The organism is Saccharibacillus deserti, assembly GCF_013618475.1.
Lineage (GTDB): Bacteria > Bacillota > Bacilli > Paenibacillales > Paenibacillaceae > Saccharibacillus > Saccharibacillus deserti.
Map to the genome: position 1 here is coordinate 230,686 of NZ_JABJVN010000002.1, position 57,240 is coordinate 287,925.

The 57,240-nt window shown below is 55.8% G+C and carries 51 protein-coding genes and 6 tRNA genes (1 of these 57 only partly in view); 42 read left to right on the forward strand and 15 right to left on the reverse strand.

Annotated elements, in window-relative coordinates; translation table 11 throughout:
• A protein-coding gene (gene groL, locus HOP44_RS07100; protein ID WP_172251942.1) for a chaperonin GroEL crosses the window boundary here: on the forward strand, positions 1-63 show its end. It extends 1,566 nt beyond the left edge of the window; only the last 63 of its 1,629 coding nucleotides appear in the window; its start codon lies beyond the left edge, outside the window; its stop codon occupies positions 61-63.
• Positions 64-254: 191 nt separating this feature from the next.
• Here groL and HOP44_RS07105 read toward each other — a convergent pair whose 3' ends face one another.
• Positions 255-452: a hypothetical protein gene (locus HOP44_RS07105; protein WP_172251943.1), complete on the reverse strand. Its 198-nt coding sequence runs from the start codon at positions 450-452 to the stop codon at positions 255-257.
• Positions 453-600: 148 nt separating this feature from the next.
• Between HOP44_RS07105 and HOP44_RS07110 the strand changes: the two genes are divergently transcribed.
• Together HOP44_RS07110 and HOP44_RS07115 are read left to right on the forward strand one after the other, a co-directional pair.
• On the forward strand, positions 601-1,536 hold the full coding sequence (locus tag HOP44_RS07110; RefSeq protein WP_172251944.1) for an AraC family transcriptional regulator: 936 nt from the start codon (positions 601-603) through the stop codon (positions 1,534-1,536).
• Positions 1,537-1,751: 215 nt separating this feature from the next.
• Positions 1,752-2,717 (forward strand): SDR family oxidoreductase, encoded by a 966-nt coding sequence (locus HOP44_RS07115; protein ID WP_172251945.1) that lies wholly within the window; start codon positions 1,752-1,754, stop codon positions 2,715-2,717.
• 10 nt (positions 2,718-2,727) lie between these two features.
• On the opposite strand, the gene HOP44_RS07120 is transcribed toward HOP44_RS07115, so the two are convergent.
• Positions 2,728-3,576, reverse strand: a complete 849-nt coding sequence (locus HOP44_RS07120; protein ID WP_172251946.1) for a helix-turn-helix transcriptional regulator — start codon at positions 3,574-3,576, stop codon at positions 2,728-2,730.
• Between the two features lie 251 nt (positions 3,577-3,827).
• On the opposite strand from HOP44_RS07120, the gene HOP44_RS07125 reads away from it, so the two are divergent.
• The 3 genes from HOP44_RS07125 to HOP44_RS07135 all read left to right on the forward strand — a co-directional run bounded on the left by HOP44_RS07125 (position 3,828) and on the right by HOP44_RS07135 (position 8,926).
• The gene (locus HOP44_RS07125; protein ID WP_172251948.1) at positions 3,828-5,885 is read left to right on the forward strand and encodes a beta-galactosidase; all 2,058 of its coding nucleotides are present in this window, start codon (positions 3,828-3,830) and stop codon (positions 5,883-5,885) included.
• A gap of 196 nt (positions 5,886-6,081) precedes the next feature.
• Positions 6,082-8,301 (forward strand): sensor domain-containing protein, encoded by a 2,220-nt coding sequence (locus HOP44_RS07130; protein WP_281367779.1) that lies wholly within the window; start codon positions 6,082-6,084, stop codon positions 8,299-8,301.
• Positions 8,276-8,926 (forward strand): hypothetical protein, encoded by a 651-nt coding sequence (locus tag HOP44_RS07135; protein ID WP_172251952.1) that lies wholly within the window; start codon positions 8,276-8,278, stop codon positions 8,924-8,926. Before HOP44_RS07130 ends, HOP44_RS07135 begins: the two co-directional genes overlap by 26 nt.
• Positions 8,927-9,479: 553 nt before the next feature.
• On the opposite strand, the gene HOP44_RS07140 is transcribed toward HOP44_RS07135, so the two are convergent.
• From HOP44_RS07140 to HOP44_RS07150, 3 genes are all read right to left on the reverse strand, one after another.
• A complete protein-coding gene (locus HOP44_RS07140; RefSeq protein ID WP_172251954.1) occupies positions 9,480-11,483 on the reverse strand; it encodes a beta-glucoside-specific PTS transporter subunit IIABC in 2,004 nt (667 codons plus the stop codon).
• 300 nt (positions 11,484-11,783) lie between these two features.
• The gene (gene licT / locus HOP44_RS07145) at positions 11,784-12,614 is read right to left on the reverse strand and encodes a BglG family transcription antiterminator LicT (RefSeq protein WP_172251956.1); all 831 of its coding nucleotides are present in this window, start codon (positions 12,612-12,614) and stop codon (positions 11,784-11,786) included.
• Between the two features lie 257 nt (positions 12,615-12,871).
• The gene (locus tag HOP44_RS07150; protein ID WP_172251958.1) at positions 12,872-14,305 is read right to left on the reverse strand and encodes a 6-phospho-beta-glucosidase; all 1,434 of its coding nucleotides are present in this window, start codon (positions 14,303-14,305) and stop codon (positions 12,872-12,874) included.
• A 339-nt stretch (positions 14,306-14,644) separates the two neighbouring features.
• Between HOP44_RS07150 and HOP44_RS07155 the strand changes: the two genes are divergently transcribed.
• Complete coding sequence (locus HOP44_RS07155) at positions 14,645-15,706, forward strand: Gfo/Idh/MocA family protein (protein ID WP_172251960.1); 1,062 nt, start codon at positions 14,645-14,647, stop codon at positions 15,704-15,706.
• A gap of 322 nt (positions 15,707-16,028) precedes the next feature.
• Here HOP44_RS07155 and HOP44_RS07160 read toward each other — a convergent pair whose 3' ends face one another.
• A complete protein-coding gene (locus HOP44_RS07160; RefSeq protein ID WP_172251962.1) occupies positions 16,029-17,804 on the reverse strand; it encodes an FAD-dependent oxidoreductase in 1,776 nt (591 codons plus the stop codon).
• Positions 17,797-18,117 carry an ArsR/SmtB family transcription factor gene (locus HOP44_RS07165; protein WP_246369677.1) on the reverse strand — a complete coding sequence of 107 codons (321 nt, stop codon included), beginning with the start codon at positions 18,115-18,117 and terminating at the stop codon, positions 17,797-17,799. Before HOP44_RS07165 ends, HOP44_RS07160 begins: the two co-directional genes overlap by 8 nt.
• Positions 18,118-18,298: 181 nt before the next feature.
• Between HOP44_RS07165 and HOP44_RS07170 the strand changes: the two genes are divergently transcribed.
• The 3 genes from HOP44_RS07170 (at position 18,299) to HOP44_RS07180 (ending at position 22,739) form a co-directional block, all read left to right on the forward strand.
• Positions 18,299-20,668 (forward strand): glycoside hydrolase family 31 protein, encoded by a 2,370-nt coding sequence (locus tag HOP44_RS07170; RefSeq protein WP_172251964.1) that lies wholly within the window; start codon positions 18,299-18,301, stop codon positions 20,666-20,668.
• 224 nt (positions 20,669-20,892) lie between these two features.
• A complete protein-coding gene (locus HOP44_RS07175; RefSeq protein WP_172251966.1) occupies positions 20,893-21,858 on the forward strand; it encodes a 3'-5' exoribonuclease YhaM family protein in 966 nt (321 codons plus the stop codon).
• 239 nt (positions 21,859-22,097) lie between these two features.
• The gene (locus tag HOP44_RS07180; RefSeq protein ID WP_172251968.1) at positions 22,098-22,739 is read left to right on the forward strand and encodes an NAD(P)-dependent oxidoreductase; all 642 of its coding nucleotides are present in this window, start codon (positions 22,098-22,100) and stop codon (positions 22,737-22,739) included.
• 116 nt (positions 22,740-22,855) lie between these two features.
• Here HOP44_RS07180 and HOP44_RS07185 read toward each other — a convergent pair whose 3' ends face one another.
• The 3 genes from HOP44_RS07185 to HOP44_RS07195 are packed head-to-tail and all read right to left on the reverse strand — an operon-like array spanning position 22,856 to position 25,828.
• Positions 22,856-23,767, reverse strand: a complete 912-nt coding sequence (locus HOP44_RS07185; RefSeq protein ID WP_172251970.1) for a glycine betaine ABC transporter substrate-binding protein — start codon at positions 23,765-23,767, stop codon at positions 22,856-22,858.
• Positions 23,764-24,633, reverse strand: a complete 870-nt coding sequence (locus tag HOP44_RS07190; protein ID WP_343059805.1) for an ABC transporter permease — start codon at positions 24,631-24,633, stop codon at positions 23,764-23,766. Before HOP44_RS07190 ends, HOP44_RS07185 begins: the two co-directional genes overlap by 4 nt.
• On the reverse strand, positions 24,623-25,828 hold the full coding sequence (locus tag HOP44_RS07195) for a quaternary amine ABC transporter ATP-binding protein (RefSeq protein ID WP_172251972.1): 1,206 nt from the start codon (positions 25,826-25,828) through the stop codon (positions 24,623-24,625). The genes HOP44_RS07190 and HOP44_RS07195 overlap by 11 nt, the downstream gene beginning before the upstream one ends.
• 421 nt (positions 25,829-26,249) lie before the next feature.
• On the opposite strand from HOP44_RS07195, the gene HOP44_RS07200 reads away from it, so the two are divergent.
• The 8 genes from HOP44_RS07200 to HOP44_RS07235 all read left to right on the forward strand — a co-directional run bounded on the left by HOP44_RS07200 (position 26,250) and on the right by HOP44_RS07235 (position 34,473).
• Positions 26,250-26,810 (forward strand): GbsR/MarR family transcriptional regulator, encoded by a 561-nt coding sequence (locus tag HOP44_RS07200; RefSeq protein WP_172251974.1) that lies wholly within the window; start codon positions 26,250-26,252, stop codon positions 26,808-26,810.
• A gap of 243 nt (positions 26,811-27,053) precedes the next feature.
• The gene (gene alr / locus HOP44_RS07205) at positions 27,054-28,268 is read left to right on the forward strand and encodes an alanine racemase (RefSeq protein ID WP_172251976.1); all 1,215 of its coding nucleotides are present in this window, start codon (positions 27,054-27,056) and stop codon (positions 28,266-28,268) included.
• 159 nt (positions 28,269-28,427) lie between these two features.
• Positions 28,428-28,709 (forward strand): CopG family ribbon-helix-helix protein, encoded by a 282-nt coding sequence (locus tag HOP44_RS07210; RefSeq protein WP_166274407.1) that lies wholly within the window; start codon positions 28,428-28,430, stop codon positions 28,707-28,709.
• A gap of 3 nt (positions 28,710-28,712) precedes the next feature.
• Positions 28,713-29,063 (forward strand): type II toxin-antitoxin system PemK/MazF family toxin, encoded by a 351-nt coding sequence (locus HOP44_RS07215; protein ID WP_018975909.1) that lies wholly within the window; start codon positions 28,713-28,715, stop codon positions 29,061-29,063.
• A 348-nt stretch (positions 29,064-29,411) separates the two neighbouring features.
• Complete coding sequence (gene sdaAB, locus HOP44_RS07220; protein WP_172251978.1) at positions 29,412-30,101, forward strand: L-serine ammonia-lyase, iron-sulfur-dependent subunit beta; 690 nt, start codon at positions 29,412-29,414, stop codon at positions 30,099-30,101.
• Positions 30,098-31,033 (forward strand): L-serine ammonia-lyase, iron-sulfur-dependent, subunit alpha, encoded by a 936-nt coding sequence (gene sdaAA, locus HOP44_RS07225; protein ID WP_172251980.1) that lies wholly within the window; start codon positions 30,098-30,100, stop codon positions 31,031-31,033. The genes sdaAB and sdaAA overlap by 4 nt, the downstream gene beginning before the upstream one ends.
• Before the next feature lie 107 nt (positions 31,034-31,140).
• On the forward strand, positions 31,141-32,076 hold the full coding sequence (locus HOP44_RS07230; RefSeq protein WP_172251982.1) for a TRM11 family SAM-dependent methyltransferase: 936 nt from the start codon (positions 31,141-31,143) through the stop codon (positions 32,074-32,076).
• A 252-nt stretch (positions 32,077-32,328) separates the two neighbouring features.
• On the forward strand, positions 32,329-34,473 hold the full coding sequence (locus HOP44_RS07235) for a Tex family protein (RefSeq protein ID WP_425501852.1): 2,145 nt from the start codon (positions 32,329-32,331) through the stop codon (positions 34,471-34,473).
• 95 nt (positions 34,474-34,568) lie between these two features.
• Here HOP44_RS07235 and HOP44_RS07240 read toward each other — a convergent pair whose 3' ends face one another.
• On the reverse strand, positions 34,569-36,068 hold the full coding sequence (locus tag HOP44_RS07240; RefSeq protein WP_172251984.1) for a serine hydrolase domain-containing protein: 1,500 nt from the start codon (positions 36,066-36,068) through the stop codon (positions 34,569-34,571).
• Positions 36,069-36,219: 151 nt separating this feature from the next.
• Here HOP44_RS07240 and HOP44_RS07245 point away from each other — a divergent pair, with 151 nt between their 5' ends.
• From HOP44_RS07245 to HOP44_RS07275, 7 genes are all read left to right on the forward strand, one after another.
• A complete protein-coding gene (locus HOP44_RS07245; protein WP_172252985.1) occupies positions 36,220-36,702 on the forward strand; it encodes a SprT family protein in 483 nt (160 codons plus the stop codon).
• A gap of 128 nt (positions 36,703-36,830) precedes the next feature.
• Positions 36,831-37,085 (forward strand): hypothetical protein, encoded by a 255-nt coding sequence (locus HOP44_RS07250; protein WP_172251986.1) that lies wholly within the window; start codon positions 36,831-36,833, stop codon positions 37,083-37,085.
• Between the two features lie 30 nt (positions 37,086-37,115).
• Positions 37,116-37,191, forward strand: a tRNA-Asn gene (locus HOP44_RS07255).
• Between the two features lie 7 nt (positions 37,192-37,198).
• Positions 37,199-37,290, forward strand: a tRNA-Ser gene (locus tag HOP44_RS07260).
• 207 nt (positions 37,291-37,497) lie between these two features.
• A tRNA-Glu gene (locus tag HOP44_RS07265) sits at positions 37,498-37,569 on the forward strand.
• 4 nt (positions 37,570-37,573) lie between these two features.
• A tRNA-Lys gene (locus tag HOP44_RS07270) sits at positions 37,574-37,649 on the forward strand.
• 62 nt (positions 37,650-37,711) lie between these two features.
• Positions 37,712-37,794: transfer RNA gene (locus HOP44_RS07275), tRNA-Leu, on the forward strand.
• A 269-nt stretch (positions 37,795-38,063) separates the two neighbouring features.
• On the opposite strand, the gene HOP44_RS07280 is transcribed toward HOP44_RS07275, so the two are convergent.
• Complete coding sequence (locus HOP44_RS07280) at positions 38,064-38,327, reverse strand: hypothetical protein (RefSeq protein WP_425501824.1); 264 nt, start codon at positions 38,325-38,327, stop codon at positions 38,064-38,066.
• Between the two features lie 171 nt (positions 38,328-38,498).
• Between HOP44_RS07280 and HOP44_RS07285 the strand changes: the two genes are divergently transcribed.
• Entirely contained in the window at positions 38,499-38,867 is a 369-nt protein-coding gene (locus HOP44_RS07285) for a helix-turn-helix domain-containing protein (RefSeq protein WP_172251988.1), read from the forward strand.
• A 72-nt stretch (positions 38,868-38,939) separates the two neighbouring features.
• On the opposite strand, the gene HOP44_RS07290 is transcribed toward HOP44_RS07285, so the two are convergent.
• Positions 38,940-39,590: an urease accessory protein UreF gene (locus HOP44_RS07290; protein WP_172251990.1), complete on the reverse strand. Its 651-nt coding sequence runs from the start codon at positions 39,588-39,590 to the stop codon at positions 38,940-38,942.
• Between the two features lie 320 nt (positions 39,591-39,910).
• Between HOP44_RS07290 and HOP44_RS07295 the strand changes: the two genes are divergently transcribed.
• Positions 39,911-39,993, forward strand: a tRNA-Leu gene (locus tag HOP44_RS07295).
• 127 nt (positions 39,994-40,120) lie between these two features.
• Here the strand turns inward: HOP44_RS07295 and HOP44_RS07300 are convergent.
• Positions 40,121-40,600 (reverse strand): glutathione peroxidase, encoded by a 480-nt coding sequence (locus HOP44_RS07300; RefSeq protein ID WP_172197663.1) that lies wholly within the window; start codon positions 40,598-40,600, stop codon positions 40,121-40,123.
• A gap of 162 nt (positions 40,601-40,762) precedes the next feature.
• Between HOP44_RS07300 and HOP44_RS07305 the strand changes: the two genes are divergently transcribed.
• The 13 genes from HOP44_RS07305 to HOP44_RS07365 all read left to right on the forward strand — a co-directional run bounded on the left by HOP44_RS07305 (position 40,763) and on the right by HOP44_RS07365 (position 53,499).
• The gene (locus tag HOP44_RS07305) at positions 40,763-41,185 is read left to right on the forward strand and encodes an organic hydroperoxide resistance protein (RefSeq protein WP_172251992.1); all 423 of its coding nucleotides are present in this window, start codon (positions 40,763-40,765) and stop codon (positions 41,183-41,185) included.
• A gap of 179 nt (positions 41,186-41,364) precedes the next feature.
• On the forward strand, positions 41,365-41,637 hold the full coding sequence (locus HOP44_RS07310; protein WP_172251994.1) for a hypothetical protein: 273 nt from the start codon (positions 41,365-41,367) through the stop codon (positions 41,635-41,637).
• A gap of 244 nt (positions 41,638-41,881) precedes the next feature.
• Positions 41,882-42,361 (forward strand): thiol-disulfide oxidoreductase DCC family protein, encoded by a 480-nt coding sequence (locus tag HOP44_RS07315; RefSeq protein ID WP_246369680.1) that lies wholly within the window; start codon positions 41,882-41,884, stop codon positions 42,359-42,361.
• Positions 42,362-42,536: 175 nt separating this feature from the next.
• Complete coding sequence (locus HOP44_RS07320) at positions 42,537-43,712, forward strand: nucleotide-binding protein (protein ID WP_172251996.1); 1,176 nt, start codon at positions 42,537-42,539, stop codon at positions 43,710-43,712.
• Positions 43,709-44,986: a TadA family conjugal transfer-associated ATPase gene (locus HOP44_RS07325; protein WP_425501825.1), complete on the forward strand. Its 1,278-nt coding sequence runs from the start codon at positions 43,709-43,711 to the stop codon at positions 44,984-44,986. The genes HOP44_RS07320 and HOP44_RS07325 overlap by 4 nt, the downstream gene beginning before the upstream one ends.
• Positions 44,983-45,870 (forward strand): type II secretion system F family protein, encoded by an 888-nt coding sequence (locus tag HOP44_RS07330; protein WP_343059806.1) that lies wholly within the window; start codon positions 44,983-44,985, stop codon positions 45,868-45,870. Before HOP44_RS07325 ends, HOP44_RS07330 begins: the two co-directional genes overlap by 4 nt.
• Before the next feature lie 13 nt (positions 45,871-45,883).
• Positions 45,884-46,762 (forward strand): type II secretion system F family protein, encoded by an 879-nt coding sequence (locus tag HOP44_RS07335; protein ID WP_172252000.1) that lies wholly within the window; start codon positions 45,884-45,886, stop codon positions 46,760-46,762.
• A 32-nt stretch (positions 46,763-46,794) separates the two neighbouring features.
• Positions 46,795-46,983 (forward strand): Flp1 family type IVb pilin, encoded by a 189-nt coding sequence (locus HOP44_RS07340; protein ID WP_172252002.1) that lies wholly within the window; start codon positions 46,795-46,797, stop codon positions 46,981-46,983.
• Between the two features lie 38 nt (positions 46,984-47,021).
• The gene (locus tag HOP44_RS07345; protein WP_172252004.1) at positions 47,022-47,690 is read left to right on the forward strand and encodes a TadE family protein; all 669 of its coding nucleotides are present in this window, start codon (positions 47,022-47,024) and stop codon (positions 47,688-47,690) included.
• 63 nt (positions 47,691-47,753) lie between these two features.
• Positions 47,754-50,039 (forward strand): DUF5702 domain-containing protein, encoded by a 2,286-nt coding sequence (locus tag HOP44_RS07350; RefSeq protein ID WP_172252006.1) that lies wholly within the window; start codon positions 47,754-47,756, stop codon positions 50,037-50,039.
• A gap of 16 nt (positions 50,040-50,055) precedes the next feature.
• Complete coding sequence (locus HOP44_RS07355; protein ID WP_172252008.1) at positions 50,056-51,015, forward strand: pilus assembly protein; 960 nt, start codon at positions 50,056-50,058, stop codon at positions 51,013-51,015.
• Between the two features lie 96 nt (positions 51,016-51,111).
• Positions 51,112-51,627 (forward strand): A24 family peptidase, encoded by a 516-nt coding sequence (locus HOP44_RS07360; RefSeq protein WP_172252010.1) that lies wholly within the window; start codon positions 51,112-51,114, stop codon positions 51,625-51,627.
• Between the two features lie 12 nt (positions 51,628-51,639).
• Complete coding sequence (locus tag HOP44_RS07365) at positions 51,640-53,499, forward strand: DUF6382 domain-containing protein (RefSeq protein ID WP_172252012.1); 1,860 nt, start codon at positions 51,640-51,642, stop codon at positions 53,497-53,499.
• A 99-nt stretch (positions 53,500-53,598) separates the two neighbouring features.
• Here the strand turns inward: HOP44_RS07365 and HOP44_RS07370 are convergent, their stop codons facing one another.
• Positions 53,599-54,501, reverse strand: a complete 903-nt coding sequence (locus HOP44_RS07370; RefSeq protein ID WP_172252014.1) for a TIGR01777 family oxidoreductase — start codon at positions 54,499-54,501, stop codon at positions 53,599-53,601.
• Positions 54,502-54,964: 463 nt separating this feature from the next.
• Here HOP44_RS07370 and HOP44_RS07375 point away from each other — a divergent pair, with 463 nt between their 5' ends.
• Positions 54,965-56,092, forward strand: coding sequence for a deoxyribonuclease IV (locus HOP44_RS07375; RefSeq protein WP_172252016.1), 1,128 nt, complete (start codon positions 54,965-54,967; stop codon positions 56,090-56,092).
• A gap of 137 nt (positions 56,093-56,229) precedes the next feature.
• The gene (gene purU, locus HOP44_RS07380; protein WP_172252018.1) at positions 56,230-57,129 is read left to right on the forward strand and encodes a formyltetrahydrofolate deformylase; all 900 of its coding nucleotides are present in this window, start codon (positions 56,230-56,232) and stop codon (positions 57,127-57,129) included.
• The last annotated feature ends 111 nt before the right edge of the window (positions 57,130-57,240 follow it).

The window sequence follows — 57,240 nt, forward strand, 5'->3', positions numbered from 1 at the left end:
GAACCTGCCGGCGCTGCGGCTCCGGATATGGGCGGCATGGGCGGAATGGGCGGCATGATGTAAGCAAGGGCCTTCAGCCCCGGCTTCATCCGGCTCCGGCCGACCGATTTATCCGAATTTAACTTTTATTTAACGCAGGCCGCTTGGAGAGGTTTTCCTCTTCAAGCGGCCTGTTTTTGATAGGGATATACGAGGATTTAAACATAAAAAAAGTGCCCGCAGAGGCATCGTCTTGCTGTCTGCCCGGGCACTATTTACGTGATTTTCTTTCTCCAGATCCGTTTGACCGCCCATTGGGGCAGGGTGACGATTTCTTCATCGATATGGATATCGAACAACGACGAGTTTTTGGGGTTCCGGGTGCAAACTCCTTCATAAAATTCGCCGCTGACCGCATGTAATCGGACGGGTAACGAAATTTGAATTGCCTGATTTAGATTAATCAAAGCCATATTCTCCTCCTGCAATCATAATGACTATGTATACATACCACAAATCCGGCAAAAGGAAACAATTTTCCAGTTAGATTCGTCTTTTTTTGGAAAAAGAATTAAAGGAGAAACAAATCAAATTGATCTTATAGGAGCTGTATACCGCGTCATGAACCGATTATACGAATCTATGTCGGCACAGCTTCAGGAAGAGACGTCCCGTTTGGCACGATTGGTCGATGTACATCTCACGCAGGACGGTACGACCGCGGCACGGATTCCCGGGCTCTATCTTAACCGGTATTCCCGGCCCCAACCTTCCGAAGAGAAGCATACGATGTATTGGCCGACGGTAGGGCTCGCGGCGCAGGGCAGCAAGACGATCAGGATTGGCGAAGAAGTTTCGGAATACTCGGGTGCAAGGCTGCTGATCGCTCCGGTAGCGCTGCCGGTAGCTATCCGGACGGTGCAGGCAAGTCCTTCCGAACCTTTTCTGGGGGTAGGGGTGTATCTCGATCCGCAAAAGATTGCCGCGCTGGTTCCAAAAGTATATCCGAACGGACTGCCTGCAGTCGAAAAACGCAGAGCCAGCTACGTACTGGAAGCCGAACCGGCACTGATCGCCGCCATATCGCGCTTGGTCGCCTGCCTGGACGATTCCGAAGATGACGGTCTGCTGGTGTCCCTTGCCGAAGACGAGATTTTTATCCGGCTGCTGCGCAGTTCGGTTGGCGTGTATGTGGCCGAGACCGTATTGGCGGGATCCAGCGTACAGCGGGTCGCCAAAGCGATCGAGTGGCTGCGGACCCATTTTGCCGAATCGTTCAAAATTGCCGAATTGGCGGATCGGGTCCATCTGAGCGAATCGTCGTTCCGAGAGCATTTCAAATCGGTGACGGCCATGAGTCCGCTGCAGTATCAGAAAGCGCTCCGGCTTCAGGAAGCCCGGCGGCTGATGCTGTCCGGCGAACAGGAAGACGCCACCCGGGCCTGCCGGTTGGTCGGTTATGTCAGCGACTCGCAGTTTAGCCGCGATTACAGCCGGTTTTTCGGGAACCCGCCGAGCCGGGATCTTGCCAAGTGGAAGCGTCTGGGTTCTTCTTGAGTATCTTCGGCCTGAAACAGTAAGACCTGCCGCCTTCGTGCGTCAGGTCTTTTTGCGAGGTGAAGCCCGGCTGCGGTCTCCTCTGGGGATACAAGCGTCGAATCGGGCAATAAGAGGCTTGGAACAGTCAAACTTTCGCACGGGTTTCCTTCTATACTGGGCAGAGAATGAAGCGGTTCAACCGAAAAGTCTTTGTTCGACAAGGAGGAAATACGATGCGTATTGTGGTAACGGGAGCAAGCGGATTTATCGGATCGGCCGTCGTTGAAGAGCTGGTCGGGCACGGCCACGAGGTAATCGGACTGGTGCGTTCCCGGGAGGCGGCCGAGCATCTGAACGCAATCGGAGCCGCGGCCGTTCGGGGATCGGTCGAGGATACAAGGCTGTTGCGGACGGCGGCGGACAGAGCGGATGCCGTTGTGCATACGGCTTTTTTTCATAAGTTCTCGCATGCCGGTCTGCCGACGCGGCTGCGTATCGCGCTTGGGGGAAATCCCCGCAAAGCAGCGGCGAGATTCATGGCGGCTGCGACCGGGGCCGATCGGCGCGCCATCGAAACGTTCGGAGCAGCGCTGTCGGACCGGCAGGGAGCGCTCGTCATTGCCATGCCGACAATGACGCTCGGCCCCGGCAGATTGGGAACCGAAGAAGACGGCGGTGATCCGGAATCGGTCGGGGGCGGGCGCGTCGTATCGGAAAAAGCGCTGTTGGCGCAGGCCGAGCAGGGGGTAAGGGCTTCCCTGGTGCGGCTGCCGCCGATCGTGTACGGACAGGGGGACCGGGGAGGGCTGCTGCCTTCCTTGATTCGGATTGCCCGGACTCGCCAAGCTTCCGCTTATATCGACAAAGGGACCAACCGCTGGCCTGCCGTGCACCGGCTCGATGCGGCCCGATTGTTCCGGATGGCCGTTGAACAGGGAAATACGGGTGCCCGGTTCCACGCGATTGCGGAAGAAGGGCTGCCTTTTGCACAAATAGCGGAAGCGATCGGCCGGCAGGGAAATCTGCCCGTCCGATCGCTTGGCGCGGATCAGGCAGCGGCCCATTTCGGTTGGCTCGGTTCGTTTGCGGCCGCCGACAATCCGGTATCCGGTGCGCTGACGCAGAAACGGTTGGGCTGGACAGCGGCGCAGCCAGGGCTGCTGGACGAATTGAAGCAGGGGTATTATTTTACAGAGTGACATCTCCTCCTCAAGCTCTCCGGCTCAGCCGAAACCGCTCGGGGGTCGTCTGCTCCAGTTTGCGGAAACACTGAATAAAGTAGCTGCTCTGCGAAAATCCGGAAGCGGCCGCGATTTCTCTAACCGTGAGCGAGGAGGCGACCAGCAGATGTTTGGCATGCAGGACTCTCGACTCCAGCAGGTACGCGCTTGGGGTGCGGCCCATAAGCTGGTGGAATTTGCGGCTGAAGTAAGGCACGCTGTATCCCGTTTCGGCGGCGACTTCGCTCATCGACAGCGAGGCGTCGGTGCAGCGGCTGCGGATCCACTCGGCGGCCGCATGGATTCCGGGAATCGACGGGTCGCTGGGCATTGCAAGCGGAGAAGCCCGGTTGACGAGATGCAGCAGCAGTTCATACAGGCGCGCCGAAGCTTCCGCTTCCCGGTTAGGATCGAAAGACCGTCCGAGTTCCAGCAGTTCTTCCATGCAGGCATAAGCGCCGGACGGGTCGGACATCCGAAACAGCCAGGGTTCGCTTAATCCCCGGGCACCGAGCAGCCGATCCGCCGCAAGGCAGGAAAAGTGGATCCAGCGGATATCCCATGGATCGGCGAAACTCGAGGCATAACGTTGGGCCAATCCGGGTCCGTACAAAAATCCGCTGCCCGCACCCAGCTCGAATACATCGCCGCCGGACCAAACGGAGCCTCTGCCGCCCTGCACCAGATGCAGATTGTACAGACGGTTCAGCTGCAGGTCGCCGCTTCGCGCCGGCCGATCGACCGCATGCGACGGATGAGCTCTGTAACCGCCGGTAAAGTCCGGATAACAGAGCAGATGAGGGGAAGAAGGCGTAGGGAAGAAAAGATGTTCCTGCATGGTCGGACTCCTTTGGAAGAAGAAATAATTGCTATACGTGACGAAATTGTATCACTTGAATAAGGTTTATGAACATTCGGAATCGCAAAAAAGTGATATCTGCGCAAGAACCCGTTATATCGGATCGAACCGAACCCGCTTACAATACAGACAGGAGCCATCGCCCGGAATCGGCCAATCGCCGCAGGCGGATGACGCAAGTCGATCCGGGCAGGATCGGTATTCGACAACGAAAACGGAGGCAGATCTCTATGGGCAAATCGATTCATCTCAAACAGTTGGAACTGGGTGTATGCTATTATCCGGAACATTGGAAGGAAGAGCTGTGGGAAGACGACTTCAAGCGGATGCGCGAATTGAAGATGTCTACGATCCGCGTCGGCGAATTCGCATGGGCGCTGTTCGAACCGGAAGAAGGCGTGTTCGAGTTCGGACTGTTCGACCGGGCCCTGGATGCCGCGCATCGGCACGGACTCAAAGTGATTATGGGAACGCCTACGGCAACGCCGCCCGCCTGGCTGACGCACAAGTATCCCGAAGTGCTGAATGCCGCCCAGGACGGGACGATATACCGCCATGGCATGCGCCGACACTACAACTATAACAGTCCCAAGTACCGGGAACTCTGCGCCATCATTACCCGGGAAATGGCCGAGCATTTCAAAGATCATCCGGCGATTGTCGGCTGGCAGCTCGACAACGAATTCAACTGCGAGACCAGCGTCTTCCATGCCGAAGCCGACCATGCGGCGTTCCGCCGATGGGCACAGCGCAAGTATGCCACGCTGGAAGCTTTGAACGAAGCTTGGGGAACGGTGGTCTGGAGTCAGACTTATACCGATTGGGAACAGGTCTATCTGCCGCGCCCGACCGTCGCCGATTCGCCCAATCCGCATCTGGCGCTGGACGGGAAGCGGTTTATTTCGGACAGCGTGCTGGAATTCGCCCAGATCCAGGCCGACATTTTGCGCGAGGTCGCGCCGCAGCATGAGGTCACGACCAACGGCATGTTCGGGCATCTGGACAGTCATGCGCTGACGGACCAACTGTTGGACTATTTCTCGTACGATTCGTATCCGCAGTTCTCGACGATCTTTCCGAGTGCCGACGAGAAGCCGCTGCTCGACCGCAAATGGAGCCTCAATCTCAGCGCCGTGCGCGACGTCTCGCCGAACTTCTGCATCATGGAGCAGCAGGCGGGGCCGGGCGGTTGGGTAAACCGGATCGATATGCCTTCTCCGCGCCCGGGACAGATGCGGCTGTGGACATACCAATCGGTGCTGCACGGCGCCGATCGGGTCATGTATTTCCGCTGGCGCACGGCGACGGTCGGCACGGAAATCTATTGGCACGGCCTAAACGATTACCATAATCGCCCCAACCGGAGAGTACGCGAAGCGGCGCAGGTCGGACGGGAATTCGCGGCGGTCGGAGCAAAAATAGCGGGAAGCACGTATCAGGCAAAAGTGGCGATCCTGCGCGATTACGACAATGAGTGGGACGGCGAGTTCGATGTCTGGCACGGACCGCTGACCGCCCGCAGCACCAATGCCTGGTACAAGCAGCTGCAGTATCGGCATATTCCGGCAGATATGGTGTACCTTCGCCGGGAATCCGGCGAGGAACTGGAGCGGCTGAGTCGGTATGAGCTGCTGGTTTATCCCCATGCCGCGATTCTGACAGAGCAGACGGCCGAGCTGTTAACGGCTTATGTCGAAGGCGGCGGCAAGCTGATCTTCGGTGCCCGGACCGGGTACAAAGACGAACGCGGACACTGCCGGATGCAGCCTTTTCCGGGACCGGCTGCGCAGCTGTGCGGCATTACGGTGGAAGACTTCACATTGATCAAAGGCACAGTCCAAGCCCCGGCGCTGCGCTGGACGAAAAACGGTGAATCCAGAGAAACTTTTGCGGAAGATTTCAACGATATTTTGAATGTGGAAGATCCGGCGGTGGAAGTGATGGCGGAATACGCGGAAGACTATTACGCGGGTCGGCCCGCTTTGACAAAGCGCAGACAAGGGCGGGGCGAAGCGTGGTATTACGGAGCCGCCTTCAGCGAACCGGTCGTGGACACGATCCTCGATCTGCTCAACATTCAGGCACCGACCGCAGACTGGCTGACCGTGTCGGAGCAGGTCGAGATCGGAATCCGGGCCAATGGACAAGGAAGTTATGTCTTCCTGCTTAATTACGGAGCCGATGCCGCAAGCATTGTGCTGAGCGAACCGCGTAACGACCTGCTGAGCGGAACAAAGATTGAAGGGGCGGGCGAGATTCCGGCTTACGGCGTCCTGATTCTCGAGTAAAAGAAAAGCCTTTTTCCGAAGTTAAAACGGAGGAAGGCTTTTTTGGTGTTCGAAAAAGTTAACTTTTATTTAAGCCAAAGTCCGCTATAGTTATAGAAGAGAACGGTCCCCTAAAGATCCATTTCTGAAAAATGATGTTACAACCCGATCAAATAAAGGTATTGAGATAGAGAAGGAAAGCGAAAGGTAGATGCCGATGAGCGGAACAGAAAGAAACGGATCCCAACAGCCTCGAAGCCCGATTTCGCGAGAAACGAAGCAGCTATACCGCTCTTTGTACGCTTACAGCAGCGACGCTGTCTTCCTGCTGGACGCCGATGGACGGATTGTAGAACTTAATCCAAGCGCAGAGCGGGTAAGCGGCTACAGTGCGCAGGAACTGCAGCAGGTAAAATTCAGTGAATTTCTTCTGCCTGAAGATGTGCCGATAGCAAGAAGAAAGCTTCGAACCGTGCTGACAGAGCATCATCCCGAAGAGATCGATCTTTCGTTCCGCTCGAAACCGGGCGGTTTGGTGATGGTTCATGCGAAAGCAGTCCCTATTCTCACAAACGGAACGGTGGTCGGTATTCTCGGTATTTCGCAGGACGTCACGGAGCAGGCCCAAGCCGTTCAGATTCTCGATGCGCAGAGCCGCGTCCTGGAGATGATCGCCAAGTCAACCCCGCTGGAAGAAACGCTGGACAAGCTGCTGAGGATGGCCGAATACCAGACGGGAGCCAAATGTTCGATCCGGCGGTACGACCAGGACGTCAAAGCGCTGTTCAACTTGGCGGCTCCAAGCCTGCCGGAAAGTTATCTGCAGGCGATCGAAGGCATGGAAGCGGGAGAAAGGGGAGGGGCATGCGGGGCGGCCGTCTCGCGCAAAGAAATTGTCGCCGTCGAAGATATCGAGCGAAGCCAACTTTGGGAAAGGCACAGGGATATTGCGCTCAAGCATAATCTTCGGGCCAGCTGGTCGCTCCCCATGATCGACAGCGAAGGCGAAGTGCTCGGAACCTTTGCCATGTATTATGGAGAAAAACGTCTGCCTACGGAAAAAGAGATCGAACTGACCCGCAGGACCTGTTATTTGGCGATTCTGGCCATTGAACAGAACCGCTCCAATACGATCATTTATCGGATGGCTTATCACGACAGTTTGACCGGCCTGCCGAACCGCCGCTATTTTCAGGAAAAACTGGGCGAATCGATTCGGAGAGCACACAACGGAGATTCAAAACTTGCCGTGTTGTATCTCGATCTGGATCGTTTCAAAATGGTGAACGATTCTCTGGGTCATGGAGCGGGAGACATCCTGCTGGTCGAAATCGCCCGCCGCTTGAGCGACTCGCTGGGCCCGGAAAAATTTCTGGCGAGGCAGGGAGGCGACGAGTTCGTTGTGCTGCTGATCGACGAACAGGTGCCCGAGGCGGAAGGCGTAGCCCGGCATATTCTGGATACGTTTGTCCGTCCGTTTGAAGTAAGCGGATATGAGCTTTTTATTACGCCCAGTATCGGGATCAGTCTGTATCCCGAACACGGCGCCGATCCGTCGGCACTGCTGCAGAATGCCGACGCGGCCATGTACGCGGCCAAAGATGCGGGCAAAGATACGTACGCGCTCTCGAAACCACAGAACGAAGCCCAGGACGGAGCCCGTATTCTGCTCGAAAACGACCTGCGCAAATCGCTTGAACGCGGCGAGCTTTATTTGTTCTACCAACCGCAGGTCTCGCTCTTTCCGATCCGGCGGATCGGCGCGGAAGCCCTGCTGCGCTGGCATCGGGGGTACAGCGAGTGGGTCTCGCCGGCAGATTTTATTCCGCTTGCCGAAGAGACGGGGCTTATTCTCCAGATTGGCGAGTGGGTGCTTCGGACCGCCTGCACCCAAGGGAAGAAATGGATCGACTGCGGCTACGAGCCGTTTATCATGGCGGTGAACCTGTCGCCGAGACAGTTCCGGCAGCCGGGGCTGGTCGAGATGATTCGAAGCATTTTGCAGGAAACCGGTTATCCGCCGGAGTATCTGGAGCTGGAGATCACGGAAGGCATGACGCTGGACGTGGAGTCCGCTTCCGGCAAAATGCGGCAGCTGCGCGATCTGGGTGCCCAAATCTCGATCGACGATTTTGGGACCGGTTACAGCTCGTTGAATTACCTCAAGCGGCTGCCGATCAGCCGTTTGAAAGTCGACCGGTCTTTCGTCCGGGATATCGAGAGCGATTCGGGCGACCGGGATATCGTCAAAGCGATTATCGCCATGGCCCACAATCTGAAGATCACGGTCATCGCCGAAGGCGTAGAGAACGAGGAACAGCTTGCTTTTCTTGAAGAAAACGGCTGTGACGAGATTCAGGGATATCTGTTCGGACGTCCGGTTCCGCCGGATGAATTCGAGCGGGGGATGAGTGTGCAGAAAGTACCCAAGCAGTGAGGGGAAGCAGGAAGTCCAGCAATCAACGGGCAGTTATTATACGCAGCAGGCAAAACGAAAACCGGCACGTAAACGTCCGGGTTTTTCGGATCGGAAAATCGCACATACACCAAAAAATCGGCTGCAATATTCTGCGCAGCAGCATCTTGTCGCGCTTACCCAACAGCTTCATCAGTTCGCTGCCGAGAAGCATAAACGGCTTTCGCAGATCCCGGTCCCCATAACTGCAGTAGGTCGGCGCGTCGATATTGATTTCGCACACGAATCTCCGATCGTCGAGGCACACCTGACTTGCGGCAGAGCCTCCGTAGGAGCGGCCGGTAATGCCGATTTCCAAATCCAGTCTGCCCGCAAACAGGGAAGCCGGCGTTTGCTTGTTCAATTTTTCCAGCATGTCGGCGATAAAGATATTGTCGTCGGCCCAGATTCGGATAGGGTTTCAGACTTTCGTGGATTTGAAATCGTTGGGAAATTCGGCCGCACTCGATTCGTAAGGATGACCAACGGAAACGACGATATAGCCCCGGATGGCCAGATCGCAGCAAAGCACGACATTTTGCATCATGTGGCTGGAAGTAAGCATAAGAAAAACATGAATTTAAAGCTGCAGTGCAATTTAAAATGATATATTAGGTAAGTACAAGAACTCCTCGCGCCTCTTCACATTGTGAAAGCGGACCTCGAGGAGTCTTTTTTTTGTACAAAAAAATAAAAAATGCTAAATAAGTTTCTTTAGAGTAAAATAATAAATAATTATTCTAAAGGATTGGGGATTAATTTTATGCAAGAAAAAACAACTGTAAGTCCTGAGTTATCAACCGAGTACAGACAAATGAAATCTTTTAAAATAATGAAGCTCATGAAATCGTGTGCGCCCTAGAATAAGTGATTTTAGAATACTAATTAGGCCCAAATCAGGGCTGACGATAATAAAACCTTATTTGCAAACATGCTTACTGTGAAAAATCTGCTTGAATTTCAAAGAGGCTGTAAAGTTGAATGGAATGTTTTTATGGATAAATTAAGTGCGGAAATCGAGGAGCATTCAGAATTGATCCAGTTGAAAAAGATTGGTTTTCCGTCAAACTGGAAAACATGCCTATTCTTTGATTGAAAAATTAAGCGCGTCTTCCTTTGCTTTATAGGAAGACGCGCTTTTTGAAAAGTTACGTTTGATTTTAGGCGCTCGCTTTGGAGCCGCTCGCGGTGTCCCCGTCCGCGCTGCCCAGCGGAACCGTCTCCAGCAGTTCTTCGCCGGATGCGATTTGGCCCTGCTGCAGCGGCAGAACGTCTTCGTAATCGAATGCGTTGGTGACGATAACCGGGGTGACCGTCGGATAACCGGCAGCGCGGATCTGCTCGATATCGAATTCCAGCAGCAGCTGGCCCGCGGTCACACGGTCGCCTTCCTGGATATGCGAGGTGAAGTACAGGCCGTCGAGCTTGACGGTATCGACACCGACATGGACGAGAATCTCGGCACCGCCGTCGGACACGACGGCAAGGGCGTGCTTTTTCTTGAATGCGACGGTGACGGTACCGTCGAACGGAGCGACGACCCGTCCGACACTCGGTTCGATCGCCACGCCTTTGCCCATGGCTTCGGCCGCAAAAGCCGGGTCCGGGACATCCGCCAGCGGAATCACGGTTCCGCTGAGCGGGCTGAGCGCGATTTCCGCGGCGCCGCCGGCAGGCTTGACCGCGGACGGGACGGAAGCGGCCGGGGCTGTCGCACCGGCGGTTGAAGGGACAGTCCCCGCGGAGCCCGCTGCCGGGGATTTCGGCACGGCATCCGAAGTTCTGCCGCCGTCGCCTTCTTCAACCGGATCTTTGAACCCCAGCAGGTAAGCCAGAACAGCGGAGATCAGGAAGGAAGCCGTGATCCCGATAATCAGTGCCGGGAAGCCCTGGCCGCCCGGTCCGTAGAAGATCGGCAGTGTCAGCAGGCCGGGCGCGCCGGAAGCGAAAGCTTCGGTGCCGCCCTGGCCGATAATCGCGCCGCCGACCGCGCCGCCGATAATACCTGCGATAAACGGGCGTTTCAGCGGCAGGGTGACGCCGTAGACGGCCGGTTCGGTAATGCCGAACAAGGCGGACAAGGTGGCGGAACCGGCCAGCGTCTTGAGCTTCTTGTTCTTGGTCTTGAGCATGACGCCGAATGCGGCGCCGGTCTGTGCGAAGACTGAAGCCGTTGCGGCAGGCTTGATACCGTCGCGGCCGTATACCGCGATATTGTTGATGAACACCGGAACGAGCCCCCAGTGAACGCCGAAGATGACAAGCAGCTGCCAGCCTGCGCCGAGAATCGCGCCGGCGATCAGCGGGCTGAACGAGAAGGCGGCCAGCAGGGCATCGGCGATGCCGTTGCCGACATAAACGCCGAACGGACCGAAGACGATCAGGGTCAGCGGCACCATGACCGCGAGCGAGATCATCGGGGTCAGGAAATTTTTGACGCTTTCATGAATAACGCGGTTGAAGAATTTCTCGAGCTTGCTCATGACGATGACAGCGAGAATGATCGGGATGACCGTCGACGAATAGCTCATCATAACGACCGGAATCCCGAAGAAATTCACATCGAACTCCGCTCCGTTCAGCGCGGTGACGGAAGGGAGGAGCAGCGCTCCGGCAATCGTCATGGCGGTGAAGATATTGCCTCCGAACTTGCGGGCGGTCGTCACGGCGAGCAGGACCGGCAGGAAGTAGAACAGACTGTCCGCGGCGCCGAACAAGATGATGTAGGTCGGGTCCGTTTTCGGCAGCCAGCCGAAGTTGTCCGCGATCAGCAGCAGGCCTTTGAGAATACCCGCGCCGGCCATGACGCCGAGCAGCGGAGCGAAGATGCTGGAGATGACGTCGATCAGCGCTCCGAATCCTTTTTTGCCGGCCGCCGCTTTGTCGTTCGTACGGGCTCCGTCTTTGGATTCGTTCAGAATACCGGATACTTCGCCGATGGCGGCGTAGACTTCCGGAACCTTGTTGCCGACGACAACCTGGAATTGTCCGCCGCTTTCTTTGACCGTGATGATGCCGTCCGTTTTCTCGAGGGCGGCTTTGTCCGCTTTGGCGTTGTCTTTCAGCGTGAAGCGGAGCCGTGTAGCGCAGTGGACGAGCGAGACGACGTTGTTTTCGCCGCCGACGCCCTGTACGATCTCGCGTGCCAATTTTTCGTGACTCATGTCTGGACACCTCCAACTATTTTCTGAACATGAACATTTTAGGCGGTTTGGACAAACAAAAAACCTAAGCCTTGAAAAAGAGCAGAAGAAAGATTCCGCTGTTTTTCAGAGCTTAGGTTTTGCCTGCTTCACCAGTAACAATCCCGATAAAAGGTATTCGGTTTGAATGTGTCTAGAATATAACGCTTCCATACACTTGTCAACGCATACATTACGATTATTTAAAATTTTCCGGCAGGTCTATTCGTCCAACGCAGACGCAGGCAGACGGTTCGGACAGTCCGGGCCTGCCTGCGGAGCTTAGCGGTTAACGACACGTTCCAGGTGAACCGTCAGATACAGCTTTTCTTCGTTCGTCAGTTCATGGTTGTATTCCTTGAGCACAAAATTGCGGATTTTCTCGGTGCACCGGGCGGCTTCGGGATGTTTTTCACGGATCACGTCGTACAGGTGATCGTAGTTGTTTTCGTAATGGGTGCCTTTGAATACCCGCTGGGCGAAAAATTTGAGATGGGTGACAAAGCGGAAGTAGCTGAGCGATTCTTCGTCGAACTCCGTTTTGAAATGGTATTTGACGATATTGATAATCTGCTGCATAAACTTGGTGATGTTCATCGTGGTCGAGACTTCTTCGTTCATCTCCGCGTTGACGATATGGATCGCAATAAACGCGGCTTCGTCTTCGGGAAGGTCCAACCGGAGTTTCTCTCGGATCTGCTCCAGCAGATGAAGCCCGATCCGGAATTCGTCTTTGTACAGCTGCTTCACTTCCCACAGCAAAGCATTCTTGATCTCGATCCCTTCCCGTTGCCGTTCGATCGCAAAGTTCACGTGGTCGGTCAGCGAGACATAGAGATTCTCGTTCAGTTTGCGTCCAAGCGTCTGCCTGGCGTAATCGATGATCTCTTCCACCATGACGACCAGGTCGATCGGCACTTCGCGCAGCAGCATTTTGAAATTGTCGGTCGTCTGCTGGTTTTTGAGCGCAAACACTTTCTGGACGCTGCGTTCGTCGACCGGATCGCCGATTTTTTTCTTGAATGCGATTCCCCGGCCCATCACGACCAGCTCCGTCCCGTCCGTCTGATAGACGCTGACGACATTGTTGTTGATGACTTTGGCTATTTTCACGCGGATTCCCCCAAACTCTCTGTCTGTCCCCCGGATCAAACGCAAAAAACCCAAGGCACGGCAAAGCTGCAGAATCCGCCAAACCGGTTGGGGATCTTAGTCGGCCGTGACTCGGGTTTTGCCTGCTGTACAGTAACAATCCCGATAAACGATTTAGTTACATCCAGTGTAAAGGGAGGGTGGAGTCTTGTCAACGCTTTCAAGCCGGCGCGCGGCAAACGGAATCCTTAAGGGGACTCCGCCGCTTTCTTTGATCCTTACAGCTCCGCGCCGTTTGTCGCGATCACGTTTTTGTACCAGTCGAAGCTTTTTTTCTTCAACCGATCGCCGGTGCCCCGGCCTTCGTTGTCGCGATCGACGTAAATGTATCCGTAGCGCTTGCGCATTTCGCCGGAAGAGGCGCTGACGATATCGATCGGTCCCCAACAGGTGTACCCGAGGATATTCACGCCGTCTTCAATCGCTTCGCCCATCGCGGCTACGTGGCGCTTGAGGTAGTCGATCCGGTACCCGTCGTCGATCGAACCGTCCGGCCGGACTTCGTCGTGCGCGCCGAATCCGTTCTCCACGACGAACAAAGGTTTCTGGTAGCGGTCGTGCAGCTGGTTGGCCGTAATGCGCATCCCGAGCGGATCGACGGTCCAGCCCCATTCGGACTTGGCCAGATAGGGATTCGCGACCGAGCCGAACACATTCCCGCTGGTCATTTTCTTGTTTACTTCCGGATCGGTGCTTGTCGTACGGCTGGAATAATAGCTGAAGCCGATATAATCGACCGTATGGCCGCGCAGAAGGTCGGCGTCGCCGTCTTCCATGGCGATTGCGAGGTTGTGGTCCCGGAAGAAGCGTTTGGCGTAACCGGGATACTCGCCGCGCGATTGGACATCGATAAAGAAGTACGATTCGCGGTCTTTTTCCATGCCTTGATAGACGTCTTCCGGGTTGCAGGTGAACGGATAGAAGCTGCCCGCCGCAAGCATGCAGCCGATCATGGCGCCGGGAGCGATCTCATGGCAGGCTTTGACGGCCAGAGCGCTTGCGACCAGCTGGTGGTGCGCCGCCTGATATTTGATCTGCTCCACATTGTCGCCTTCTTCGAACGTCAGACCCGCTCCGAGGAACGGCAGGTGCAGCAGCATATTGATCTCGTTGAACGTCATCCAGTATTTGACCTTGGATTTGTAGCGTTCCAGCACGGTTTTGGCGTAACGTTCGAACAAGCCGACCAGTTTGCGATGGCGCCAGCTGCCGTATTTTTCGATCAGATTCACCGGCACATCGAAATGGGCAAGCGTCACGATCGGCTCGATCCCGTGCTTCAGCAGTTCGTCGAACAGGTCGTCGTAGAACCGCAGGCCTTGTTCATTCGGAGTTTCTTCTTCGCCGGTCGGGAAAATGCGCGCCCAGGCGATCGAGACCCTCAGGCACTTGAAGCCCATTTCGGCAAACAGGGCGATGTCTTCCCGGTAACGGTGATAGAAGCCGATGGCTTCGTGCGACGGATAAAATTCGCCTTCGAGCGGCGTCAGCGACGGTACGCTGCCCTGCATGATCGAGCGGCGTTTGGCGCCGGTCGGCAGCAGATCGACGATGCTCAGGCCTTTGCCTCCTTCGAGATAAGCACCTTCGGCCTGGTTCGCCGCGATCGCGCCGCCCCAGAGGAAACTCTGCGGAAATGGAGTATTGGACATGATGATTCTCCTTTCGGATAGGGAAGAATGAGGGAGGGCGCCGCTCGGAGCAAATAAAAAACCCGAACCGTCCCGGCTGCGCGTAGGCGCAGGTCAGGTCGGCTCAGGTTATGCCCGAATGGTAACATCCCAGGAGTCAATGAAGTTGTCTGTTCCTTTTAAACTTTAAAGATTGTCCGGGCAAATGTCAAACGTCGGCGGCGTACAGACCCATTCGTTCGTAACGTTTCACAAAACGATCAAATAGTGCTAGCGCTTTCTTGATTCGTTCTTATATATTAGAACTTGTGGAACACGATCTTGTATCCGGCACGTTCGGGGGAAGGGAAGATAGGCAAAATGGAAAATAACAAAACGTATCGCCTTGTGATTGCGGGTTTTGGCGGAATGGGCAGCTATCACGGACAATTGGTGGAACAAGCGGGCGGAATCGCCGTGCACGGCGTGTACGATCCGATCGAATACCGGATGGAATTGGCACGCAGCCGCGGCTTCCGAACATACGGCAGTTTTGAAGCGGTGCTGGAAGACGGCGAAGTCGATATTGTCCTGATTGCAACGCCAAACGATGTACACAAAGAACTTTCGATCCGGGCGCTGCAGGCGGGCAAGCATGTGATCTGCGAGAAGCCCGTTACGATCGAGAGCGCGGAACTTACGGAAATTCTGCAGGCGGCAAAGCAGGCGAACCGGGTCTTTACCGTGCACCAGAACCGCCGTTGGGATGAAGATTTCCTGATCGTCAAAGATCTGTTCGACAAGAAGAAGGTCGGCGACATCTTCCATCTGGAATCGCGCGTTCAGGGAGCAAACGGAATTCCGGGAGACTGGCGCCAGCTCAAAGCTTACGGCGGCGGGATGCTGCTCGATTGGGGCGTCCATCTGCTCGACCAACTGCTTCTGCTTACGGACAGCAAGATTCACAGCGTCCATGCCGAACTGAGTTATATTCTGGGCACCGAAGTGGACGACGGATTCACGGCGACGATTAAGTTCAAGGACGGACTGACCGCCGTGATCGAAGTGGGCACGACGAATTTCGTCAAGCTGCCCCGCTGGTATGTAAAAGGAACCGAAGGAACGGCCGTCATTCGCGATTGGGACCTGAGCGGCGAGATCGTGACCCGCAACCGCGAGGTCGAACATGTCGAACCCAAGCCGATCCAGGCCGGCAAAGGACTGACCAAGACGATGGCGCCGCCGTCCGAAGAATCGACGCTTCGCGCTGCGATCGAGCGGGTCGAAGATTTGTCCGACAGCTTCTACGACAACTTCGTGGCCGTATTGGAAGGGACGTCGACGACGGCCGTACCCAACAGCGAAGTGCACCGCGTGCTGACGCTGATCGAAACGATTTTCGAATCGGCCGCCAGCGAATCGGTCATTGTAAGGGAATTCTGATCCGTGCACAGCCCGATCCTTTATATAGTCCTTGTATTTGGCAATCGGACAGAATCGTCAGAGTCAGGGCTGCGGTAAAAAAGTCATTGGGGAGATTGTAAGGCGTTACCCGGATTATCGGAATGAAGAAAGGTTTGGCCTACGATCCGCGGATCGAGAAGGCCAAGCCTTTTTGAGTACATGGGCACGGTGTAGGCTGAGACTGACCTATTCATCCAGATGCTTGCTGCGCAGTCAGGATTAAATGCTTGAATGAACGAAGCGGAGAACGTGGTAGAGAAGCGGAGTTTTTTACTTTAGGATAAACGGTACGATTTCTCCGTCAGGAATGCCGCACCAGATTCAGCAGAAGCGGAGCGGTGTCTGCCTCGGGAGCTTCGTCCTTATCGCTGCGCTTTCCGGTTCCGCCGTCATCCGGACCGCCGGGGCCCGGGCCTTGATCGGACGATACCGCTTCAGGCTGGAACTGCGCTTGGCGGTACGTCTTGTATCCGCCGCTGAGGTTGCGAACGTCAAATCCGTACTGCCGCAAAATTTGCGAAGCCGTATACCCGCGCAGGCCGACCTGGCAGTAAGCCCAGATTTCTTGGGACGGATCCAGTTCGCCAAGCCGGCCGCGCAGCTCGTCGACAGGAATAGAGATCGATCCGGGAATGTGGCCGCCCGCATGTTCCAATTCACTGCGTACATCCAGCAGAACGGAATGTTCCGGCCGCCCGGACAGCTGGTCGTAAGAGAACGATTGAACCCGTCCGGCGGCGATATTCTCCGCGGCATAACCGGCCATGTTCACCGGGTCTTTGGCCGAAGAAAAGGGAGGGGCGTAACTCAATTCGAGTTCGGTCAGATCGCGGACGTGCCCGCCGAAATGGATCGCGACGGCAATATCGTCGATCCGTTTCTCCACGCCTTCATATCCGACGGCCTGGGCGCCGAGCACTTTGCCTTCCGGAGTGAACAGCAGCTTCAAAGCGATCGCGCTTGCGCCCGGATAATAGGAAGCATGGGAAGAGGGATGTACAATAACGCTGCGGTAGGCGGTGCCGAGGCGCTTCAGTGTTTTTTCGCTGCTGCCGACCGAAGCTCCCGTCATGTCGAATACTTTGATGACAGACGTGCCCATCGTTCCTTTATAAACGGAGTCGAGTCCGGCGATCCGGTCGGCCGCGATTCGGCCCTGCTTGTTGGCCTGACCGGCCAGCGGCACTGCCGTTCGGGTACCAGGCACGTAATCCGACACTTCGATCGCGTCGCCGACGGCATAGATATGCGCGGCGCTCGTCTCCAGCGCTTCGTTGACGACGATATGGCCGCGAGGGCCCAGCTCGATGCCGCTGCCTTGGAGGAAGCGGGTATCCGGAACGACTCCGATAGCGAGAATGACCAGATCCGCCGACAGCGTGCGTCCTCCGGCCAGGTCGACTCCGATCCCCGTGCCGACGGGGCAGAACCCCTGTACACGCTGCGAGAACAGCAGTTTGACGCCGTGCTGCTGCATTTCCTGAGCCAGCGAAGCGGCCAGTTCGGGATCAAAAGGCGCGAGCAGCTGGGCATTGCCTTCGATGAGTGTCACATCGAGACCGGCTTCCTTAAGATTCTCCGCCATCTCGACGCCGATAAATCCGCCGCCGATCACGATCGCGGACCGGCTGCCGCCCAGGACCTTCTCCTTGATCCGGTCGATATCGGGAATATTGCGGACCGTATGGATCAACGGATGGTCGGCGCCGGGAAAGTCGGGAACCAGAGGCCTGGCGCCCGGTGACAGGATCAATTCGTCGAACGATTCTTCGTACCGGCCGCGTTCCTGGCTCTCTACCTGTACGGTGCGGCGCTGCGGATCGATTGCGACCACTTCGCTTTTTGTGCGCACATCGATTCGGAAGCGGCCCGCCATCCCTTCGGGAGTCTGCACCAGCAGTCGTTCGCGGTCTGCGATCGCTCCGCCGATATAATAAGGCAGGCCGCAGTTGGCGAAGGAAATATAAGGTCCTTTTTCGAACAGAACAATCTCGGCGTGCTCATCCAAGCGGCGCAGACGTGCGGCAGCCGATGCGCCTCCCGCGACGCCTCCGACGATCAGTACTTTTTTACTCATCCCTGCAGTCTTCCTCTCCGAATAAGATATTCACAATGTCTTCGATCCGGCGGTCGGCCAGAATATAATTGACTTCCAGACCGCTGCGCTCCGTGGTGACAATACCTGCGCTGCGAAGCTTCTGCAGATGCTGCGATACGGTCGACTGCGGAAGATCCAGGCATTCCTGCATATAGGAAACGTTGCATTTCTTCTTGCGCATCAGCCCGCGTACGATGCACAGGCGAATCGGATGGGACAAAGCTTTGAGCAGATTGGCCGGCTCTTCGAACTTCTGGAGATCGGAGTCGGCAAAAGCAAAATCGGTCATCATAAAGCCTCCTATATCGTTATATTAGAATACTACGATATAAGAAAGAGTCTTGTCAATTTTTCCGGATAGGTTCACGTTTCGGCGTTTGCCGATCGTCTATTTGACATCGCTTCCATTTTGCGTCAATGTAGAGAATGAGTCTAGAGAGCAAACGATTGCACTGAAGGAGGATGAATCACGAATGTGGGGTAAACGAACAGGTTACGACAAGCAGGAACAGCGGGTGCAGCTTCATTTCGAGCATGGGACAGGGCGAATCGAGGTTGTGAACCCGGGAGTGATCCATGTATTTGCGCCGCTGCATACGCCGGAGCCGGAATCGCGCGCGGTCGAGCAGCCGAATCCGGCGTTTGCCGCGTGCGATATTCGGGTCAGCGAGCAGAGCGGCTTCGTCGAGATCGCCACGGAACAGCTGAAAGTGCGCGTCTACGATCATTTCAAAGTCGATATCTACGATGCCGCGGGTACGCCGCTGTGTCTGGATTACCGGGGCGAACGCGATCCGTTCCCGCGCCGGGGCAACGTCAGCATCGCGGAAGGAGAAGGCCACGCCGCGATGCGCACGAGCGAACACCACAAGATTCAAATCCTCAAAGCCATGGAAGGCGAAGAACGGTTCTACGGCCTGGGCGACAAGACGGGACCGCTCAACAAACGGGGCTACGAATACGAAATGTGGAATACGGACGATCCGTCGCCGCACGTCGAGAGCCATAAATCGCTGTACAAAAGCATTCCGTTCTTCATCACGCTGAAGGAGCGGGCGGCCTATGGGCTCTTTTTCGACAATCCGTTCAAAACGTTCTTCGACCTCGGCAAAGAAAATTCGGACTACTATTACTTCGGCGCCGACGACGGCAACCTGGATTACTACTTCATCTACGGCCCGGATGTCAAAAACGTCGTGACGCGCTACACCGCTTTGACCGGCCGCACGCCGCTTCCGCAGCTGTGGACGCTTGGCGCGCATCAATCGAGATGGTCGTATGCGCCGGAATCCAGAGTGCTCGAGATCGCGGAGAAATTCCGGGAACACGACCTGCCGCTTGACGTGATCCATCTGGATGTCGATTACATGGACGGCTACCGCGTGTTTACGTGGGACAACGAACGCTTCCCCGATCCGGCGGCACTGACGAAACGGCTTGGCGAAATGGGGATCAAGGTCGTCACGATCATCGATCCGGGCGTCAAAAAAGACCGCGGTTACGGCATCTATGAAGAAGGCTTGGAAAAAGGGTTCTACGCGACCGACCGCGACGGCGTGCCTTACGTCAATGCGGTCTGGCCGGGCGATTCCGTCTACCCGGACTTCTCCGACGAGCCGGTGCGCCGCTGGTGGGCGGACAATCAGAAGATCATGCTCGACGCCGGCATTGCGGGGATCTGGAACGACATGAACGAACCGGCGAGCTTCAACGGACCGCTGCCGGACGACGTGCGCTTCAAGAACGACGGACGAGACGCCGATCACCGGGAGATTCATAACGTCTACGGCCATTTGATGTCGAAATCGACGTACGACGGCATTCTCGAAGCGAGCGGGAAAAGGCCTTTCGTTATTACTCGGGCCGCGTATGCGGGGACGCAGAAGTATTCGACGGTATGGACCGGCGACAACCAAAGTTTCTGGGAACATCTGCGGCTGTCGATTCCGATGACGCTCAATCTGGGGCTGAGCGGATTCGCGTTCAACGGCTGCGACGTCGGCGGTTTCTCGCACGACTGCACGCCGGAACTGCTCGCGCGGTGGGTGCAGGTCGGCGCGTTCAGCCCGCTGTTCCGCAACCATACGGCAATCGGGACGCGCGATCAGGAGCCGTGGGCATATAACGAAGAAACGCTCGACGCGTACCGCAAAGCGATGAAGCTGCGCTACCGCCTGCTGCCGTACCTATACGATCTGATGCGCGAAGCGGAGCAGACCGGTCTGCCGCCGATGCGTCCGCTGGTGCTGGAGTTCCCGGAAGATGCGAACGTGCACGAGATCGACGACCAGTTCCTGTTTGGCAGCCGAATGCTGGTTGCACCCGTGGTCGAACAGGGCAAGCGGCATCGCGCCGTCTATCTGCCGGCAGGGTCGTGGGTCGATTTCCGCAGCGGAGAGAAACTGGAAGGCGGCCGGGTGATTCTGGCGGAAGCGCCGCTCGATGTGTGCCCGATCTACGTGCGCGGGGGATCGTTCCTGCCTGCCTATCCGGATCAGAAGTATGTGGGCGAGCTGAAGATCAAAGAACTGCTGCTGGACGTCTACCCGGGTACGGGCGAATATATCCATACGCAAGATGACGGAGAGAGCTTCGATTACCGCAGCGGAAGTTACAACGAGTACCGATTCAGTCAAAGCGAGCAGGGAGGAGCACTCGAGATCAAGCTGGAACTCGGCAATTCCGGGTACGAAGAGACGTACGGGTCGTTCCGTCTCACCGTGCATGGACTGTCCGTTTCTTCGGTGGAGCTCAGCGGAGAAGCGATTCCTTTCCTGGCGGAGACCCGGGGAACGACGTTCCATATTCCGGCAGAGAGCGGCACCGTCAGATTGATCCGATAAACCGATCTTTGCACCCGCGGCTTCGCGGCGCGGCGGCCTGGGATTTTTCAGTCCGCCCGCCGCGAAGCTTTTTAAAGCTCTGAATACGCCTTCTTCGCAAAAATCATGCCTGCCTGCACCTATTCGTATTTCGTTCCTGTGCCTTAACCCTATATAATAGAAGAAAGGGACGCAAAAAGAATAACCTGCACGTTGTCCCGGGACTCAACTTATGGAGGAACGCAATGAAAACGATCAAAGAATTTGTCGAAGGCGATGACATCGTAGGATTTTACCTGCTGAAGTCCGCCGATCTCAAACAAACCAATTCCACGCCGCCCAAAGATTATTTCGATCTCGTCCTGGCCGATGCGAGCGGAGAAATCCCGGCCAAGCTCTGGGATGTCAGTACCGCGGACAAAGAAACGTTTTTCGCGCCGATGCTTGTCAAAGTGCGGGGAGTCGTGCAGAAATATAGGGAAAAACCGCAGTTCAAAGTCAGCAAACTTCGTCCTGCCGATCCGGCAGACGGGTATACGCTGACCGACTTTATCCGTTCCGCCCCGGTGCCGCCGAACGATCTGGTCTATACGATCAAGACGACGGCCGCCGGAATCTCGGATACGGATCTGCGCCGTCTGGTCGATTACTGCATCGAGAAAGTCGGCGACAAGCTGATGCATTATCCGGCTGCCAAAGCGATGCATCACGCGTTCTACGCGGGTCTCGCTTACCACACGGTCCGTATGCTGGAACTGGCGGAATTTCTCTGCAAGCAGCGTCCTTTCCTGAATCGGGACATGCTGCTCGCGGGTATCATTTTGCATGACATCGCCAAGACGGAAGAAATGACCGCCGAACTTGGCGTCGTCTCCGAATACAGCTTTACCGGCAAATTGATGGGACATTTGGCGCTCGCTTCGACCTGGGTCACGGAAGCGGCGATCAAGCTTGAGATGGATCCGTCTTCGGAAAAAGTGATTCTGATGCAGCATATGATTCTCGCCCATCATAATAAAGGCGAGTGGGGCAGCCCGGTGCAGCCGCAGACCGCCGAAGCGATCGCGCTGCATTATATCGATCAGCTCGACGCCAAGCTCCAGGCCGCCGAAGATGCGCTCGATATGATGCCGGACAACGAAGAATGGACGATTCCGCTGCGCGTGCTGGAAGGCAAAGCACTGTATCGCGGACCCAAAGACACCAACTGACTGCGGCCGTGTGACGGCAATCGCTGCAGAAGAAACAGCCGCATTTCGTACCCGAAGATCGGGCGGAAAGGCGGCTGTTTTTTTGTCGGCCCGCTCTTTTTCAAAAAGGACGTTGACAAACCCAAATTAATGTAACTATAATAGTTACAAATAGATCGGTACAGAAAACCTGCCGGGTTTTACGTATTCAGCGGCGGTCTCCCGTATCCGGCTACATTAAATCATTGGAGGTTTTTGTTATGAAAATTGCAGTCATTGGCGCCACGGGCAAAGCGGGAATGTTGATCGTCCAAGAAGCTGTCCAACGCGGGCATGAAGTGACCGCTTTTGTTCGCGACGCATCCAAGTTCAATGAAGAAGGCGTATCCGCCGTACAAAAAAACGTGCTTGAGCTGACTTCGGAAGATGTGAAAAGCTTCGACGCCGTAGTGAATGCGATCAGCATGCCTCCGGGTCAAGAATCGGGCCATATCGAAGCGGGGCGCAGCTTGATCGAAGCGTTCAAAGGCGCCCCCGCTTCCCGTCTGATCGTGGTCGGCGGAGCCGGCAGCCTGTTCGTGGACGAAGCGCAGACGACCCGCCTGGTCGATACGCCGGATTTCCCGGACATGTTCAAACCGACCGCTTCCAGCCAAGGGCAGAATCTGCTGGACCTGCAGGCCTCCGAAGGCATGCAGTGGACTTTCCTCAGCCCGGCCGCTTTCTTTGACGCCGAAGGCGCAAGAACCGGCAGCTATCAAGCCGCCGGCGAAGTGCTGACCGTCAACGCCGCCGGCGACAGCTATATCAGCTATGCGGATTACGCGATCGCCGTCGTGGACGAGATCGAGAATGCCAACCATGTGAACGAACGTTTCAGCGTAGTCGGCCAGAAAGCCTGAGCCTGCTTTTTTGACGGAGAGCCGGACGGCTTTGTCTTCGGCGGTCCGGCTCTCCAACTGAAAAACGCGATCCCGCAAGGGAACCGCGTTTTTTTGCTTTTTATTCAAACAAAAGCTTACTTGGCATCGACCAGATCTTCGATCGAGTTCGCTTCGACATAAGCCGGCACGACCAATCCGGTCTTGACGCCTTTCATGTTGGCGCCGAGATCTTCGATCTTGTCTTGATATTTATCCCAATAGTCGGCATGCGTCAGCGGCAGCCAAGCGGCCAGGCTCGCATCGGCATCGCCTTGGGCAACGCCCAGCCACATCGGACCGGCTTCGACCTGAAGGCCTTTTACCGTAAAGCCGAGTTTGTCCTGCATGATCTCCTGCACGAGGCTGAAGCTTGCGATCTCGGAATCCCAGGCGACAAAAGCAAGAGTGACCGTGTCGCCGCTTACCGGCGTGATGCCGTCGGTCCATTCGGCTACGCGCTCCGGATGGGCTTTCACGAAGTCCTTGGCTGCTTGTTCAGCCGTTGTGCCGCCTTGGATCGCGATCATGATCTCGCCCATCTCTTCTTCCGTCCATTCGAATTTGTCCAGGAATTGATAAGCTTCGGGATGATCCTGTTCCAGTCCCTGACGGGCGATCGTATGAATTTCTTCCGCTTCGCCGAAAGATTTCTTCGGATCTTCCAGGTATTTCAGATCGTATTTGGAGAACATCCAGTGCGGTGTCCAGCCGGTAACCACGATCGGGTCTTTTTTCTTGATCGCTTTGTCGAGTGTAGCGGTCATGGCCGCGCCGGATCCTTCCACGAGCGTCCAATCGCTGAGGCCATAATCCGTAACGGCTTTCTGCGCAGCATTCATGATGCCCGCACCCGGATCGATCCCGATAATCTTGTGGTCGACCTGACTGCCGAGCGAAGCGTCCGAGCCGGAAGCGTCTCCTCCCGACGAGCAGGCACCCAATACGAGTACCGCGGCGAGACTTGTCATTCCGAACCATTTTTTCATGCCAAAGTTAAATTTTTTCATTGGGCTTTTCTCCTTTTTCGAGCAGGTTTAAAGATATTTTGCGACAAACGGTCGAGAACGATAGCAAGGACAACAACGGCAAGCCCGGCTTCAAAACCCTGACCGATATGCAGTTGGGTCACGGCGCGGTATACTTCGACGCCGATTCCCTGGGCGCCGATCATCGAAGCGATAACGACCATCGAGAGCGACAGCATGATCGTCTGGTTGATTCCGGCAAGGATCGTCGGCATAGCCAGCGGCAGCTGCACTTTGAACAATTTCTGTGCGCCCGTGGAACCGAACGCGTCGGCCGCTTCCACAAGCTCGCCGGAAACCTGTTTGATCCCCAGATTGGTCAGGCGGATCGTCGGCGGAATAGCGAAAATGATCGAAGCGATAACGCCGGGTACGACGCCGAGGCTGAAGAAGGTGACGGCCGGCAGCAGGTAGACGAACGCCGGCATGGTCTGCATAAAGTCGAGCAGAGGGGTGATAATGCTTGAAGCGCCCCGGCTTTTTGCACACAGGATGCCGATCGGAATCCCGATGACGATCGAGATGAAGCCGGAGGTGAGCACCAGCGCAAGCGTGCTCATGGTCGCGTCCCAATAGCCGAGGTTCCAGATCAGCAGGAAGCCCAGCACCGTGAACAGCGACAGCTTCCATTTGCCGGCGAAGTAGGCGATCACGGCCAGAATAAGGATGAACAGAATAGGATGGGGGAAGGTAAACACGCTCGTGAAGAATTCGACGATTTCTTCGATCGTTACGGCAATACCGTCGAACAATCCTTCCAGATGGATACTCATCCAGTCGACAGCGGAGTCTACCCACTTCGCGATCGGAAGTTTGGGCATTTCGGCGGCGATGATATTATTCGGCACGAGTGTAACCTCCTTCATTTTCCACTTCTCCGGCCATGGCCCCGAGCAGGCTGCCGCGAACGACAACGCCCATCAAGCGGTTTTCTTCATCCACGACCGAGATCGGAATCGGAGACGTACTGCTGAGTTCGAACATTTCGCCGATCAGACGGTCCGGCGGACACACCGGACATCCGGGAATCAGAATATCTTCAATAGAAAGCTTTTCTCTAACGGCACGCGAAGCATCTTCGGCCGTAATGGCACCGAGCAGACGTTTGCCGCGGTCGATCACGAACAGGTTGGATACCGCACGTTCGCGCATCAATTCGAGAGCGACGCGGGGACCTCGGTCGGGTGTGATCGTCTCGGGACGCCGCATGACATGGGAAGCCGTCAGAACCTTGGACAGATCCACGTCTTCGACGAAACGCTGCACGTAGCGGTTGGCCGGCTGGATCAGGATTTCTTCCGGCGTACCGATCTGAACGACTTCGCCGTCGCGCATCAGGGCAATGCGGTCTCCGATCCGAAGCGCTTCGTCCAGATCGTGCGTGATGAAGATAATCGTTTTTTTCATTTTTTCCTGCAGATCGAGCAGTTCGTCCTGCATATCGCGGCGGATCAGCGGATCCAGGGCACTGAACGCTTCGTCCATCAGCAGCACTTCCGGATCGTTGGCGAGTGCACGGGCAAGCCCGACGCGCTGCTGCATGCCGCCGCTCAGTTCGTCCGGCATTTTGTCTTCCCAGCCTTTGAGACCGACCAGCTCAAGCGATTGTTTCGCTTTTGCATAGCGTTTCGACTTTTCCACTTTTTGAATTTCAAGACCGTATTCCACATTTTCGATCACCGTGCGGTGCGGGAACAAAGCGAATTTCTGGAAAACCATACTGATCGTTTTGCGGCGTACTTCGCGCAGCTGCTCCGCATTCATCTTCATAAGGTCTTTGCCATGTACGAGAACCTGTCCCGCGGTCGGATCGATCAGCCGGTTAAACATGCGTACGAGCGTCGATTTGCCGCTGCCCGACAACCCCATGATGACGAAAATTTCGCCCGGCTCGATATCCATGTTCACCTGGTTGACCCCGACGGTGATTTGTTTTTCCTTGGCCAGCTTTTCTTTGTTGTAGCCTTGTTCAAGTAACTTCACTCCCTGGGCGGCGTTGGGTCCAAACAACTTGCTTACATTTCGAATGCTGAGTATCGGCATTTCGTTCACCCCTTCTATTTATTGATGCAGAACATCCGGTCGACGCAGCGGCAGAACGTTCGGTAAGACGATATTGTCCCGGTATACAAACGGATCGATGCAAACGGACCGAAAGCGATAGAGCATTTCAAGAAAAACCAGGCTTCCGGAACCAACCGAGCTGCGTGGTGCCAACGTCCTAAAGTGTAACAAAGCATTATTTTCTTTTCAACCTTCAAAACCGTACGTTAAGTTCATACAGAAAAAACTGTACAGAGTTATAGTGTGAAATGCTTGGAAATGCTCCTTTATGCTCGTTTTTTGAAAACTTTACAATTAAGAACCCATCTCCTAGAATAAAAAATGACAAATCATGTATTCAACTATTAAATAGAAATCTTATATGAACCCTATAGAGAAAGAACCGAAGGAGGTTTCAGGCATGAGCTTGGACCAGAACGAGTGGAATGAACAGCAGTATGAAGCGGTACAGCGGATTCGCAAGCGCGTTATCGAAGTCGTGGGACGAAATATGGAGCTGTACGGCGTAACGCTGTCGACCGGCCATCTATACGGGCTGCTTTTTTTTGCCGATAAACCGATGACCCTCGACGAGATGGGACGCGAGATGCAGATGAGCAAGACCAGCATGAGCACGGGCGTACGCACCCTGCTCGATCTGAAGATGGTCAATAAGGTTTGGGAAAAAGGATCCAGAAAAGATTTATATGAAGTGGAATATGACTGGTATCAGACTTTTACGGACTATTTTGCTACCCAATGGAGAAGAGCGGTTGAAAGTAATATGCAGGCTTTGCGCCGTGCGATGAAGGAAATTGAACGTTTGGCGCAGCAGCCCGATACAAGCGAATTCATGGCGGGGGTGCTGCAAAAAGACCTGGAAAAAATCCGCCAGGCCGAAAGCTACTACCGCTGGCTGGATCGGGTGATCGATGCGATGGAGGAAGGCCAACTTTTCGACTTGGTACCGAGGGAGTCTTAAGTCCCGGTGTGCCGGAATTGACGGTTGTCCAGAGGCGGACCGCTCCGCCTAAATCGGCCGAGCGGCGGCGCTTCTAAAAAACTCGGTGCGGGTAATGGTTTTATTGTAGGCGGATTTTGTCTCTGGCCTTGTTCCTGCTTACAATTCTTCGGCTTCGTGGACTGGTCTGCTGCATTGACAGCCCCGCTTTCCGAGCTTACGCTGGAATTAATAAATTTACGTTTAAAGGTGGCTGTTTTACCTATGCAGTATCGTCCTACTCAAGCCGTCGTGGATCTGGATGCTCTTCGCGCCAACTACGAGGCTTTTCGTTTGCATCTACAGGATTCGACCCTGCTGCTCGCCTGTGTCAAAGCCAATGCCTACGGGCACGGAGCCGTGGAGGTCAGCCGTGAACTGGAGCGTCTGGGCGCCGATTATTTGAGTGTGGCTTTTCTGGACGAGGCGTTGGAGCTTCGCGATGCAGGCATAGATATGCCGATTTTGGTGCTCGGTTATACGCCGCCCGAAGGACTGGGCGTCGCGCGCGACCGGGACATCACCATTGCGCTGTTCAGCGACGACGTTCTGGAAGCTGCGCGGCTGCTGGAGCGTTCTGCGCCGGAATCCCGTCTCAAAGTCCATATCAAAGTCGACAGCGGCATGGGCCGTCTCGGCCAAATGGCCGGTCCGGACGCGGCAGCTTTCGTCAAAAAGGCTTTGCAGGCAGATGCGATCGAAGTCGAAGGATTGTTCACTCATTTCGCCAGAGCGGATGAAGCCGACAAGACCTATACACAGTTCCAATACGAAGCATTCCGCGGTACCGTGGATACGCTTGCGCAGGAAGGCATCGAGATTCCGTTGATACATACCGGCAACAGTGCCGCCGCGATCGACACGCCGGGCTTTTCCCCGAAAATGGTTCGGATCGGAATTTCTTTGTACGGCATTTATCCTTCCTGCGAAGTCAATCACAATGCGGTTTCGCTGAGACCGGTACTGACGCTCAAGACGAGGGCCGTCTTCCTCAAGACGCTTCGGCATCCGATGGGAATCAGTTACGGTTCCCTGTATACGGCAGAAGCGGGCGAACGGATCGCGACGCTGCCGCTCGGCTACGCCGACGGTTACTCGCGCATGCTCGGAGGCAAGGCGGAAGTCCTGATTCGGGGCCGCAGAGCCCCGGTCACGGGAACGATTTGTATGGATCAGTGTATGGTGTCGCTCAAATCTTTCGCGGACGCGGAAGATATCCAAGAAGGCGAAGAGGTTGTCCTGCTCGGCAGCCAGTCCGGGGAAATGATTACCGCGGACGAAATTGCCGCCAAACTCGGAACGATCCCTTACGAAGTGTTATGCATGCTTGCTCACCGTATACCCAGAATTTACACCCGCAGCGGTGCTGTCACAGCAGAATCCAATCCCCTTTTGCATGAAAATCCGGTCTCTTTTCAAAGGCTTCCGAGCGAAGTGTGAAGAATTGGGCTGTACGAATGAAAGATTGTGGGCTATAATGGGTGGCAGCACAGGTGATATACGCATCGTATATACACTTTTTCAACAGTTCCCGAATGAACGGGCTCCAAAACAGGCGGGAACCGTTGACGGGTATAAGCTCATGGGGGTGGAAGAACGGTGGCGAACTTGCAAAGCACCAAGAGAGTGATGATCAGCTTGCCCGATCATCTTCTGCAAGAAGTGGATGGAATCGCAGCTTTGGAAAATTCCAATCGCAGTGAACTGATCAGGTTGGCAATGAGACAGTATCTGGTCGACCGGAAAAAGCGGTATATCCGCGAGTCGATGCAGCGGGGTTACATGGAAATGGCCCATATCAACTTGTCGATGGCTTGTGAAGCGTTTCATGCGGAGGAAGATGCGGACATCACTCTGGTTCGCTTAGTAAGCGGGGTGTAACTATTGCTTGTAAAACGCGGTGACGTATTTTTTGCGGACCTGTCGCCGGTGGTGGGGTCCGAGCAGGGTGGAGTGCGTCCGGTTCTGGTGATCCAGAACGATATCGGCAACCGCTTCAGTCCTACGGTCATCGTCGCGGCGATTACCGCCCAAATTCAGAAAGCAAAGCTGCCGACCCATGTAGAAATCGATGCCAAGACGCACGGATTCGATCGCGATTCCGTAGTCCTGCTCGAACAGATTCGAACGATCGACAAGCAGCGCCTGACAGACCGGATTACAAGGCTTGGCGAAGAAACGATGAAGCGGGTCGACGAGTCCCTGCAGATCAGTCTGAGCCTGGTCGATTTTTAAACCGAAATGCGGCTGCGGGAGTCGACGGAAACGGCGTTTTGCGCCAACCGGGAGAAGAGCATGTCCTATGCGGGTACTCACGCAGGGGAGGCTCTTTTTCCGGTTTTTGGCGTGTCAGCCTTTTGACGACATTAGAATAAAGCTCACATAAATATAACAAACATAGCAGACGGGCAAACGGATCCAAAGGTGACGAAGGCTGCTTTTCTGCGGTGTCGAAGCAGAGCAGAGTAGTCGACGGATAGCGGAAATCAAGGTAAAATAGCGGTGAAGTATCCGAAGAAGAACGGCTGATGCTTATAAAAGGCAGCCCATCCTGATTATTGACGAAGCGGGGAGAGCTTACAGATGCGTTTTAAAAATGTGTTTTCCATTATTGGACCTTCCATGGTCGGTCCTTCTAGCTCACATACAGCGGGGGCGGTACGGATCGGACTGATTGCGAGGCAGCTGCTGGGTACCAAGCCTTCCAGTGTCAAGATCGCTTTGTACGGATCGTTCGCCGAGACCTATTGGGGACACGGGACGGATCTGGCGTTGGCCGGCGGACTGCTCGGTTACGCGACCGACGATGCGCGCGTAGCGGAAGCGCTCGAGGAAGCGGAACGCCTGGGCATCGAGATCACTTTCGTTAAAGGGGTCGGCATGGCGCCGCATCCGAATACGGCAAAGCTTGAATTGAAAGCGGAGAACGGCCGCACCGCTCAGGTGCTTGGGGCATCGATCGGCGGAGGCACTGTCATGATTCACGAAATGAACGGTTTCGACGTACGCTGCAGCGGAGAATATCCGACGATTGTCGTCCTGCACGACGACCGACCGGGTGTGATCGCTTCGCTTACGGCGGTATTGGGGGCCAGCGATACGAATATCGGATATATGGGCGTCGACCGCAAAGGCCGCAGCGCCGAAGCGATGACGGTCATGGAACTCGATTCGGTACCGGATCAGCGGCTGCTTACCCAACTGCGCCAGATCGAAGACGTCAAGGAAGTTACGGTTATCCATTTGAACGGCGGGGAGGCGAAGCATCAATGAGATTTCGGACCTTAAAAGAATTGGCGGAGATCAGCGGCGCGGAGAACAAAACGTTGGCCGAAGTCATGATTGAAGACCAAGCGGCAGAAACCGGGGCTTCACCGGAAACGATTGTCGCGCAGATGGCCGATTATTACCAAAAAATGAAAGAAGCCGTACGGATCGGATTGTCGGAGCAAAATGTATCGCGCAGCGGCCTCAGCGGCGGCGATGCGGTCAAAGTGCTGGACCTGGTCGAGAACGGAACGCCTTCTTCCGGCGATCCGTCTTCCCGAGCGATGGCGTATGCTTTGGCCGTATCGGAAGTGAATGCTTCGATGGGGCGTATTATCGCTACGCCTACCGCCGGCTCGTGCGGAATCATTCCGGGAGTGTTCGTCAGCTCCCAGGAGCGTTTCGGCTGGAGCGACGAGCATATGGTGAACGGATTGTTCGCGGCCGGAGCGATCGGCTACGTGATTGCCAACAACTCGTTTATTTCCGGAGCCGAAGGCGGCTGCCAGGCGGAAGTGGGTTCGGCCATCGGAATGGCGGCCGGCGCAATGGTCGAACTGCGCGGCGGCAGCGCCGAACAGGCGATGCATGCCGTAGGCCTCGCGCTCAAGAATACGCTTGGACTGATCTGCGATCCGGTAGCAGGACTCGTGGAGATTCCCTGCATCGTCCGCAACGGACTTGGAGCGGTCAATGCGCTGGCTGCGGCCGATATGGGGCTTGCCGGCGTGCGCAGCGCTATTCCTTCCGACGAAGTGGTCAGTGTCATGCTGGAAGTCGGGGCGGCCATGCCGAGCGGACACCGCGAGACGGGGCAGGGAGGTCTGGCCCAGACGCCGACCGGTCGCAAGCTGACCGAAGGATTGATGCGCGGTCGCAAGCCGCTGGAACCGGAGACGGAAGAACCGAGAGCGGTGCAGGCCGAAACGGTCGAATAACAGGGGGCGGGCGCGAACTGCCGATGCTCCCGGAAAAGGCGAAGCGAATTCAGGCGGCCCGTGCCGCACGCTTCGCCTTTTTGGATGGAGAAAGGAAGGGCAGGAACATGATTGCGGACAACCGCCGGATTTATCTGTACGAATATGCTTGTCACGAAGACGAGCGGGAACTTTGCGCGCTGGAGCTGCGAACTTTGTTTGGGACGAATCCTTCCCCCGGGTTCCTGCGGAGCGAACGGAATATCGATCCTTCCCGCAGCCCGTTTATTCGGGGAAAGCTGACGATCGAATATACGGCTCCGACCCTGGAGAAGCTCGCCGAGCAGGCGGGGCGGATCGGGCTGGGCGGCGAAACGTTCAAGCTGCGTTATATGGAAGCGGAAGGCGGAGCCGATTACGAAGAAAAGCGTCGAATCGAGCGGGTAGTCGGGGCGTCTATGCGCGGACGGGCCGATATGAAGAACCCCGGCCGGCTGTACGGGATCGCTTATGCGGACGGCTTGTGGCGGCTGGGAGGCTTCGCGCAGAGCGAAGCGGTCTGGCTGCGTCACAACGATAAGCCGCGCCAGTATTCGACGGCACTCGGAACGCGAACGGCAAGAGCCGTAGCGAATATTGCGGTGCCCGTGCCTGAAGGGATTCGTGCGATCGATCCGTGCTGCGGCATCGGTACGGTGCTGATTGAAGCGGGATCGATGGGGGTCGGGATAGACGGATTCGATCTGAATCCGCTGGCCGTCATCGGAGCCCGGGAGAATCTGGCGCACTTCGGCCTGCCGGTCCGGGTGAAAGTAGCGGACATGCGAACGCTCGAAGGCCGATACGACGCCCTTGTCCTCGATCTGCCCTACAATCTATGTTCGGTGCTTGCGGCGCAGGAGCGGATGGAAATGCTTCGATCGGCCCGCCGTTTGTCCGCGCGCTGCGTGATTGTGGCGACGGAAGAGATCGGGGCGGAGATCGAGGCTGCGGGTTTTGTTTTGGCGGACCGCTGCACCGTACGCAAAGGGAAATTTGCCCGGCATATCTGGTTGGGCATATAGAAGAAAGAAACGGCGGCATTTTTGTTTTTTCGCGAAACGGGGCGTTGGGATTTCGATTTCGGTTTGCGGAAAACAACGTCTGTCTGTCATAATAGGTAGACCGTTTTTCGCGGCGCAGGCCCGGGAAATACGCCGGAGCGTTTGAACGGTCCGGAGAACAAGCAGCAAAAGAAAGAGGGAGATTTAGTGTCGGATTTGGAACTGAACAAGGACAGCGGTTCGTCCGAGATGACGGCGACCGAGCGCGAAGCCATGTTCCGCCGGACGGCGGACACGCTGGGCATCGCGGCGAAGCAGGTCAAAGCGGCCGTAGCGCTGCTGGACGAAGGCAATACCGTACCGTTTATCGCGCGGTACCGCAAAGAAATGACCGGGGAACTGGACGAGAACCAGTTGAGAGATATCGAAGAAGGCGTGCAGTATGCGCGCGGTCTTCATGTACGCAAATTCGAAGTGCTGCGCACGATCGAAGAGCAGGGCAAACTGACGGAAGAGCTGAAGCGATCCATTCTGGAAGCCGCCAAGCTGCAGCAGGTCGAAGATCTGTACCGTCCGTTTCGCCAGAAGCGCAAGACGCGCGCAAGCGTTGCGAAGGAAAAAGGGCTTGAGCCGTTGGCCGAGTGGCTGATGAGCCAGCCTGGCCGTGCGGAGATCGATCGGGAAGCCGCACGCTACGTGTCCGAAGACAAAGGAGTCGCTTCGCAGGAGGAAGCTCTGCAGGGGGCGCTCGATATCGTGGCCGAGCAGTTGGCCGACGATGCCAAGATTCGCGCCTGGGTTCGGACGTATACGCTGGATCATGCGATTCTCGTTACGGAAGCCAAAGACGCTTCGGCCGAATCGGTCTACGAAATGTATTACAAATACAGCGAATTGGCCAAAAAAATGCCGCCGCACCGCATTCTGGCCATCAACCGCGGCGAACGCGAGAATGTGCTCAAAGTCTCGCTCGAGACGGATTTCGCACCGATCCTGCGTTATATTGCCAGACGCGTCATCAAAGGTTCGTCTCCGGTCCACCCGCTGCTCGAACGTTCGATCGAGGACGCCTACAAGCGTCTGATCGCGCCTTCGATCGAACGCGAAGTACGCAGCGAACTGACGGAAAAAGGCGACGCGCAGGCCATCTCGATCTTCGCGGGCAATCTGCGGAGCCTGCTGCTGCAGCCGCCGGTGCGCGGCAAGCGCGTACTCGGCGTAGACCCGGCTTTCCGGACCGGCTGCAAACTGGCCGCGGTCGACGAAACGGGCAAACTGCTCGAAGTGGCTGTCACCTATCCGACGCCGCCGCGCAACCAGATCCGCGAAGCATCCGAGAAGTTCCGGGAACTGGTCGACAAGTACGACCTGGAACTGATCGTGATCGGCAACGGTACGGCTTCGCGCGAGACCGAGCAGTTCGTCGCCGACTGGATCGGCGATTACGAAGCGCGCAAGCTGTCCTATCTGATCGTCAACGAAGCCGGAGCCAGTGTCTATTCCGCTTCCAAAGTCGCCCAGGAAGAATTCCCGGACATGGACGCGGCGGAACGCAGCGCCGCTTCGATCGCAAGGCGGGTGCAGGACCCGCTGGCGGAGTTGGTCAAGATCGATCCCAAAGCGATCGGTGTCGGCCAATATCAGCACGACGTCTCGCAAAAACAGCTCGAAGGACAGCTCAAAGCGGTCGTCGAATCGGCCGTTAACCATGTCGGCGTCGATGTGAACACCGCTTCTCCGTCGCTGCTGTCTTACGTCGCCGGTATCAACCAGACGACGGCCCGCAATATCGTCAAGTACCGCGACGAGAACGGTTCGTTTGCAAGCCGGGCGGAACTGAAGAAAGTGCCGCGTCTCGGCGCCAAAACGCTTGAACAGTGCGCCGGATTCCTGAGAATCGAAGGCAAGAACCCGCTCGACCGTACGCCGATTCACCCGGAATCGTACAAAGTCGTCGACCGGCTGCTGGCCGAACTCGGCTTCAAATCGTCCGATCTCGGCACGGCCGGAATGGCGGCGGCGCTGGAAGCGGCGGATGCCGAAGCTCTGGCGGACAAGCTTGAAGTCGGCCTTCCGACGCTGCGCGACATTCTCGAGAGCCTCCAGCGTCCGGGCCGCGATCCGCGCGAAGAACTGCCGGCTCCGATCTTCCGGACCGACGTGCTGAAGATCGAAGACCTCAAGCCGGGTATGGAGCTGCAGGGAACCGTGCGCAACGTGATCGATTTCGGCGCTTTCGTCGATATCGGTATCAAAAGCGACGGCCTGGTGCATATTTCGCAGCTCAGCACGAAATTCGTCAAGCATCCGATGGACGTCGTGGCTGTCGGCGATACCGTGACGGTCTGGGTCCTGAACGCGGATCTCAAAAAAGGCCGCGTCGGCTTGACGATGCGCGGACCGGTAGAGAACGCTTAACTAAGCTTCGCATATAAAAAAGCGTCCCGGAGTCGAATCCGGGACGCTTTTTAGTGCGTTCAAACTTATCGTCTTCAAACGGATTTCGATGGGAATCAAGCCCGTTCGTCGGCCTTTTCGGCCATTCCGGCGATTGTTTTTTCTTTTTCTCCGAATTCCGGATTGCCGTGTTCGGTCAGTTCCAGCCGATTGCCGTCGAACACGGCTGTCAGGTTCAGCGTAACCGGCTCTTCCGAGAACCGGATGACGATCCGCAGCGAACCGTCGCTCTTCCGGCTGAACCAACCGTTCGCCGGACCCGTATCCGGCGCGAAGTTCGGACTGCCGCCCGGAATCGGCGCTTCCGTGCGATTCCATACACCCGCGCCGCAGCGCAGCGCGATCGTGGAAGCTCCGACGAGCGAAGCTTCGTCTCCGGCTTCCCACAGCTCGAAGAGGACGGAGCCGTCCTCTTCTGCGGTAAAGCGCGCGGCTTGAAGCTTCCAGCCGCCGGCAAATTCCCCGTCCAGCCGATACATCCGGCCGGACCAGGCTTCGTCCGCCGGCGCTTCGCCTGCCGGCTCCGGCGCGTAGGCGAGCTTCCGCAGCCGCTCGGCGGCTTCGTCGCCCGCCGCGCCTGGCGCCATAGGCGCATCCTGCATCGCCGGAAGCAGATGCGTCCAGACCGCTTCCAGCAGCTCCTGCGTCCGCGAGATCGCGGACGTCAGTACGATGACGGCATTCTGCTCCGGCAGCACCAGGCAGAACTGGCCGAAGGCTCCGTCGGCGCGGTAGGCGCCGTGACGGCAGACCCAGAACTGGTAGCCGTAGCCGCGCGTCCAATCGCCGCCTTGGTTGTCGCCGTTCTCGATACGTTTCGATGTCGCCAGGCCGATCCAGTTTTCCGAGACGAGCCGCTGCCCGTTCCAGAGTCCTTTTTGCAGATAAAGCTGTCCGAATTTGGCAAGATCTTCGCTGGACAGTTTGAGGCCCCAGCCGCCTGCGGTCACGCCCTGGGGGCTTTCCTGCCAGGTTTTGCGTGCGATGCCGAGCGGTGCGAACAAACGGGATTCCAGGTAATCGACGACCTTTTGTCCGGTGAGTTTTTGCAAAATGACCGAGAGCATATAAGTGGCGCCGCTGCTGTAAGAGAACAGGCTGCCGGGAACGTTCTCGACTTCGGCTGCTAGGAAAGCCCGGGCCCAGTCGGCTTCCGGAATAGGGCGAACGCTCTCCAACGGATCTTTCGCCTGTCCGGTTCCCATAACGAGCAAATCGTGCACGGTCATCTTCAACAGATTCGGATGCGGCTCTTCGGGAAGCAGTTCAGGAAGCAGGCCGGCGACTTTGTCTTGGGGGGTAAGTCTTCCTTCTTCGACAGCCAGGCCCACGGCTGTCGACGTGAAGCTCTTGCTGACCGAATACAGGGCGTGGCGGTCTTCCGGCGCGTGCGGTGCCCACCAGCCTTCCGCGGCAACTGCGCCATGACGCAGCAGCATGAAGCTGCGCAGATCGAACTTGTCTGCGGCGACCGCATCGAGGAAAGCGGAGATTCCGCGGGGATCGATTCCGAGGGCTTCGGGCCGGCTTCTAGGCAGTTTCATAGGTTCCATCATTGTATACCTCCAGACGATTATAGGCTGTATTGTCCTATTATTCCGTAGAAACGGAACCTTTCCTTGACAGTGTAGTCCAATCGCAAGGTAGAATTCAATAGACGAACGTACACACCAAAAAGGGGGAGAGCGGATGCACAGCGGGCGCAGCATGACCGACGCCGAGCTTCAGGACTGGGTCGAAAAAGTGTCGCTTGAACATTTTGGCGTCCCGTTTCGGCATCGGGCTTTTTTTAATGCCAGACTGCGTTCGACCGGAGGGCGTTACGCGCTTCGGTCGCACGATATCGATATCAATCCCCATCAGCTGAAGGCGCACGGCTTTGAAGCGGTGGAAGGGATCATCAAGCACGAACTTTGTCATTACCATCTGCATATCGCCGGACTCGGATACCGTCACCGCGATACGGATTTCAAGCGTCTGCTTGCCAAAGTGGGCGGGAGCCGCTACTGCCAGGCGCTGCCCGATCAAACGAAGCGTACGCTTCCGTTCAAATACAAACTGATCTGCTCGAACTGCGGAATGGAATACAAACGCAAGCGCCGGATGGATGCTTCCCGCTATCGCTGCGGACGCTGCGCAGGGGGGCTTCGTCTGGAAGAATGGGCACCCGAAGCGCAGAGCGGCGATTGAGACAAGCGTTTCCAAGCCACGGCATTTTGCGTAAAGTTTACTAACGCCCTCCAAGATGGGGTATAATGAAAAAGGCTCCCGTATTCGGGATGCCTCATCTTGGTTTCATTTTGAAGGAGGAAATACGCATGGCCAAATCGGCGGCGAGAAAAATGCGCGAGAAGCGAATCAGAGAAGGGAAAATGGATTTAGCGGCAATGAGAAGTCCGTTCGCGCTTGCAGATCTGAGAACGCGCAGAACCAAAACGAAGCAGGAAGTACTGGGCCGAGTCAAGCATAAGAAGCCTTATGAGAACCCGAATTTCACCGGAGGTGAACAGGGTTCTTTTTATTTTATCCGAATTTCTAGAAAAGGGGTTGACGAAAAAAAACCGGCATGCTAAATTATATCTTGTTGAAACATTAACCAATGTTCCCTGATAGCTCAGTTGGTAGAGCACTCGACTGTTAATCGAGTTGTCACAGGTTCGAGTCCTGTTCGGGGAGCCATTTTTATGGAGAGATACCCAAGTGGCTATAAGGGGACCCTCTGCTAAGGGGTTAGACTGCGTTAGCGGTGCGAGGGTTCGAATCCCTCTCTCTCCGCCATATTTTTTCACTTCAATATCTACAATTTATGATTGATGAATTCGGATGAGGACCCTGAGAAGGGTCCTCTTTTTGTTTTCCTGAGGCATGTACAACATTTTTATAAAAAATAAAATTAATTTTCGAAAATGCTTGCAATCTATCCTTGATCTTTGCTATACTCTTACTTGTGCCCAGTTGAGAAACACTGAGCCGTCAAGGTGATAAGGCCCGTTGGTCAAGGGGTTAAGACACCTCCCTTTCACGGAGGTAACAGGGGTTCGAATCCCCTACGGGTCACTTTGAGCCATTAGCTCAGTTGGTAGAGCACCTGACTTTTAATCAGGGTGTCGAAGGTTCGAGTCCTTCATGGCTCACCATTTCTTTTACTCCTCGGTAGAAATGGTGATCGATCGGTTCGCCAGGCGAATCATTTGAATATGCGGTAGTGGTGGAATGGCAGACACGCTATCTTGAGGGGGTAGTGGGTGTATACCCGTGGAGGTTCGAGTCCTCTCTACCGCATAAGACATAAGAGCAGGCTCCCTAGGGAGTCTGCTCTTTTTCGTTTGAGACGGACGGCGTGGAGCGGGCTTCCCTGCAAAGCCGTTCGGCGACCCGGACGTAACCGGGATAGAGTGTGCGGATACAGTCCGGACAAATATCATGGGTGCGCACCGAACCCGGGCATTCGCCGGGTTCCGGATTGCGCCATACTCCGTTATGCCGGGTCCGGCCGCAGCCTGCGCATACTTCTATCCAACAAGGCGGAAGCGTAGAAGGGATCCCGGATTTCATCTTCTTGTGCCTGCGGCTGTCGGAGCGCGAAGACTCTCGCTGTGGGGTGTCTGCGTACACGGTGCAGGCGAAGACAGCTTCAGCAGTTCCGAGACCTGTCTGCGATATTTGGAGGCTTTGCGGCTGCCGTTAATCAGGTTCGAGAGCCGCGCCGGCGGAATATCGTACCGTTCGCAAAATGTCTTCTGGTCCATCTCCAGTTCGGCCAGCCGGCGCTTGATTTCCCAGCCGAACGGAGTGATCGGTTTTTTCCTTTGCAACTTGGCGTTCCTCCTATTCATGCGTAAATGGATGAATTATAATCAATTAGAGACGGACAAGGGAGCATTTACCATAAAAACAATTATATACGCATGTGCGTTAATTTTCAATGAAAAATAGCGTAAATGCGTAATTTTTAAACCGTAAAAGGTGCTCGAGGGGGAAAAAACGTGCAGTCGATCTATGAACGGATTGAGCAGCTGATCAAAAGCAGCGGCATGACAAAAAAAGCGTTCGGCGAACGCCTGGCTATCAGCGCCGGCAATCTGGGCGATTGGCGCAGAGGCAAGTCGACGCCGAGCACACACAAGCTGATCGAGATTGCGGCCTTTTTCTCGGTGAGTCTGGATTGGTTGATGACAGGCAAGGAATGGCAGCCCGAAAAAGTGCAGGAAACGGGAAGCCGTTATTTTTTTGACGATTCGGGGCAATCGGATTGCCAGGATACGGAGTTGACCGACGAGGAGAAAGCATTCATTCGCGAATACAAAGAGTTTGCCGCTTATCGGCGGCGAAGATCGGATGATCACCGTACCTAGAGGCGCGTTCCCGATATTCCGATCTGGGTCCGCGCGAATCCCTTATTCCAAAAACGCTTTGAAGCGGGGGCTTCAAAGCGTTTTTTGGATAGGCGCAAGATATGAAGCTTCATAAGAGAAAGCCGGAGGGGTAACGCTGCGTACGAGCAGCCAGCGCTCCGATACGTCTTCGATCATACGCATCAGCAGCTTGCGGCGGCTGACATCGTCAAGTCCAAGCAGGCGGGAGCAGTATTCGACATATTGGGTCGTGTGATGATAGAGATAAGCCGGCACGGCTTCGGACGATTCGATCTCCAGTTGGACATTGATCCAGGCATAGCAGAGAGCGGGGCAGCCAAAAGCCTGTTCGGATTGAAGAGCCTCGGCAAGCGGTGCGAAATTCATCCAAGGATAAAGTGACTTGGACAGTTTCAGCAGCTTGCGGCCCGCACGGCGCATTTCCGTATCGATTTCGTTGGGGCTTGTACGCGTGCGAAGGCTTCGGTCCAGACGAAAAACGGTCTCGTAATCTCCGCGGGCCAACGATTCGTAAAAGTCTTCGATTGCGCGTCCTTCGATATGAGCCAGGCGGGGGTGGATATAAGCGCGCATCACTTCTTCAAAAGCTTCGATGCCGTCCAATCGTCGACCGTTCATATCTTCGTTCAGGCGGCCTATGGGGGAGGGGGAAGTGGTTTCAAGCAGAGTCATATAACTAAGAAGTTTTTGTCCGCTGTGCATGAGCCTGCGCCTCCTTCATGAATAAATAGCTGATTTTATGAAAATAAGCGATTGATGTTATTTATGTGATAGGCAACGTTATTTTGAGCGATACTCTTCTTTTATGGTATATATTTTTACATGAAAACATGTTTTCAGTCAAGATAAATTCCTTTTATTAGATGAATATAGGAATAAAGTGACTTTATGGGTTATGTTATATGACGCAAATCTATCGTGTTTTCCTTTTTTCGGAGCTTAAAGAGTGGGTTTGAAAAATAATATTGACTGCATGCTTACTGTGGGATATAATATAGAAGTTGACTGAATTATTTTCATGTGCGGTAGTGGTGGAATGGCAGACACGCTATCTTGAGGGGGTAGTGGGTGTATACCCGTGGAGGTTCGAGTCCTCTCTACCGCATAATGAAAAGCCTGCAGAATCCGATTTTCGGATTTTCAGGCTTTTTTTGCGTCTAAAAAAAGAACATCGCAGCCAAAAGCCCGCCGCCAAAGCAGGGGCTTTCAAACGGAAAAAGCGGGCCAATCGATCAACCCAGCAGTTTTTCGATATCTTTTTCGAGCTGGTCGGGCGACGTTTGCGGAGCGAAGCGTTTGACCGGACGGCCTTCCTTGTCGACGAGGAACTTGGTGAAGTTCCATTTGACCGACTTGGAGCCCATCAGGCCCGGTGCTTCTTCGCTCAAATATTGGAACAACGGATGCGCGCCGCTGCCTTTGACATCGATTTTTTCGAAGATCGGGAATTTCACTCCGTAGTTGATCTGGCAAAACTCGGCGATCTCTTCGTTGGAACCCGGATCCTGTTCGTTGAATTGATTGCTCGGGAAGCCGAGAATTTCGAGGCCGCGGTCGTGGTACTTGTCATACAGTTCCTGCAGCCCCTGGAACTGAGGCGTGAATCCGCATTTGCTGGCGGTATTGACGATCAGGACCACTTTGCCGCGGTAATCGGCGAGTTTGACCTCATCCCCTTTGGATGTACGGGCTTCATATTCATATACGGACATATCGAATTCCTCCTCTAAAAATAATCACTCTCTTTTTGATTGTAAACAATTTAATTGAGTTTTGCAATTCGCTTTTCGTTTCATTCGTCTCTGTTTGCTTTATAGATTAGATAGTTTGACAGACGGTTCATCTCTTAAATTTCCCAGGAGGAGTGGTACATCATGGAATCTTTATATACGGCAGAAGCGACAGCGCGCAGAGGCGGCAGAAGCGGAGTGGTCGAATCGGCCGACGGAGCGCTTAACCTACAGCTTTCGGTACCGAAAGGACTTGGAGGCGGCGGAGGTACGGGCACCAATCCGGAAGAATTGTTTGCAGCCGGCTACAGCGCCTGCTTCGAGAGCGCTCTGGCCAATATTGCCCGCAAAGAAAAAGTCGATATCCCCGATACGGAAGTCACCTGCAAGATCCATATCGGCAAAGACGAGACGGACGGAGGCTTCAAGCTGGCCGCCAAACTGGAAGTGCGTATTCCGGGGCTCGATCCCGAAAAAGCCAAAGAATTGGTCGAAAAAGCGCATGCTTTTTGCCCGTATTCCAAAGCGACACGCGGCAATATGGAAGTGGAACTGAGCGTCGTCTGATTGTCACAAGGCGCGAAGGCCGGAAAGCTCCCGAACGCCGGGAACTTCCGGCTTTTTCTTGTGCGGTCTAAGCGGTCCGTGCGGTTGACACGAAGGGTGAAATTCATTAAGCTATATAAGCACGCGGCGCGGGGCAACCTTATCCTGCGTCCAAACTATGAATAACGGGTGATACTAACATGGCTTACAGACCGAATGTGGTAGGTGTAGATACGGCCGGAAGCAACGACAAAGACGGACTGTACGAATTCGTTGTCCATCTGGAAGACGGTACGATGTGCCGCGTCTTCTATAACCGGTTTCCGGAGTGGAAGCTGACCAACATCAGCCGTCTGCTCAAAACACCGTGCCCGATCTGCCGCAAAGATTACATCTGCAACTGCTTTGAAAAGTTCAAAGGTGAAATCGACGTGCAGCTGCGGGACGGAAGAATCGAACAACTGCTTGCGTAATCAGTGAGACGAAACGGATTTTTGAACCTTTGAAGCGCGCTGGGCGCTTCTTGCCGGTTTGGATATCGAACAGCGGACGTACGGGATTTCCCGTGCGTCCGCTGTTTTTGTATGCTGCGCCAACAAGAAGCCCCAAACGTTCTCTTTAAACAAATGAGGTTCAAGACGGTAGGGGCGGTTAAAGGGATACTAAGGCGTCAGCCATTGCGAGAAAGCGAATCTTTTCGACTTAGGAGGCGACAGCATGAGTACGACAGCCTTGAGAACCGATAAGAATACAAATGACCGGACCGATATCCAAACCGGCGCACAAAAGATCGTCTTGATCGACGGCGTCTGCCACTTCTGCCAGGGAGCCGTAAGATTTATTGTGGCGCGCGATCCCAAAGGGAATTTCCAGTTCGCTTCGCTGCAGTCCGAACTCGGTACGGAGCTGGCCGGCGGAACGGGCTTCGAACAATCCGGAGAACCCAATACGCTGGTCCTGATCGAGAACGGACACAAATATGTACGCTCCACCGCCGCGCTGCGAATTGCCCGGAAACTTCGTTTCCCATGGCCGCTGCTGTCTGCGCTGCTGATCGTGCCGCGGCCGCTGCGGGATGCGGTCTACCGTTATATCGCCCGCAATCGCTACCGTTGGTTCGGCAAAGACGACACCTGTCCGATTCCGCCGCCCAGTGTGCGCAAGCGGTTTTTGGATACGGGCGCGGGCCAGGCCTGAACCGGCTGTCCCCGGTTAAAAAAGAAAAAAATGGGTCTTGCCTGCTTGTAGGCTCTATGCTATTGTGAGGATAAATTGATGCAAGACAGCGGAAGCACCGCTCCTGATTTGCCGAATACGGCGAATCCCGGAGCGGTGCTTTTTTTCGTTTGACGGAAAAAGGGGGCGAACAAGCATGCGGAATTTGCAGATTACGTTGGCGGTGGAGGACGAGCAATATATCGAACCTTTTCTTCTGTATGCACGTACCGGAGAATTTGCGAAACAGGTAAGCGTAAGAGCTTTTTCAAAAATCGAGGCTTTTCTGGAAGGGATGGAAGAGAGCTGTCCGGACTTCGTGTTGGGCGAGCCCGCTTTCTTGAGACCGTGGTTGGCTTCGGACGGCGGACGGGGAATTCCCTGGGCGGTATTGGGCGGCGGAGAAGAGAGTCTGGCGCTGGGAGGTCCCGTGCTGCTGCCGTTTCAACCGCTCAATCTGCTGCTGACGACGGTTATGGATCTGGCAGGGACGGCTCAGGTTTCCGGAAGGATGTCCGAGTCCGGGGCCGAGGTGATTGCGGTGTATTCGGCGGCGCCGGGTGCGGGGAAGACGACGGTCGCGATGAATCTGGTCAAACAGCTCGGCAGCCGGGGGCTTCGGGTCTTCTATCTGAATCTCGAGAATGTGGACAGTGCCGCTTCGTTCCGGAACGCGGCCGGCAGCAGCGGCAGCGAAGGCGGACTGCCCGAGCTGCTGTATGAACTGAGAGCCGCCCGGGAGAATGGGGAGGCCTGCCGCTTTCCGCTGTCGCGCTGCGCCCCTTTTCAGGAAACGCTCAAATGTATTTCTTTTCCGCCGCTGGACCGGCCGGACGAGCTGCTCCAGATGAACGAAGCGGATACGACGGCGCTTCTCGATTATCTGTCTGCCGGCGGAGCCTGCGACGTGATCGTGGCCGATACCGATACCGAGAGTCACGAGCGCTCCCGGGCAATGCTGCAGAGAGCGGATCGTGTGCTGTGGCTGCTTACCGACGATCTGCTGCATCTGCGCAAAACGTCGGGATGGATGAATCATTGGGAAACCAAACAGTCGGAATCTTTTTATGCGCTGCTCGCCAAAAGCACTTTCGTGGTCAATCGTTACGGAGGTCGCCTGGAGAACCGGCTGCCCCGCCCCGAGATTCGTCCGATGGCGTTCCTGTCTTACATTCCTTCATGGAAATACCTGTCGCGGGAAGATATCCTGCTGGGCTCGCCGATCTTCCAGCGGGATATTCTGACGCTGTGCGAACAGCTGGAGCTGGGCCGGCCGGTGCAGCGGACTCTGGTCGGTCATGAAGCCCCGCTTATGGCAGGAGGACGGCCATGAAGCCGGCGGAAGCGGAAGAGCTTTTGCAGGAAGAACTGTTTCGCGCCATGCGCGCCGAAGTCCGGTCTTCGCTCGATGTGACGCAGACGGCGGACGACGGCGAGCTGATGACAAGGATCGAACGCAAGGCGCTGTCCGACAGCCGTTCTTCGGCGATGACGTCCGGCGAGAAAAGGATGCTGGTGCGCCGGGTGTACGATTCGTTCCGGGGCTTGGATATCCTGCAGCCGCTGGTGGACGACAAGAGCGTCACGGAGATCATGATCAACGGACACCAGGAAATTTTTATCGAGCGGGAAGGGGAAGTGCAGCGGATTCCGCAGTCGTTCGAATCGCGCGAGAAGCTGGAAGATATCGTGCAGACGATCGTTTCCGGGGTCAACCGGATCGTCAACGAATCTTCCCCGATCGTCGACGCCCGGCTCAAAGACGGATCCCGGGTCAACGTGGTGCTGCCGCCGATCGCGCTCAAAGGCCCGACGATGACGATCCGCAAATTCCCCGAGCAGCCGATGACCATGAACGAACTGGTTCGCCGCGGCGCGCTGGACGAAGAATCCGCGGAAGTGCTCAAATCGCTCGTACGCAGCCGCTATAACATTTTTATCAGCGGAGGGACCGGTTCGGGCAAGACGACGTTCCTCAATGCGCTGTCACAGTATATTCCGCCCGACGAACGGGTCATTACGATCGAAGACTCGGCGGAACTGCAGATCGTGACGGTGCCGAACCTGGTATCGCTTGAGACGCGGAACGCCAATGTGGAAGGCAAAGGCGAGATTTCGATCCGCGATCTGATCCGCTCCTCGCTGCGCATGCGGCCCAACCGGATCGTCGTCGGCGAAGTGCGCGGCGCGGAGGCTTTGGATATGCTGCAGGCGATGAACACCGGGCACGATGGAAGCTTGTCCACAGGTCACGCGAACAGCGCCAAAGACATGCTCAGCCGTCTGGAAACGATGGTGCTGAGCGGCGCGGATCTGCCGATTGAAGTCGTACGCCAGCAGATTTCTTCGGCGATCGACGTGTTCGTCCATCTGTCCCGGCTGCGGGACCGTTCGCGCCGGGTCGTGGAGATTAGCGAAGTGACCGGAATGAACGGCGGTCAGGTCGAGCTGAGGCCGCTGTTTCTGTTCAAGGAAGAAGGGGAACGGGATGGACGGATTGCCGGCCGGCTGCAGCGGAGTGCGGAACCGATGAAGCATACGGAAAAACTGCAAAATGCGGGAGCGGCCGACTGGCGCAGGATTGCCGGGCTGCCTGAGGGGGGGTGAATTTATTGCTGCGTACAAGCCCAAGCGGGACCCGCAGGCCGGCCAGAGGCAAAGCCGCATCCGGAAAAAGTATTCCGCCAAGCGTCCGGGCTGCAGGAGAAGAGGAGTCGCATTCTGCTTCTGCGGCATCGGCGGACAAATTGAAAGATTATACCGCGCATGCGCTGGACGGTTACGAGAAGGTCCTCAGCATCGCGGTCGCAGCCGCTCTGCTGTTTGCGGTAGGCATGATCTTCTATCAAATGTGGATACTGGCGCTGCTGCTGACCCTGCCCGCGCTGAAAGCGCCCGGAATGTGGCGCAAGCGGCAGATCCGGCGCAAGCGTACGCTGCTCAAGCTGCATTTCAAGCAGGCTCTGTATTCTTTGTCCTCATCGATGGCGGCCGGGCGCTCGGTCGAGAATGCTTTTCGCGAAGCTTCGAAAGATCTGGATCTGCTGTATCCGGGAGGGAGCAGCGACATGATTCGCGAGCTGGATGTGATCACGACAAGGCTGGAATACGGCGAACCGATCGAATCCGCGCTGCTCGATTTCGGCCGGCGGGCGAAGATCGAAGAGATCGACAATTTTATCGATGTATTTGTGACCTGCAAGCGGACAGGCGGCGACCTGATCGAAGTCATTCGGCGAACGTCGACCGTAATCGGAGAGAAGATGGATATTCAGCAGGACATCTCGGTGATGGTTGCGCAGAAAAAGTTCGAATCGAATATTTTGCTGGGAACGCCGTTTATTTTCATTCTGTTTATCAATGCGTCGGCACCGGAATTTATGGCTCCGCTGTACGGTTCTCCGATGGGAATCATTCTGGCGACCGTCGGACTCGGCCTGATGTTTCTGAGCGCCTGGCTGATGGGACGGATCATGAATATTCAAATCTGAGCGGAGGGAAGACATGTTGGTAACGGCTTTTTCGGGGATGATGCTGCTGATTCTGGCGGCTGCCCTGCTGGTTGCTTGGACCAAGCGGCAGCCGGCGCACAACAAGGTGGCGGTGCTGCCGATGGAAGGAATCCGCATGCGCAGGCTGCTGCCGCCGATGCTGGTGCTGGTGGAACGGATGCGGATTGCCGCGCGTTTTCCGATATTTTTTCACAAACTCCAGTCTTCCGTACAGCGCGGCGAAGGATTGAGAGACAGCGCGGAGAGAACGATGCTGTTCATGGCCCAAATGCTGCTGTATGCGATGCTGCTGATCGTCTTCGGATGCATCATGGCGATTGCCAACAGCGGTTCCGCCGCTTGGCTGCTGATCGGTCTCGGACTTGCGATCGTTCTGCCTTTTGCGCTGATCAAAGATCTCGCGTCCAAGGTCAAGCAGCGGGAAGAAAAGATTCTGCTGGAACTGCCGGAAATGTTGAACAAAATCGTGCTGCTGGTCGGTGCGGGGGAAACGGTGCAGCAGGCGATTGTCCGCTGTTCCCAGCAGAAAGAAGGCAGCGATCATCCACTGTACAAAGAATTGGAGCGTATGGTCGCCGAGTGGCGCAGCGGAGATCCTTTTCATCAGGCTTTCGAACAGTTCGGCAAACGCTGCGGCGTCCAGGATGCTACGGTATTCGTCACGACGGTGCTGCTGAACCATAAACGCGGCGGCGGGGAGTTTGCGATGGCGCTGCGGGACTTGTCGAGAACGCTGTGGGAGAAACGCAAATCGCTGGGCCGAATTCAAGGCGAAAAAGCATCGTCGAAAATGGTTTTTCCGATGATGCTGATTCTGATTGTCGTCATGCTGATGGTCGGAGGCCCGGCCATGATGCTGATTCAGATGTAACCACTATTTTAACAATATGAGGAGGAATAGGTATGCTGCAGGCAATCGGGAGCAAAGTGAAAGGGTTTTGGAAAGAGGAAGAGGGGTTGGGGACGCTGGAAGTTATTCTGATCATTGGGGTGACGTTAATTATTGCCCTGATTTTCAAAAAACAAATTACAGCCTTGGTCACCAATCTGCTCTCGAGCGTGAACACCAAAAGTGAAGAATTTTTCAAGTGAATATGATTAAGCGTTCATGCCCGAAGATTTTGAAATCTATGCTTTATGAAAATCGGGGAAGCTTCACCATCGAATCCGCCTTCGTCATGCCGATCGTCATGCTCTGCGTGGTCATGATCTTGATGCTCTGCCTGTATCTGTACCAAAGTGCCATGCTTGTTCAGGCTTCCGCGATTACATCGGAACGGGCAGCCTACAGCTGGAACAACCAATACAAGGAATCGCGTACAGGACGTTTCGGCGTAGATCAGACGGAAGATCTGTATTGGCGTTTGACCGAAGACCAGCTGCTTGCTTCACTCTTCAGCGGAATAGGCGGCGGCGAGGCTTCGGAGACGATTAACGTACCGGGAGGGGGAGGATCGCTGGGCGCTGTCAAAATGGCGAAAGCCGCAGAGCCGCTTCCTTCAGGAATGACCGGAACGATGACCAGCAAGCGCGGACTGCTGCATCCGATCACCACGGTCTTGTATACGCCGCTCAATCTCGTGCCGATCAAACGGATCGCCGGAGACCGGATGGGCGGTTCCCAGTACTCGACTGTCGTCGAACCGGCAGAATTTATTCGCAATATCGAATTGGTCCGCTATTATGCCGGCAAATTTAAAGCGGACCAGGCGGTTCCGAACCGTGAAAAAGGCGGCGCAGCCGTTGCGATGACTCCAAAGAACGCAGGCGTGCAATTGGGCAAAAAAGCCAAAAAGTAAATGCGGTATGAAGGAAAGCCGGGATGCGCGTACATGGATGCATTCCGGCGCGGGGGTGAAGTCATGAGATTCCGAACGGGCAAATATTGCAGAAAGACGCTGTTTATCCTAAAGCCCCATCTTTGGAAAAAAGAACACGGTTCGATTACGATTTTTCTGAGTTTGATTCTGGCGGTTACGCTGGCATTTGTCGCGATCTTTATCGACTATTCGCGAATGTCGGCGCTTAAAGCCAAAAGCGAACGTCTGCTGCATGCGGCGACACGCTCGGTGCTGTCCGCTTATGTACCGGAGCTGCAGCGCAGTTACGGACTGTTTGCTTACGGAGACAGCGATCCTTCCCTAATCTTTTCCGGAGTGCTTGAACGAAGTCTGGCGTACAAAGCGAGAGAAGAGGTTCTGCCGATTCTGGACGCCAAGCTGCTCTCGTCATCGGTGGAGTTGAGCCGCGAACTTGGGAACTACGAGATTTTCAAGAATCAGATCAACGAAGAGATGAAATACAAAGCTCCGGTCAACTTTGCGATCGAGGTGGTGGGCCGATTCAAACCGATGTCCCAAACCATGAAAGAAGCCTCGGGAACGGTGGAGATCCTGGAAAAACTGCAAAAGTTGTACGACAAACGCGAGGCGGAGCTCGACAGCATGCTGAAACTGCAAAAAGAAGCCGGTAAACGCACGGACGGGCTGACCGAACAAATCGGGACGAACGGCGCCAACGATATTGCGGACGCTTCGCTTGGCGGAGTGTCGTCGGCCGCCGATATGGCAGCGCAGTACAACGATTATCAGACGCAGAAGCAAAAGGTGTCTTCGGAAAGCGCTCCGCCGGAAAAAGACGGGAAAGGAGAACCCGATCCCGGATTTCTGGAATGGCTCCAGCTGCTCGCCCGAATCTCCGCTTACGAGTCGGGATCGGCACATGTGACAGGTCGTATGCAGCGTACGGTTACCTCCGCTTTTCCTCCGCATGAGCAGGATCTTAAGCAGGCGCGGGAGCATTTGCTCAAAGCCCAGGCGATCAATACGGAGATGGAAGCGGTAATTGCTTCGATCGGGACCCGCGGCGCGGACGGTTCATACGATACGGTCACGCGTTCGGATATTCCGGGAGCGGAAGGCGGTCCTACGGGAGATATGGCTTCGATTCGCGAAAAGATGAAAGAGCTGCCGCTGCAGCCGGATTTTTTCTCCGGAATGGAGCAGCGTATCGTGGGTCAGGAACAAGGATTTACCGCCATGCAGTCGGATGTGAATACCCTGCAGCAGACTTTGGGAAGAGCTTTCGGAGATGCGGGGATGAACGGTTATACGTTGAAGCGCATGGTGGTCAGCGCAGGCAGAACCGCATCCGATTATAACAGCCGTTACGGAAGCGGAGGCAGCGTAATCCGTGAAACCGAAGAAGAATTCAAAAAGCACCGTGCGGACGACGAACTGCGCAAGCAGGAAGAACAAAAAGCCAATAACAAACTTAAAGAAGTCGGAGAGATTCTCAAATTCCTGTCGGAAACCAAAGGCCACCACGAAGACTTCCGGGAGTTGGAGAAGTATTACGCGGAGAACGTGAGTTTGAACAAAGGGATCTCTGCGGCGAACGAAGCGGCGAAATGGGAAGAAGATGCGGCCGCGGCCGGCAAAGAGGCAATGGAAGACATGGATGGATTTTTCGGGGGAATTGCGGGCGTACTGGACGCTTCGGGCGACCGGCTGCTGCAAAACGAATACGCTTCGGACCATTTTTCCAATTTCAATTATGCAAAAATCCAGGAGCTGGCCAAACCCGGAACGCCGCTGGACGGTTCGGCCACCGCGGATCTGGTCAGCGTGGAGAATCAGGAATTGGAATATATTCTGTACGGGTTCGGGAATCCGGGAGGAAATATCGCGGCTGCTTACGGGGAGATCTTCGCTATGCGGATGTCTATTCGGACGATGGAGGCGCTCACCGATCCGGCTATCTTGGCTTTCGGCAATCCGCTTGTCATTTTTGCCAAAGCGCTGGTGCAGGGGATTACGCAGGCGATCCTCGATATGACGATGCTGGCCCAACAGGGCTATGTGGAATTGAGCAAGACGCTCAAGATCAAGCTGACTTACAAAGATCACTTGAGACTGTTTCTGTTCGCCCATCCCGGCAACGACAATCGGCTGTCCCGAATGCTTGCTGTCATCCGGTTCGATACCGGCGTCAATCCCGACGATCATTATACGTATCTGTCCGGCGATGCGGCGATCTCCATGCCGGTCTGGTTCCTGCCGGGCGTGATGGAAACGCTTGGAGTCGGCGAAGGCACAGCGTCAGGAAGCGAGTACACGATCGATCTGCAGGCGGATTACTCTTATTGAAACCCGGAGGCGGCTCATGAAGCGAGTTCCAAGCAAGAGCCGGCGGCTGGCCGGCGAACGGGGCAGCATCGTAGTGGAAGCGTCGCTCGTCCTGCCCCTCTTTTTATTCTTGTTTATTTTCTTGGCTTATATCGTTCAGATGACCGCCTACTCGACGGTCCTTCAGACTACCGCTTCGGAAGCGGCCAAGCAGGTATCGACGCATCTGTATCCCGTACAGATGGCGGCGGACAATCTGGGCAAAACGGAACCGGTAGCCAAAGCCCTGCAGGGATTCTCGAAAATATCGTTCAGTGAACTGGCGGCGGAATATGCTTCTTCGCTGCCTGCTCCGATCGGCAAATGGATTGGGGAAGCGGCGGCCAAAGGCGATCTGCCTCTGCAGTCCCTGAAAGACGAAGCGGCTTCGGCCGTGCTTGACCCGGCGATCAAGCCTCTGTTGACTCCGCTGATCGAGGGCGGCCCGCTGGATGCGGACAAGCTGCATGTCATCGGCCTTACCGTTCCGACAACGGGAGCCGGCAATCAGCCTTATTTTGGTGTGGAACTGACCTATGAGCTTCCGATCAAAGTCCCGTTCACCGGAAAATCCTTGTCGATCCGGGCCAAAGCGGAAGAAAGAGCCTGGATCGGCGATACGGGGGAAACGGCGGAAGAAGGGGTAGGGGGCGAAACAGGGACTGAAGCCGGAACCCCGGCAGTCATTACGTCGGTACCCGATCCGGCTTATCCGGGCAGCCGCGCGACCGTGACGGCCAAAGTTCGGCCGGGGCAAACTGCAGCAATTAAAGTCGTCTACAAAAGCGGAAACAGCAAGGCGCGGTATCTGGGCCGGCAGACCGCCGATGCTTCGGGCAATCTGTCCTGGACCTGGCTGGTCGGCGGCAATACGACGCCCGGCGATTGGACATTGGTTGTAGAAGTCGATGGAGCCGCATCCGCCGAAGCGTCGTTCGAAGTCCGCAAGCGCGAGTAAGACATCCGAACAGCCGGAAGAAAGCCGCAGCCGGCAAAGGCCGATGCCTTTTCATTCCCCTCCCTATTAATGAAGAAAAAGAAAAGAGGATATCGCATGAACGACACTTTGGCTTTTATCGGCTGCGGCATTTTTTTGACGATGGCTTTTATGACGGATATCCGCACACGCAGGATTCCGAATCGGCTTAACCTGGCTTTTGCCGCAAGCGGACTGTTGTATCAGGCAGCCGTGCACGGTTTAAAGGGAATCTTGTTTGCCTTTCAAGGCTGTGCGGCGGGATTTGTCGTCTTGTTTATTCTGTATCTGCTTGGAGCCGTAGGCGCCGGAGACGTCAAGTTGTTTGCCGGAATCGGGGCATGGACAGGTCTGTTGTTCACTGCGCAGACCCTGCTGTATTCCATTTTGTTTGCGGGAGCGATCGGACTGGGCATTTTGTGCTGGAGGCGCGAAGGGATGCGCCGAATCAAAGCGATTTTCGGCAGCATGGCCGGAATATTCATGTTTCGCAGCCTCGCTCCGCTGACGGCGGACCGGATTAATCATCTGACGTTTCCTTTTATGTGGGCGGTTCTGCCCGGCGCATTGGCCGGTTACTTTTATATGTACTGAGGAGTGTTGAACGTGGAGGAGTTTGTCACCGATTTTGTCCAGAGCGATACGACTTATATGGTACTAAAGAGCAAGCACAAACTGGGCGGAGACGACTTGAACCGGGTTCAGGTCAAAATGCTCGCTTCTTCGAATGTTCCGCATGTGCTTGATCTGCATGTGCGCGAAGTCGATGCGGAGGCTGAACTGCATTACAATATAGGCGGCAAAAGAATGCTGTCCACGTGTATGCGGACGGAAAAAATCACTTTGGTCGAATATTATGCGCTGCTGCTGCAAATCGTCACGGCGCTTGAATACGGAATGACCTATATGTTGAATCCGAACGGTTTTTTGCTCAAGGAAGAGTATATGTTTATGGACGGCCCGCTCAAAGAAGGTACGGTCTATCTGACGTATCTGCCGCTTAACGGACCCGGCGAAGCCGTTTCCAGTCGGGAGCGGATCGGAGGCCTGGCTGCACGCTGGATGACGGCGGTCGACGACCTTCGGGGAACCGGAGTCCAGCGGATTTTGCAGATGTGCGAACAGCCGTCCTTTTCCCTGCAGTCGCTCAAGAGTCTGCTGATCGGACTTCTGGCCGGAAGCGGGAAGCGGATTACGGGAGGTCTTGAAGCTGCGGGTGCGGCGGCTCCCAAGCCTTTTCCCCCGATGGGAGAATATGCCGATTCCCGCGATCCCGTCCGGAACCCTTCCGCATCCGGATCGGGAAACGGTTGGGCGCGGGAAGAGGGCCCGGGCGGCGCTTTTTCCCACGCATCCGGGCATACAAATTACGCTTACAACGAAGCTCCGGGTTCCGTCTTCTCCGGGAATTCGGGAGCCGCGCCGGTTGAAGCGGAGGAACAAGAACGGCGCCTGCCCCGGAAGCTGCTGGGCAGCGCCAAACGCCAGAATGACCGCAAAGATCCGGCGCGCACGCAGCTTGAGATGGAAACGCCCTATGAAGAAGTGGGGCCGGGAGAAGGAAAAAACGGCCGTTTGGTTGCTCCGCTGATCGGACTGCTGCTTCTGACGGTGCTGTGGAAGATGCTGTATATGGACAATCCCGGAACCGGAAGTCTGTTGGTCTGCACCGTGGCTACGCCGCTTCTGCTTGTTTTTGCTTATCTCGGTTGGTCGGGCAAACTGAAATTCGGCCGCCGTGGTTCGGAGCGGCGGCAGGAGGAAGAAGAAGCGCAGGCGCTGGCTTCTCCTTGGCAGGAGCCGCGCGGAGCTGCGGGACACCGGGTATTCTATGGACGTCCGGAAGCGGAACAAGAATTTGGGGGAAGAACACCGGGAGTCCCCCGAACGCCGCAGTCCGGAGCTTCAGCGATGGCTGCGGCTGATCGCCGGAACGTGCCCGACTTTTTGAGACCGGCTTATGCGGGAGGGCAGGAGGACGAGGGTTTCTCCGCAGCCGGACAAAGGTATGCTATGCAGGAAGAACAAGGGAGTCCGCTGTCTGTTCTGCCGGAAGCCGGCACCGGAATGCTCGCTTCGTCCTCGTCCCAGCCAACCGTCATGCTGGGCGGCGGAAGAAGCGACGTCCCGGCGGGAGCGATCTCCGGAGCCTCGGATTCCAGACCGAGATACCGGCTGGAACGCGTAGAGAACGGTACGCTGCCCAAAAGTATTGCGCTGCCGGGCGGCAGCTTCACGATCGGGCGGGCCTCAGACGTATCCCAGCATGTAGAGACAGCGGTCGGGATCTCCCGTGCCCATGTGGAGCTGGAGCTTTTTGGAGACCGCTGCACGCTCAAAGATATCGGTTCCCGAAACGGCACGATATTGAACGACGAGCCTATCACGCCTTACAAAGCCTATGAATTGAACGAAGGCGATACCTTCCGGATTGCGGGGATTGCGTATACGCTGCGGGGTCAATGAGAAATATCAAATAAGAAATATCAGAAAAGAAAAAAGTCCGCCCAGGTTTCCCTGATTCGGACTCTTTTTTGACTTTTTGATGATATGCGGTATTATCCGTTACTTCGCTTCCAAGTTCCTTACCGCTTCTTCCACATAAGGATGGGAGAATGCGAAGCCGGCTTTCAGTGCCGCGGCCGGAATCACGTGCTGGCCGCCGGTGACCATCAGCGACATTTCGCCGAGCACGGTGCGCATCAGCACCGCAGGGACGGGGAACCAATGCGGACGGTGGATCGCGCCGCCGATCACGCGGCCGAGTTCGTCCTGCCGAACAGCATTCGGCGCGGCGGCATTGACCGGTCCGGCGATGTTTTCGTGCGTCAGGCAGAATTCGAACAGCGCCGTCAGATCGTCGATATGAATCCACGACATCCACTGCCGCCCGCTGCCGAGCTTGCCGCCGCCCATCAGTTTGTACGGCAGTTTAAGTACCGGATACACGCCCGCTTCCCGGCCGAGGACCAGTCCGATCCGCATTTTAACAAGCCGGGTCTGCGCCATGGCTTCGATCGGGTCGGCCGCCGCTTCCCATTTCACGGACAGCTGCGAAGGGAAGTCCTGCCCGCCGGGCGGAGAGTTTTCGTCGAACTCCGCCGTTTCCGACGTGCCGTAGATACCGATCGCGGACGCCTGAATAAATACGGACGGAGGCTGGTCCAGGCCGCGGATGCCTGCGATCAGCTTGCGCGTCGATTCCAGGCGGGAGCGTTCCATTTCCTGTTTGGCCTGATCCGTCCAGCGTTGGCTGAGCGAAGAACCGGCCAGGTTGACGATGCCGTCGAAGCCGGCCAGCGCCTGGGGATCGCGTTCGACCTGATCCCAGGTGAGGGTGGCGCTTCCTCCGCCTTGTCCTTCCGCCGCTTTGCGCGAGATGGCCACCGCCTCATGCCCCGACTGCGTCAGTCTTGCCGTCAGTTTTTTGCCGATAAATCCCGTTCCTCCGCTGATTGCGATCTTCATGCCGAACCTCCTCGTGCGGGAACTTCCGCTTTGTCCGCAAATGGACTTACCCTTACTATTACGGTTCTTCTCCTTCTATTAAACGATGTTCCTTTCTTTTTTACAAATACTCGGTGTGCGCGGAAGGCGAATTCCGCTATAAATCGGTTTCGCCGCGGGCTTTGGCAGGCCTGCGTCCGTTTTCCGTTCCCGACTTCGATGACAGTTCTGTCTTATCCGTTCTTATGCGTGGATTTCTTGCCCGCTTCACGTTAAAATAAGACAAGGTTTGGACGGAGGCCGGGCAGTAGTACCTTGTCAACGCTAAAGGTAAGGTTACGCCCCCTTCAAACGCACCTAAAGCGTGTGCGTTTGAAGGGAACGTAAACCTCTGATTAAGAGTTGACAAGGTAGTAGTCGGAAGCGAAAAAGTGGCTTTTTGGCAAAACAGCCCGGCGTCCGCAAACAAAGAGGAGGATGAATCATGCTTAAAATCGGCTCCCACGTATCCTTTTCGGATAAGGGACTGGTGAGCGCGGCGAACGAAGCGAACAGCTACGGCTCGACCTCGTTCATGATATATACCGGCGCTCCGCAGAACACGCGGCGCAAGCCCATGGAAACGATGAATATCGAAGAAGGACTCAAGCTGATGGAGCAAAACGGAGTGCCGGAGATCGTCGTGCACGCGCCGTACATCGTCAATCTCGCTTCGTACAAAGACCATACGTACGAGTTGGGGGTCAGCTTTTTGCAGGAAGAAATCCGCCGTACCCACGCGATCGGGACCAAGCAGATCGTGCTGCACCCGGGCGCGTTCACGGACAAGGATCTGGAATACGGCATCGAACGTATCGCGGCGGGACTGACCGAAGTGCTGAGCGGCGTGGAAGAAACCGACGTGAATATCGCGCTCGAGACGATGGCGGGCAAAGGCACGGAAGTCGGCCGCAAGTTCGAAGAGATCGCGCGCATCATCGACAAAGTGCCGAACAACGAGCGCCTCAGCGTCTGCATGGACACCTGCCATATTCACGACGCAGGCTACGACGTGGCGGGCGACTTCGACGGCGTGTTGAAGCAGTTCGACGAGATCGTGGGACTGGACCGCCTCGGCGTGATGCATATCAACGACAGCAAAAATCCGGTCGGAGCCGGCAAAGACCGCCATACGCCGATCGGCGCGGGCTGGATCGGATTCGAAGCGCTCAACCGGGTGGTCAACCATGCGTCGCTGAGCCATCTGCCGTTCATTCTGGAGACCCCGTGGATCGGCAAAGACGTCAAAACGCAGCGTCCGATGTACGAAGTCGAGATCGCGCTTCTGCGCGGCACCGTAAGCGAGCGTTTCGGCAAAGGCTTCGGCGAAGACGTCGAGAAGCTGCATGCGTTTTTCGCGGCGCAGGGGATCGATCCCCGTTCGTTTACGCTCGATACATGGGCCGTACTGAAGAACGACGCCAAAGCCAAAAAGGCCGATCCGCGCGAACCGCTTGAACGGCTGTACGATCTTGCTCTGCAGGAGTCGGTGCTGCCGAACGTGTCCGAAGAAGACCTCAACAAACGTTTGATCGCCGTACTGGCGGGCAAGGAAGCATTGGCGCGTTTCTAGATTTTTGCAAAAAAGCGGGGGAGCAGTGCGCGGCGTCTATGACGCCGGACCCGCCTGCCATTTCCTGCACTTTCACTTATGTCGAGAAGGCCGGCGTGCGCACATTTGCAGCCGGACCCAAGGAGGATTACGGAATCATGGATCAACATGTCAAAACCGCGGGTTCCGCAGGCCCGCAGCAGCCGCAGCACCGGGCCCGCATGCTTATCTCGTGTCCCGACGGACCGGGGATCGTATCGGCGGTATCGCGTTTCCTGTTCGATCACGGAGCGAATATCGTCCAGTCCGATCAATACACGATGGACCCCGAAGGCGGAATGTTCTTTATGCGGATCGAGTTCGATCTCGACGGACTGAACGAACGCCTGCCGAAGCTGGAATCCGATTTTGCGGAAATTGCCGATCGCTTCAAGATGGATTGGAAAATTTACCAGGCGGCCAAAAAGAAAAAACTCGCTCTGTTTGTCTCCAAAGAAGATCACTGCCTCGTCGAGCTGCTCTGGCAGTGGCAGGCGGGCGATCTGGACGCGGAAATCGCGGTAGTCGTCAGCAATCACCCGGATATGCGGGAGTATGTCGAATCGTTCGGGATCGCATACCGCCATATTCCGGTTACCAAAGACAATAAACCGGAAGCGGAGCGGCAGCAGCTCGAAGCGGTCGGCAACGATATCGACCTGATCGTCCTGGCGCGCTACATGCAGATCGTATCGCCTTATTTCATCGAAAATTACCGCAACCGCATCATCAATATCCACCATTCCTTCCTGCCGGCCTTCGTCGGGGGCAAGCCGTATGCGCAGGCTTACGACCGCGGCGTGAAAATCATCGGCGCAACCGCGCATTACGTGACGGAAGAGCTGGACGGAGGCCCGATCATCGAGCAGGACGTCCAGCGGGTCAGCCACCGCGACGACGTGCCGGAACTGAAGCGGATCGGCCGTACGATCGAGCGGGTCGTTCTGGCGCGCGCGGTCAAATGGCATGCCGAAGACCGGATCCTGGTTCACCATAACAAGACGGTCGTCTTCAATTGATCCAGTACACTTAGTGTTGACAAGGTACTAGTACCTTGACCGATAACGATGTTAGGTTACGCCCCTCGAAAACCCGCTTGAACCGTGCGTGTTTCCGATGAACGCAAACCT

What these genes read in the sequence shown, in the direction of transcription:
- HOP44_RS07110 (WP_172251944.1), top strand. Translation starts at nt 601, where the DNA reads ATGAACCGATTATACGAATCTATGTCGGCACAGCTTCAGGAAGAGACG.
- HOP44_RS07165 (WP_246369677.1), bottom strand. Translation starts at nt 18,117, where the DNA reads ATGATGACCGATTTTGCTTTTGCCGACTCCGATCTCCAGAAGTTCGAA.
- HOP44_RS07310 (WP_172251994.1), top strand. Translation starts at nt 41,365, where the DNA reads ATGGCTTACAGACCGAATGTGGTAGGTGTAGATACGGCCGGAAGCAAC.
- HOP44_RS07375 (WP_172252016.1), top strand. Translation starts at nt 54,965, where the DNA reads ATGCTTAAAATCGGCTCCCACGTATCCTTTTCGGATAAGGGACTGGTG.
- HOP44_RS07150 (WP_172251958.1), bottom strand. Translation starts at nt 14,305, where the DNA reads ATGTCCAATACTCCATTTCCGCAGAGTTTCCTCTGGGGCGGCGCGATC.
- HOP44_RS07180 (WP_172251968.1), top strand. Translation starts at nt 22,098, where the DNA reads ATGAAAATTGCAGTCATTGGCGCCACGGGCAAAGCGGGAATGTTGATC.
- HOP44_RS07175 (WP_172251966.1), top strand. Translation starts at nt 20,893, where the DNA reads ATGAAAACGATCAAAGAATTTGTCGAAGGCGATGACATCGTAGGATTT.
- HOP44_RS07185 (WP_172251970.1), bottom strand. Translation starts at nt 23,767, where the DNA reads ATGAAAAAATTTAACTTTGGCATGAAAAAATGGTTCGGAATGACAAGT.
- HOP44_RS07140 (WP_172251954.1), bottom strand. Translation starts at nt 11,483, where the DNA reads ATGAGTCACGAAAAATTGGCACGCGAGATCGTACAGGGCGTCGGCGGC.
- HOP44_RS07370 (WP_172252014.1), bottom strand. Translation starts at nt 54,501, where the DNA reads ATGAAGATCGCAATCAGCGGAGGAACGGGATTTATCGGCAAAAAACTG.
- HOP44_RS07300 (WP_172197663.1), bottom strand. Translation starts at nt 40,600, where the DNA reads ATGTCCGTATATGAATATGAAGCCCGTACATCCAAAGGGGATGAGGTC.
- HOP44_RS07290 (WP_172251990.1), bottom strand. Translation starts at nt 39,590, where the DNA reads ATGCACAGCGGACAAAAACTTCTTAGTTATATGACTCTGCTTGAAACC.
- HOP44_RS07195 (WP_172251972.1), bottom strand. Translation starts at nt 25,828, where the DNA reads ATGCCGATACTCAGCATTCGAAATGTAAGCAAGTTGTTTGGACCCAAC.
- HOP44_RS07230 (WP_172251982.1), top strand. Translation starts at nt 31,141, where the DNA reads ATGATTGCGGACAACCGCCGGATTTATCTGTACGAATATGCTTGTCAC.
- purU (WP_172252018.1), top strand. Translation starts at nt 56,230, where the DNA reads ATGGATCAACATGTCAAAACCGCGGGTTCCGCAGGCCCGCAGCAGCCG.
- HOP44_RS07120 (WP_172251946.1), bottom strand. Translation starts at nt 3,576, where the DNA reads ATGCAGGAACATCTTTTCTTCCCTACGCCTTCTTCCCCTCATCTGCTC.
- sdaAB (WP_172251978.1), top strand. Translation starts at nt 29,412, where the DNA reads ATGCGTTTTAAAAATGTGTTTTCCATTATTGGACCTTCCATGGTCGGT.
- HOP44_RS07350 (WP_172252006.1), top strand. Translation starts at nt 47,754, where the DNA reads ATGAGATTCCGAACGGGCAAATATTGCAGAAAGACGCTGTTTATCCTA.
- HOP44_RS07340 (WP_172252002.1), top strand. Translation starts at nt 46,795, where the DNA reads ATGCTGCAGGCAATCGGGAGCAAAGTGAAAGGGTTTTGGAAAGAGGAA.
- HOP44_RS07125 (WP_172251948.1), top strand. Translation starts at nt 3,828, where the DNA reads ATGGGCAAATCGATTCATCTCAAACAGTTGGAACTGGGTGTATGCTAT.
- HOP44_RS07105 (WP_172251943.1), bottom strand. Translation starts at nt 452, where the DNA reads ATGGCTTTGATTAATCTAAATCAGGCAATTCAAATTTCGTTACCCGTC.
- HOP44_RS07335 (WP_172252000.1), top strand. Translation starts at nt 45,884, where the DNA reads ATGTTGGTAACGGCTTTTTCGGGGATGATGCTGCTGATTCTGGCGGCT.
- HOP44_RS07155 (WP_172251960.1), top strand. Translation starts at nt 14,645, where the DNA reads ATGGAAAATAACAAAACGTATCGCCTTGTGATTGCGGGTTTTGGCGGA.
- HOP44_RS07315 (WP_246369680.1), top strand. Translation starts at nt 41,882, where the DNA reads ATGAGTACGACAGCCTTGAGAACCGATAAGAATACAAATGACCGGACC.
- HOP44_RS07245 (WP_172252985.1), top strand. Translation starts at nt 36,220, where the DNA reads ATGACCGACGCCGAGCTTCAGGACTGGGTCGAAAAAGTGTCGCTTGAA.
- HOP44_RS07320 (WP_172251996.1), top strand. Translation starts at nt 42,537, where the DNA reads ATGCGGAATTTGCAGATTACGTTGGCGGTGGAGGACGAGCAATATATC.
- HOP44_RS07345 (WP_172252004.1), top strand. Translation starts at nt 47,022, where the DNA reads ATGCTTTATGAAAATCGGGGAAGCTTCACCATCGAATCCGCCTTCGTC.
- HOP44_RS07200 (WP_172251974.1), top strand. Translation starts at nt 26,250, where the DNA reads ATGAGCTTGGACCAGAACGAGTGGAATGAACAGCAGTATGAAGCGGTA.
- HOP44_RS07115 (WP_172251945.1), top strand. Translation starts at nt 1,752, where the DNA reads ATGCGTATTGTGGTAACGGGAGCAAGCGGATTTATCGGATCGGCCGTC.
- HOP44_RS07130 (WP_281367779.1), top strand. Translation starts at nt 6,082, where the DNA reads ATGAGCGGAACAGAAAGAAACGGATCCCAACAGCCTCGAAGCCCGATT.
- HOP44_RS07170 (WP_172251964.1), top strand. Translation starts at nt 18,299, where the DNA reads ATGTGGGGTAAACGAACAGGTTACGACAAGCAGGAACAGCGGGTGCAG.
- sdaAA (WP_172251980.1), top strand. Translation starts at nt 30,098, where the DNA reads ATGAGATTTCGGACCTTAAAAGAATTGGCGGAGATCAGCGGCGCGGAG.
- HOP44_RS07305 (WP_172251992.1), top strand. Translation starts at nt 40,763, where the DNA reads ATGGAATCTTTATATACGGCAGAAGCGACAGCGCGCAGAGGCGGCAGA.
- HOP44_RS07355 (WP_172252008.1), top strand. Translation starts at nt 50,056, where the DNA reads ATGAAGCGAGTTCCAAGCAAGAGCCGGCGGCTGGCCGGCGAACGGGGC.
- HOP44_RS07240 (WP_172251984.1), bottom strand. Translation starts at nt 36,068, where the DNA reads ATGATGGAACCTATGAAACTGCCTAGAAGCCGGCCCGAAGCCCTCGGA.
- HOP44_RS07160 (WP_172251962.1), bottom strand. Translation starts at nt 17,804, where the DNA reads ATGAGTAAAAAAGTACTGATCGTCGGAGGCGTCGCGGGAGGCGCATCG.
- HOP44_RS07360 (WP_172252010.1), top strand. Translation starts at nt 51,112, where the DNA reads ATGAACGACACTTTGGCTTTTATCGGCTGCGGCATTTTTTTGACGATG.
- HOP44_RS07250 (WP_172251986.1), top strand. Translation starts at nt 36,831, where the DNA reads ATGGCCAAATCGGCGGCGAGAAAAATGCGCGAGAAGCGAATCAGAGAA.
- HOP44_RS07325 (WP_425501825.1), top strand. Translation starts at nt 43,709, where the DNA reads ATGAAGCCGGCGGAAGCGGAAGAGCTTTTGCAGGAAGAACTGTTTCGC.
- alr (WP_172251976.1), top strand. Translation starts at nt 27,054, where the DNA reads ATGCAGTATCGTCCTACTCAAGCCGTCGTGGATCTGGATGCTCTTCGC.
- HOP44_RS07235 (WP_425501852.1), top strand. Translation starts at nt 32,329, where the DNA reads ATGTTCCGCCGGACGGCGGACACGCTGGGCATCGCGGCGAAGCAGGTC.